At 34.9% G+C, this 57671-nt stretch carries 42 protein-coding genes and 4 tRNA genes (2 of these 46 running past the window's edge); 18 read left to right on the top strand and 28 right to left on the bottom strand.

The annotated features are described in order from the left end of the window. The 8 genes from UABHE_RS26630 to UABHE_RS26665 all read right to left on the bottom strand — a co-directional run. Window positions 1-477, bottom strand: partial view of a hypothetical protein gene (locus UABHE_RS26630; protein ID WP_372366355.1) — the 5' portion only. It extends 135 nt beyond the left edge of the window; 477 of the gene's 612 nt are visible here — the first part of the coding sequence; the start codon lies at window positions 475-477; the stop codon falls past the left edge of the window. Between the two features lie 263 nt (window positions 478-740). Beyond that, window positions 741-1850, bottom strand: a complete 1110-nt coding sequence (locus UABHE_RS26635; protein WP_372366356.1) for a hypothetical protein — start codon at window positions 1848-1850, stop codon at window positions 741-743. Window positions 1851-1947: 97 nt separating this feature from the next. Further along, window positions 1948-3135 (bottom strand): hypothetical protein, encoded by a 1188-nt coding sequence (locus tag UABHE_RS26640; RefSeq protein ID WP_372366357.1) that lies wholly within the window; start codon window positions 3133-3135, stop codon window positions 1948-1950. A gap of 613 nt (window positions 3136-3748) precedes the next feature. Next, on the bottom strand, window positions 3749-3940 hold the full coding sequence (locus UABHE_RS26645; RefSeq protein WP_372366358.1) for a hypothetical protein: 192 nt from the start codon (window positions 3938-3940) through the stop codon (window positions 3749-3751). Between the two features lie 1307 nt (window positions 3941-5247). Next, window positions 5248-6885, bottom strand: coding sequence for a hypothetical protein (locus UABHE_RS26650; protein WP_372366359.1), 1638 nt, complete (start codon window positions 6883-6885; stop codon window positions 5248-5250). A gap of 9 nt (window positions 6886-6894) precedes the next feature. After that, a complete protein-coding gene (locus tag UABHE_RS26655; RefSeq protein WP_372366360.1) occupies window positions 6895-7434 on the bottom strand; it encodes a hypothetical protein in 540 nt (179 codons plus the stop codon). A gap of 2 nt (window positions 7435-7436) precedes the next feature. Then, window positions 7437-8444 carry a cytochrome d ubiquinol oxidase subunit II gene (locus UABHE_RS26660; RefSeq protein WP_372366361.1) on the bottom strand — a complete coding sequence of 336 codons (1008 nt, stop codon included), beginning with the start codon at window positions 8442-8444 and terminating at the stop codon, window positions 7437-7439. A gap of 2 nt (window positions 8445-8446) precedes the next feature. After that, the gene (locus UABHE_RS26665) at window positions 8447-9745 is read right to left on the bottom strand and encodes a cytochrome ubiquinol oxidase subunit I (protein WP_372366362.1); all 1299 of its coding nucleotides are present in this window, start codon (window positions 9743-9745) and stop codon (window positions 8447-8449) included. Between the two features lie 255 nt (window positions 9746-10000). Here UABHE_RS26665 and UABHE_RS26670 point away from each other — a divergent pair, with 255 nt between their 5' ends. Continuing rightward, window positions 10001-10795: a hypothetical protein gene (locus UABHE_RS26670; protein WP_372366363.1), complete on the top strand. Its 795-nt coding sequence runs from the start codon at window positions 10001-10003 to the stop codon at window positions 10793-10795. A gap of 88 nt (window positions 10796-10883) precedes the next feature. On the opposite strand, the gene UABHE_RS26675 is transcribed toward UABHE_RS26670, so the two are convergent. The 10 genes from UABHE_RS26675 to yajC form a co-directional block, all read right to left on the bottom strand. Beyond that, window positions 10884-13379 (bottom strand): hypothetical protein, encoded by a 2496-nt coding sequence (locus tag UABHE_RS26675; RefSeq protein ID WP_372366364.1) that lies wholly within the window; start codon window positions 13377-13379, stop codon window positions 10884-10886. Window positions 13380-13831: 452 nt separating this feature from the next. Beyond that, a complete protein-coding gene (gene rpsI, locus UABHE_RS26680) occupies window positions 13832-14227 on the bottom strand; it encodes a 30S ribosomal protein S9 (protein ID WP_372366365.1) in 396 nt (131 codons plus the stop codon). Between the two features lie 16 nt (window positions 14228-14243). After that, window positions 14244-14672 (bottom strand): 50S ribosomal protein L13, encoded by a 429-nt coding sequence (gene rplM / locus UABHE_RS26685; RefSeq protein WP_372366366.1) that lies wholly within the window; start codon window positions 14670-14672, stop codon window positions 14244-14246. 18 nt (window positions 14673-14690) lie between these two features. Further along, window positions 14691-15701: a hypothetical protein gene (locus tag UABHE_RS26690; RefSeq protein ID WP_372366367.1), complete on the bottom strand. Its 1011-nt coding sequence runs from the start codon at window positions 15699-15701 to the stop codon at window positions 14691-14693. Window positions 15702-15772: 71 nt separating this feature from the next. After that, a complete protein-coding gene (locus UABHE_RS26695; protein ID WP_372366368.1) occupies window positions 15773-16603 on the bottom strand; it encodes an ExeA family protein in 831 nt (276 codons plus the stop codon). A 347-nt stretch (window positions 16604-16950) separates the two neighbouring features. Then, window positions 16951-18417: an aldehyde dehydrogenase family protein gene (locus tag UABHE_RS26700; RefSeq protein ID WP_372366369.1), complete on the bottom strand. Its 1467-nt coding sequence runs from the start codon at window positions 18415-18417 to the stop codon at window positions 16951-16953. 11 nt (window positions 18418-18428) lie between these two features. Then, window positions 18429-19052 carry a hypothetical protein gene (locus UABHE_RS26705; protein WP_372366370.1) on the bottom strand — a complete coding sequence of 208 codons (624 nt, stop codon included), beginning with the start codon at window positions 19050-19052 and terminating at the stop codon, window positions 18429-18431. 185 nt (window positions 19053-19237) lie between these two features. Continuing rightward, entirely contained in the window at window positions 19238-20056 is an 819-nt protein-coding gene (locus UABHE_RS26710) for a LysM peptidoglycan-binding domain-containing protein (RefSeq protein ID WP_372366371.1), read from the bottom strand. A 96-nt stretch (window positions 20057-20152) separates the two neighbouring features. Further along, entirely contained in the window at window positions 20153-23428 is a 3276-nt protein-coding gene (gene secD, locus UABHE_RS26715) for a protein translocase subunit SecD (RefSeq protein ID WP_372366372.1), read from the bottom strand. A 174-nt stretch (window positions 23429-23602) separates the two neighbouring features. Beyond that, the gene (gene yajC / locus UABHE_RS26720; protein WP_372366373.1) at window positions 23603-23938 is read right to left on the bottom strand and encodes a preprotein translocase subunit YajC; all 336 of its coding nucleotides are present in this window, start codon (window positions 23936-23938) and stop codon (window positions 23603-23605) included. Window positions 23939-24835: 897 nt separating this feature from the next. Here yajC and UABHE_RS26725 point away from each other — a divergent pair. Continuing rightward, window positions 24836-26374 carry a prenyltransferase/squalene oxidase repeat-containing protein gene (locus UABHE_RS26725; RefSeq protein ID WP_372366374.1) on the top strand — a complete coding sequence of 513 codons (1539 nt, stop codon included), beginning with the start codon at window positions 24836-24838 and terminating at the stop codon, window positions 26372-26374. Between the two features lie 6 nt (window positions 26375-26380). On the opposite strand, the gene UABHE_RS26730 is transcribed toward UABHE_RS26725, so the two are convergent. After that, window positions 26381-26453 (bottom strand) — tRNA-Met (locus UABHE_RS26730). Window positions 26454-26493: 40 nt separating this feature from the next. Next, window positions 26494-26566: transfer RNA gene (locus UABHE_RS26735), tRNA-Met, on the bottom strand. 393 nt (window positions 26567-26959) lie between these two features. Between UABHE_RS26735 and htpG the strand changes: the two genes are divergently transcribed. The 3 genes from htpG to UABHE_RS26750 all read left to right on the top strand — a co-directional run bounded on the left by htpG (window position 26960) and on the right by UABHE_RS26750 (window position 31633). Next, window positions 26960-28906, top strand: coding sequence for a molecular chaperone HtpG (gene htpG / locus UABHE_RS26740; RefSeq protein ID WP_372366375.1), 1947 nt, complete (start codon window positions 26960-26962; stop codon window positions 28904-28906). Window positions 28907-29003: 97 nt separating this feature from the next. After that, window positions 29004-30773, top strand: a complete 1770-nt coding sequence (locus UABHE_RS26745; protein WP_372366376.1) for a protein kinase — start codon at window positions 29004-29006, stop codon at window positions 30771-30773. Window positions 30774-30817: 44 nt separating this feature from the next. Beyond that, window positions 30818-31633 (top strand): hypothetical protein, encoded by an 816-nt coding sequence (locus UABHE_RS26750; RefSeq protein ID WP_372366377.1) that lies wholly within the window; start codon window positions 30818-30820, stop codon window positions 31631-31633. 72 nt (window positions 31634-31705) lie between these two features. Here UABHE_RS26750 and UABHE_RS26755 read toward each other — a convergent pair whose 3' ends face one another. The 3 genes from UABHE_RS26755 to UABHE_RS26765 all read right to left on the bottom strand — a co-directional run bounded on the left by UABHE_RS26755 (window position 31706) and on the right by UABHE_RS26765 (window position 36398). Continuing rightward, complete coding sequence (locus UABHE_RS26755; RefSeq protein ID WP_372366378.1) at window positions 31706-32443, bottom strand: TIGR02253 family HAD-type hydrolase; 738 nt, start codon at window positions 32441-32443, stop codon at window positions 31706-31708. A gap of 87 nt (window positions 32444-32530) precedes the next feature. Then, window positions 32531-35308 carry a hypothetical protein gene (locus UABHE_RS26760; protein ID WP_372366379.1) on the bottom strand — a complete coding sequence of 926 codons (2778 nt, stop codon included), beginning with the start codon at window positions 35306-35308 and terminating at the stop codon, window positions 32531-32533. Window positions 35309-35840: 532 nt separating this feature from the next. Beyond that, window positions 35841-36398 carry a hypothetical protein gene (locus UABHE_RS26765; protein WP_372366380.1) on the bottom strand — a complete coding sequence of 186 codons (558 nt, stop codon included), beginning with the start codon at window positions 36396-36398 and terminating at the stop codon, window positions 35841-35843. Window positions 36399-36607: 209 nt separating this feature from the next. Between UABHE_RS26765 and UABHE_RS26770 the strand changes: the two genes are divergently transcribed. From UABHE_RS26770 to UABHE_RS26790, 5 genes are all read left to right on the top strand, one after another. Continuing rightward, complete coding sequence (locus UABHE_RS26770) at window positions 36608-40615, top strand: mechanosensitive ion channel domain-containing protein (RefSeq protein ID WP_372366381.1); 4008 nt, start codon at window positions 36608-36610, stop codon at window positions 40613-40615. A gap of 292 nt (window positions 40616-40907) precedes the next feature. Beyond that, a complete protein-coding gene (locus UABHE_RS26775; RefSeq protein WP_372366382.1) occupies window positions 40908-43127 on the top strand; it encodes an O-antigen ligase family protein in 2220 nt (739 codons plus the stop codon). 218 nt (window positions 43128-43345) lie between these two features. Next, window positions 43346-43684, top strand: coding sequence for a PadR family transcriptional regulator (locus UABHE_RS26780; RefSeq protein WP_372366383.1), 339 nt, complete (start codon window positions 43346-43348; stop codon window positions 43682-43684). Beyond that, window positions 43672-44454 carry a cytochrome c biogenesis protein CcsA gene (gene ccsA, locus UABHE_RS26785; protein WP_372366384.1) on the top strand — a complete coding sequence of 261 codons (783 nt, stop codon included), beginning with the start codon at window positions 43672-43674 and terminating at the stop codon, window positions 44452-44454. Before UABHE_RS26780 ends, ccsA begins: the two co-directional genes overlap by 13 nt. A 227-nt stretch (window positions 44455-44681) precedes the next feature. Continuing rightward, window positions 44682-44870: a hypothetical protein gene (locus UABHE_RS26790; RefSeq protein WP_151969795.1), complete on the top strand. Its 189-nt coding sequence runs from the start codon at window positions 44682-44684 to the stop codon at window positions 44868-44870. A gap of 90 nt (window positions 44871-44960) precedes the next feature. Here the strand turns inward: UABHE_RS26790 and UABHE_RS26795 are convergent, their stop codons facing one another. Beyond that, on the bottom strand, window positions 44961-45164 hold the full coding sequence (locus UABHE_RS26795; protein ID WP_372366386.1) for a hypothetical protein: 204 nt from the start codon (window positions 45162-45164) through the stop codon (window positions 44961-44963). 849 nt (window positions 45165-46013) lie between these two features. On the opposite strand from UABHE_RS26795, the gene UABHE_RS26800 reads away from it, so the two are divergent. Then, a complete protein-coding gene (locus UABHE_RS26800; protein WP_151969793.1) occupies window positions 46014-46283 on the top strand; it encodes an HU family DNA-binding protein in 270 nt (89 codons plus the stop codon). 92 nt (window positions 46284-46375) lie between these two features. On the opposite strand, the gene UABHE_RS26805 is transcribed toward UABHE_RS26800, so the two are convergent. Beyond that, on the bottom strand, window positions 46376-47497 hold the full coding sequence (locus UABHE_RS26805; protein ID WP_372366387.1) for a GTPase: 1122 nt from the start codon (window positions 47495-47497) through the stop codon (window positions 46376-46378). Window positions 47498-47601: 104 nt separating this feature from the next. Between UABHE_RS26805 and UABHE_RS26810 the strand changes: the two genes are divergently transcribed. Then, complete coding sequence (locus tag UABHE_RS26810) at window positions 47602-49023, top strand: HEAT repeat domain-containing protein (RefSeq protein ID WP_372366388.1); 1422 nt, start codon at window positions 47602-47604, stop codon at window positions 49021-49023. A gap of 387 nt (window positions 49024-49410) precedes the next feature. Here UABHE_RS26810 and queA read toward each other — a convergent pair whose 3' ends face one another. Next, window positions 49411-50433 (bottom strand): tRNA preQ1(34) S-adenosylmethionine ribosyltransferase-isomerase QueA, encoded by a 1023-nt coding sequence (queA, locus tag UABHE_RS26815; RefSeq protein ID WP_372366389.1) that lies wholly within the window; start codon window positions 50431-50433, stop codon window positions 49411-49413. 90 nt (window positions 50434-50523) lie between these two features. On the opposite strand from queA, the gene UABHE_RS26820 reads away from it, so the two are divergent. The 6 genes from UABHE_RS26820 to UABHE_RS26845 all read left to right on the top strand — a co-directional run bounded on the left by UABHE_RS26820 (window position 50524) and on the right by UABHE_RS26845 (window position 56099). Continuing rightward, complete coding sequence (locus tag UABHE_RS26820) at window positions 50524-52029, top strand: cellulose synthase family protein (protein WP_372366390.1); 1506 nt, start codon at window positions 50524-50526, stop codon at window positions 52027-52029. A gap of 9 nt (window positions 52030-52038) precedes the next feature. Then, window positions 52039-53283 carry a sterol desaturase family protein gene (locus UABHE_RS26825; RefSeq protein ID WP_372366391.1) on the top strand — a complete coding sequence of 415 codons (1245 nt, stop codon included), beginning with the start codon at window positions 52039-52041 and terminating at the stop codon, window positions 53281-53283. Next, window positions 53258-53860, top strand: coding sequence for a hypothetical protein (locus tag UABHE_RS26830; protein WP_372366392.1), 603 nt, complete (start codon window positions 53258-53260; stop codon window positions 53858-53860). The genes UABHE_RS26825 and UABHE_RS26830 overlap by 26 nt, the downstream gene beginning before the upstream one ends. 343 nt (window positions 53861-54203) lie before the next feature. Next, a complete protein-coding gene (locus UABHE_RS26835; protein WP_372366393.1) occupies window positions 54204-55796 on the top strand; it encodes a S8 family serine peptidase in 1593 nt (530 codons plus the stop codon). A 139-nt stretch (window positions 55797-55935) separates the two neighbouring features. Then, a tRNA-Cys gene (locus tag UABHE_RS26840) sits at window positions 55936-56008 on the top strand. Between the two features lie 7 nt (window positions 56009-56015). Beyond that, a tRNA-Leu gene (locus UABHE_RS26845) sits at window positions 56016-56099 on the top strand. A 70-nt stretch (window positions 56100-56169) separates the two neighbouring features. Here UABHE_RS26845 and UABHE_RS26850 read toward each other — a convergent pair. Then, window positions 56170-56985 carry a purine-nucleoside phosphorylase gene (locus UABHE_RS26850; protein ID WP_372366394.1) on the bottom strand — a complete coding sequence of 272 codons (816 nt, stop codon included), beginning with the start codon at window positions 56983-56985 and terminating at the stop codon, window positions 56170-56172. Between the two features lie 19 nt (window positions 56986-57004). Then, window positions 57005-57671: the 3' portion of a prolipoprotein diacylglyceryl transferase gene (locus UABHE_RS26855; protein WP_372366395.1), read on the bottom strand. Its footprint extends 533 nt past the window's final position; the window shows 667 of its 1200 coding nt (coding positions 534-1200); the start codon falls outside the window, past its right edge — the gene reads right to left on this strand; it ends in the stop codon at window positions 57005-57007.

The raw sequence follows: 57671 nt of genomic DNA on the forward strand, positions 1-57671 counted from the left end.
ATGCTTTTCATCCAGACGATTTTCACCTCTTGGAATATCTCCAGAATGATCGCGTCCTGGACAAACTCGTAAAAACCTTCCCCACTCATCTACAAACATCAAAGAGGCATCATCATTATTATTGCTCGTAGCAGGTGTTTGTAGGAAACTCGATTGAAAAAAAACATCGCCCTCATAATCCTTCGTCAACATAAAATACAATCGCTTATTCATCTCTTTGAAGTCACTATCACTAAAAGTTTTCACAGGATCAATAACCTTTTTATCCCCCGGATAACCATTTTCGTTCATTGTTCCATGGAGGTTAGCAACATCTGGGTAAACGCGAAAAACAGCTCTATACTCTTCACACGCGTAATCAATTGCCATTATGATATTTCTCGAACTTTCATAATGTACCAAACGAACAGTTCTAAGCGAAAAATGAAGAATCAATACCAAAATTGCTACAAAAAAAACAATTAATATTTTCCACATATGCTTTTCCTTATAAACCAGTACATAGCGAATTTTTTAGTTCCTGTCATCATTCTAAATGTTTTTCCAAATCCGATTTCAAAATTTTTAATCAAGTAAAAAAGTATTTGTTATAACTCGTAAAAACTCTGTTTTCTAACACCTTTAAGAAAGTTTTCGGAAACAGGCCGGCACTGAGTGACAGTAGACTCTTGAATACTAAAATAGCGCTGAAAGCGCTATACATCATAGCCTAGGACGAAACCCCTAGTCTTTGTAATTCATTACTTATCAGATTTCTTTCTATCAAGAATATCCCACTTGTCTAACAAATCATCATATATTAATAAGTGGTTATTTTTTTTAAACCACGTAGCAATAGCTCTCTTTTCATACGGAACTTCTTTAAGCTGCTTTGTCAATTTTTGGGTTATGCGAAAATCGCAATGAAGCCCTGTCATATCTTTATTGTTCTTGCATTCCCCATAGAAATAGTATTTCAAATCGTCAGGGTGCTTTCCTCTTTCTATTGGCAAGAAAGCATAAATAGTATTATTTTTCTCATTTTTTGTTACAAAATCTTCAAGAAACAGTGCTCCTTCGCCTAAACCATTTTTTCTTAGTAAAAGCGCAGCAGCAATTTTATTGAATTCTACTCTAGTATTTTTTTCTGGTGTTTTCAGAAAATCAATAAGTAATTGATTACTTTCTTTAGTATTAATCTCAGCGAGAAGTCCACTTGCTTCTGTAGAAACTATATAAAACCTTGACATCATAGTAAGGTTGACACAAAACTCTACAGATTCTGATAGATCACGATATAATAAAGGTTTAAGAATAGAGATAAGTCGTGATTTATTAATATGATCTCTCCCTAATTCGCGAATAAGAAGCACAGTTTCTTTTGCTGATACTGCTTTGTCTAAAAATTGTAGTACAACAGAAAATTCTCGCGCCTGTTTAGGAAGATTATCGCGAATAGTTTCTGGTATATATTCATCTCGTATATGTTCATCGTCTTTCTTCCGCAAGTATTCTGCTTGTTTTATACAATAATTTATTTTAGATTGATCATCTTTGGACGCAGACAATATAAATGTTATAAATTTATTCGTTTGAGGAGATATTCGTGGATCACTTTTATAGTAATTTAATCTTTTCAGAGAAAAGCCAGAGTCCTTAAAAAAATTCCCTCCCAAACATCTATCAAAAAAGCGCCAATTACTTTGAGGCAATGACACGAAATATTTGATCATCCTACGCTCTTCGTTATCATCAAGAGGCCAAGAATAAGAACTGCTCAATTCTTTTTGTTTTAGAGAACTGTTAATATTTTGCGCTGAAATTTTTGTACAAATTATTACTAACAGTATCAATTTCAAAGATAGCTTCATTGAATTTTCTTTCAATAAAAGTTCAGATATATGGGATTAGAACCTGTTATAAAATTAGCTGTATTTGTACAGGCAAATTTTACTTTAACAAAGCATACTACAAGCTCGCAGCGACTTTCTGCAATAAAGCTCGTCGAGAAGACAAGTAAGGTGTTACTTTGTAATCCATTGTAATGCATTCAAAAATATCTTCTTTAAACCAGAATATATAATGAATGTAGTATTTCCAATGAAAGGGATTGTAACATGAATGACCGCTGTTTATTTTTTCGATAGATGCAAGCCATGAGGAATTCATCACTATTTGTACAGTATCAAAGGAATCTGCTCCCCTACCTTCGAGAGGATGATCACAAAAAACTTCATCGTTTGGTGCCCCCAGTTTAGCAATTAAACATCTATCAAATTCAACAAGCGCCATTTTTTCTTTGTGCCCTTCTCCATCAAGTTCTATATAATTTTTCCCAAACTCATTCTCTTCGCCAACATAAAATATCAAAAATGTTTTCCAAGCATGTGTAAGAAGAATAGGTCCAGGAGTACCAGAACTCCATTTTAAAGGGAAGTCATCAACCATAATTGCATATTCTTCACCTAAGGCTTTATATAAGGTTCTTTGCGCAGTATAGAGCTTTTCTCTAGCCTGCTGAATTTTTTCATAATCTACTTTTTTACTTTGTAAATATTCGTAAATCTCTTTGCATTTCTTAAGGTCTGCTTTTAATTCATTTGTGTTAACTTTTATTTCAACTGATTCTAAACGCGAACTAACCCTATCTTTCAGGAAAGTTAAACTGTTATTCAAGTGTTCTATTTTGCACTGCGGTAAAAATTTTTGTAATTCAGCAACGCCTTCACTTGTAACGCCAGGACAACATAAATTTAGATGCTCTAGTTCAGTATGGTTTCGTAAATGTACCAGACCACTATCATCAATATTGGTGTATTCCAGATCTAATCTTTCCCAGATGGTGACAGAGCTAAGGTATTGCAAACCTAAATTGGTAATTTTTGTCCGATCAAGGCCCAATTCAAACAACTCCATATCTGCAAAATATTTCAGATCATCATCCTTGATATCAGTGCCTCTTAAGAATAAAAGTTCTAGATTTTGTAGCTCGCAAAAATAACGATAGCACAAATGTTCTATGTCTGAATCCATCAAATAAAGTGTATATATTTCTTCACCAAATTGTTTAAGCTGTCTAAAATTCTCTTCCGTTACAATTTGATAAGATAAGTCTAAAATACCATCTTCAATATCATCTTTTATAATTTTTTTCATTTTCCATTATTTCAAACTAATGCACGAAATCGAACAAAATTACATCTCTGCATTAAAGCTCTAAGTCTTATAGTAAAAGAACTTACAGAGCAGAATCACTCTATAACGGTGCGATGTAGGGGCGGTCTTGTGCCGCCCGTATTACAAATACAAATGAATAACGTTTCCCATTTTTTGTGCCTACCAATACAACCTTAAACAAGTTTTCGCAATTGTTTGCGATTGTTTGCGAAAATTGGGCGGCACAAGACCGGTCTATCCTCGTCTTACAAATACAAATGAATAACGTTTGTCATTTTTTATACCTATCAATACGATCTTAAACAAGTTTTCGCAATTTTTTTCGAAGGCTGGGCGGCGCAAGACCGGTCTGTCCTCGCGTTACAAATAAATAACCTTTGTTATTTTTGTACCTACCAATACGACCTTAAACAAGTTTTCGCAATTGTTTGCGAAAACCGGGCACAAGACCAGTCTGTCCTCGTCTTACAAATATGAATAACCTTTGTTATTTTTGTACCTACCAATACAACCTTAAACAAGTTTTTGCAATTGTTTGCGAAGGCCGGGCGGCACAAGACCGCCCCTACATCGCGCTTCGTTTACGTTTATCTCATGAGTTTACTACTGTAGGGAGCGAAATACGATCGACTTGTTCTGCTCCACCGCGCAAAGTTTCTTGGTATAGACTATACGCTTTTTCTTTTAACTTACACCTAGACATTGCATCTACAATATCGATAAAAAAATCGTTATCGTTTAGTGGTTTAAATGAATAACGTTTGCCATTTTTTATACCTACCAATACAACCTTAAACAAGTTTTTGCAATTGTTTGCGAAGGCCGGGCGGCACAAGACCACCCCTACATCGCGCTTCGTTTACGTTTATCTCATGAGTTTACTACTGTAGGGAGCGAAATACGATCGACTTGTTCTGCTGTTAATAATCCGCCGCGCAAAGTTTCTTGGTATAGACTATACGCTTTTCTTTTAATTTACACCTAGACATTGCATCTACAATTTCGATAAAAAAATCGTTATCGTTTAGTGGTTTAAATGAATAACGTTTGCCATTTTTTATACCTATCAATACGATCTTAAACAAGTTTTCGCAATTGTTTTCGAAGGCTGGGCAGCGCAAGACCGGTCTGTCCTCGCGTTACAAATGAATAACGTCTGTTATTTTTTGTACCTACCAATACAACCTTAAACAAGTTTTTGCAATTGTTTGCGAAAATTGGGCGGCACAAGACCGCCCCTACATTGCGCTTCATTTATATGGGATTAGAGCCTGTTGCAAAATTAGTTAACTGTATTTCTACAGGCAAGTTTTACCTTAACAAAAAATACTACAAGCTCGAAATTATAAGAATTACATCTCGGCATTAAAACTCTAAGTCTTATAGTAAAAGAACTTACAGAGCAGACTCACTCTATAACGGTGCGATGTAGGGGCGGTCTTGTGCCGCCCGTATTACAAATACAAATGAATAACGTTTCCCATTTTTTGTGCCTACCAACACGGCCTTAAACAAGTTGTCGCAATTGTTTGCGATTGTTTGCGAAAATTGGGCGGCACAAGACCGGTCTATCCTCGTCTTACAAATACAAATGAATAACGTTTCCCATTTTTTGTGCCTACCAATACAACCTTAAACAAGTTTTCGCAATTGTTTGCGATTGTTTGCGAAAATTGGGCGGCACAAGACCGGTCTATCCTCGTCTTACAAATACAAATAACCTTTGTCATTTTTTATACCTACCAATACGACCTTAAACAAGTTTTCGCAAACAATTGCGAAAACCGGGCACAAGACCAGTCTGTCCTCGTCTTACAAATACAAATGAATAACGTTTGTCATTTTTTATACCTATCAACACGACCTTAAACAAGTTTTTGCAATTGTTTGCGAAAACCGGGCACAAGACCGGTCTGTCCTCGTCTTACAAATATGAATAACCTTTGTTATTTTTTATACCTACCAATACAACCTTAAACAAGTTTTTGCAATTGTTTGCGAAGGCCGGGCGGCACAAGACCGCCCCTACATCGCGCTTCGTTTACGTTTATCTCATGAGTTTACTACTGTGTTTTATTTTTACAGATCAACCTACTCCTGCTTCATCAAATAATTTTTGATTAATTTTTCGGCCTGCGCTTTCTTTTTTATACGCACCAGGGAGCGCGAAATACGATCGACTTGTTCTGCTGTTAATAACTTACCACGCAAAGCTTCTTGGTATAGACTATACGCTTTTTCTTTTAACTTACACGTAGACATTGCATCTACAATATCGATAAAAAAATCGTTATCGTTTAGTGGTTTGGCAATATCAACTGTGCGTAGTAGTAGTTCTTCGCTGCGTTCTGTTGGGAAATTGCCTAGGTCGTTTATTATTCCTCCGGTTTCAAATCCCCATGCGTTAAGTGCAAAACCTTTGTGATGATCATCGCTTAACGATTCGAGAACATCTAAGACTTCATGTAAGAGAGCTAGGCGTTTTTTTATGTAGGAGTATTGAATTAATTGCTTAAATATTGAGCGTAGCATGTGCGCTTGTTGTTTCTGTTCGGAGATATCTTTTATTTCACTTATAATTTCACTAAAGATATCTCCTGCGCGCTCGTATTCTTTAATGTGCGCTAAGAACGAGGCAAAATCGATACTTATTATCATTTTATCATCGTCATTATAATTGCGGCTTCGCATAAATTTTCGATAACAATCTACAGAATCGAAAACCATATTGTAGGCTTTATTTGCTTTCTTTAAGTTAATCAGTCTTTGAATTATATTCATCGAAAGCTGTAATTTTACCTTTTCATTGCGAATACTTTGCTGATGCTCGCGGCTTTTCGACATTAGCTGCGAAGATTTTTTCTTATTTTGTTCTAGAATTGCCAGTTGGAAAAAATATTTACTCATCATATTATGTTTAGTGTCATGATCCATTTTTTTTGATTTTTGAAACAAAGTCGTTAGCTTTTTGTACTTAGTTACATAATCAATAAGCAATTGTAAAAGTTTGGTATCATTTAACTCTAGAGCTTTTTCTAATATAAACTCTGCATAAATATGTCGATCAATTTGTTCTTTAGATTCTATAACAGCTTCTGCTAATAATAAAAGCTGCGGCTCAAAATTTTGCATGCACAGTTCCAGAATGGACAAAAAAATTCTTTTGCGGTTACGTAACTTTGCTTGTCCCCACGCACGAATAATAATGGGAAGCCCTTTTGGTTTTTCTTTATATGCAGTTATGGACTTCTCTAGAAACCATGTTGTTGATTTGTGTCTCTTGTATCTTGAGGAGTAAACGGCGGCTTCTGCGAGAAGCTCACTTTTATATTTATCGTTACGCAAATGTGAGGCTAATTCAATCGCTGCTTTTTCGTTTTTTTGTTTTAATTGTGCACAAATAACTTTCAATAAACCTTTTTGTCGCTGATCGCGATCTTCCTTATCAAGCATACTCATGATAAAGGAGTGATCTAAATCGAAAAACTTTCGAGGCCAAATTCGCAATATACTTGAAAAAGGAAATCGCCTATTTTCTTTGTTAGAAGAAGTACGTGTAAAATCAAGTATTTTTGAAATAGTTTGGTAATCTAGCGATCTGCGGTCTGCCTGTTGCCACAACAATAAAATAGAAGCATGAAAAGAATGTTTTTCAGGTAGTCGTGTAAATAGTTCTAAGCATTTTTGTCGATTGTTATTTTCTGATACTTTTAAAATATCACGTATCACGCAATTCTCCTATTTAATAAAGCCATAGAGATACTCATCTACCTCGTATTTAAACTCCTCTAATGAATTTCCAATATTTACAAATCGCAAAAAATAGAAACTCTCGCCAATATTATGTCTTGAAGCAGAAATAAACGCTGGCCAGAAAATTTTAGCGCGCTCAGGATTTTCTTTTGACCACTTGATCCAACGATCATTATTAAGAGAACCATGACATTCTAATTCTTGGCAAATTCCGCGAGCAATACCTTTATGAAAACCACGCCAACTACAATAATCCTTAACCATATACCAACGAGCTTTATCCTGTTTTATAGGCGGTATATAATTATTTTTTAACAAAAATACTTCGAAATCATTACGCCAAACTTTAAAATCTTTTGTGCCTATCTGTATACCAAAAAGTGCAAAGTAACGAAAGGTTCTGTGCATAAATAAATCAGGTGAAAACTCAACTCCCGAAACTTCACCAAAATCTTTCACTAATACAGAAGGAATTAAAGAAAGAATGAGTAAACATATAACGATTACAATCGCTGTCTTTTTCATAATCAGCTCTGTTTCTTTTTAAATATATAGTATAAATAAAATAATGAAGGTATTGTAACTACCATACCAAGCACAATAATGGTAAACATCATATACAAAACGTTCTTAGGAGCTGTTGCCGTATAAATTGTTAAATTGGGAACCACTAAAAAAGGAAATTGGCATACTGCCCAGCCCAAAACAATACACACCACTTTATTCATAGCAAGAACGCGAGCTATTTTATATTTCTTTAAATATAAACTATAAAATATAGATATTGCGAGTAAAATACCAAAGCCGTGAAACAATAAAGCATAATCGCTATTTCTTAAACCTTCCCAGAACAACGTCGCATGATCTTGAGATAAATATAAACAAAACAGTGCTGTCGCATCTACAAATATCGCGCTAACAAGAGCTCTGTTACGAAAATCTTGTTGTAGTTCCTTGTCTGTTGTTTCACAAGTAAGGTAAACCGCAGCCAAGAACATGAAGGTAAACAAACAAAAAAATCCTGCGCATAGTGGAAAAATTCCAAACCAAACTTCGACAAAGTCAGTCAATACTTTTCGTTTTTCAACATCAACTAGCAGCTTACCACTTGCAATACCCGCAACAACAACACCAAAGACAATTGGCGTAAGAAAACTTGACACGCCAAAAATTTTCTCCCAAAAACTGCGTAATTTCTCATCCTCTTTCATACCGTAAGAGCGAAAAATAAAAGCACAGCCACGTAAAACAATACCAATAAGCATTACAGTTAGCGGAATATGTAAACTAGTAGCTATAGCAGAAAATGCTAGAGGAAATGCAATAAACAAAACTACAATCACTAAAATAATCCATACGTGATTTGTTTCCCATATTGGTGCAATAGCATCCTCAATAAGATTTCTTTGCGCTTCTTTACGTTTACCATATGCAAACAAACTCCACGCACCTCCACCAAAATCAGCTCCTCCAGAAAGCGCATAAACAACAACCGAACCAACAACAACACTTGCAAGCAAGAATTCAACAGTCATTTTTAATCCTCGTAAGAGTTTAGGACATACAAACGCATCAAATACAACACCATAACAAACAGGAAAATATACAGAATTGTAAACACAATAAAAGGAACCACTAGGTTCGGCATTGTAGTCACTGCATCAGAGGTACGCATTATATTATAAATAATCCATGGTTGCCTACCCACTTCAGTAACAGTCCACCCAGCTTCCGTAGCGATAAAGCCCATTGGGGCTGCAAAAACAAGTAGTCTTAAGTACCACACTTTGTTATTTATAGGTTGCTTTCGCAAAAAAAAGTAGGCTCCTATCATTCCGAGAAGCATCATAAAGCTTCCGCAACCTACCATAATTTGAAAAGCAAAATGCACCACAGCCACAGGAGGGCGATCTTCTTTTGGGAATTCTTTGAGACCCTTCACTTCGGCATCAAAAGTTCCAAAAGACAAGAAACTCAACAAGTAAGGAATTTCTATGGCGTAAAGAGTTTGTTCATTTTCAACATCAGGCCATCCACCAATACGAAGCGGCGCACCTTTTTCGGTTTCCCACTGTGCTTCCATCGCTGCGAGTTTTGCAGGTTGTTGCTTCGCTGTGTTCTTTGCACTAATGTCCCCACTAATTGGCTGTAAGATCGAAGTAACAATCGCAACTGACAAAGCTATTCTTAATGCACAGTAGTGAAATTCACTTTTGGGTTTACGGAGCAAAACAAAAGCATGGATACCAGCAACAACAAACGCAACAGAGACAAAAGCAGCTAAAGTCATATGCAAAGCGTAAGGAAGGGCTGAAGGGTTCAACATCGCAGTAAAAGGATCAATGTTTACAAACTGACCGTTAACCCACTCAAAGCCAGCAGGACTATTCATCCATGCATTAGCCATCACCACAAAAATACCTGAAAACATACCACTCAGCATAACCATAATACCTGAAAACAAGTGCATTTTTGAAGAAACTCGATCCCATCCATAAAGATAGATTCCAAGGAATATAGCCTCTAAAAAAAAGGCAAATCCTTCTAGAGAAAAAGGCATACCAATTATTGGACCAGCATGTAGCATAAACTCTGGCCATAATAAACCTAACTCAAAAGATAAAACGGTTCCCGAAACAGCTCCCACAGCAAACATAATAGCCGTACCTTTCGCCCATTTTTTTGCCAAAGAAAGATAAACTTTGTTCTGCGTTTTTAGCCATAAACTTTCAGAAATTACCATAAGTAGTGGCATTCCTATTCCAATGCACGCAAATATGATATGAAAAGCCAAAGACATTGCCATTTGACTTCGTGCAGCAAGAAGATCAGTCATTATAATTCCTTTACAAAACAAATAATGTTTTTATTATAAGGCGTGTGGACATTTAGACTTTATTCATTACATAGCCTTGAAATCCTAGTGTCGTTGTATCAGACTTACAGAACCTGGCTATGCCACGTTTGATACGCCTAGCTACGCTACAATGACTTACGCACTAAACAAATTTTAAATGTCCACACGCCCCTAGACATTTAAATTTTATTCTGTGTATTCTCTGTTCTTACTTTCAGCAAAAGGATAAATGTTATGAGAAAAGTTTTATTTATTGGTTTGGAAAAAGATGAAGTACGTGATATTACTCAAAATTTAAACATAAGGACCATACATCATGAGCTTATACCAAAACTCATTGTACAAGATGACAAGTTATTTGTTGAACATCCCAATATTTTTGACTGTATGATTCAAATTGATATTGTCATTTTTCACGGCATTTTTGAAAATGATTTTGATCCAATCAATGCTTTGGCTATCTGGGACGGAGTATGTTTGCCAAATCCAGTTGCTTTACTTAACTGCCGCTTGAAACATCCTTGCTTAGCACGAGCACTGCGAATAACTAAGTTTAAAATGCCACATGGTTTTGTTGTTAACGGTAGTATCAATGTGAAAGAAGAAAGTGTTGCAAAATGGGGGAATTGGCATTGTGGAGAGAATAAAAAAAGATTTACCGGGGAAGAACACTATCCGCAACCAACGGTAATAGAACCCTTCATAAAAGGCACCGCTGTTAGAATACTTATTATTGGAAATAAGTCTTGGCAAATACAACTCAAAGGAGATGATTGGCTAAAGTCAATTCATCATGAGACATCTTATATCAATACATCTATAGATGAAGAATTACTTGAAGATACTCTAAATTTAAAAGAACATTTTCAATTAGAATGGATTGCCGTTGATTATATGGTAACAGATTCAGGAAAAAGATATATGCTAGAAGTAAATCATATTCCCAATATGGATCGCTTTCCAGAAGTAAGAGAACACTACACTTCTTTTATAAAAAATTGGATTGGAGAAAAATTAAATAATTTGTAAAAATATTGGTTCTTGGTTTTTAGTTTTTAGTAGAGTCTATTGGTTTAACAGACTCTACTAAAAATTTTCAATCACATAAAAATATGATTTATGGTAACTCTTGGTCTTTTACTTCAACAGTTACTTTTTGCATTTTTACATTATCAGCATATTCAATATAGATATTTGCATCATCAGTCACAGCATCTCTAAACCAAAAACTACTAACTGTATCTTCTTTAGATTTATAAGAACTCCAACCTGTTGACTTAATAACTTTGTCACCAATTTTAGCATAAATAGTTTTTACTTTTAAAGCATCGCCACTTATACGAAGATTAACACTTTTTTCTTTGCAATCTTTGGTAAATTGAATTTTCAAACCACTAATATCTTCTGTCGTATGCAAATTCTTGCGAAGTTCTCCGTAGTTTTTAAGTTCAAGTGTTTTAGAATCTGCTGTCTTAATTTCAAAAGAACCAGAAATACTAACTTTTTTTGCATCTCGCGATGGAGAAGCAAATTCTAGGTCTACTCTCAAACCTTTATCGCGAATCACATTTTTTAAAGCATAAGCATCAATTTTCTTGTGCTCACTACCTGTACGAAAACCAAAACCAGGTTTGTAAGCAATTTCATTTCCAAGATCATCTTTCGCACTTAACTTAAAATTACCATAAGACAGTATATTTGAAGGAAGTGGTGAAAATAAATGTACTTTAAGTACTGAATTTCCGTAATAAAGGCTGATTTTTGCTTTATTATCTTTATTTTTCCAAGTGCGTACATCCTCAACACCCAATAATTCAGACCCTAAACCTTCTCCAGGATCTTCACTAACCACATCGACAGGCTCTTCTAACTCTTCTTTTTCATATGGCTTTGCAACTGGTGGTTTTTCTATATCATATGATTTCCGCGGTGCTGCAGCACTAGCTAGAGCAAAAAGCGGTGTCATTCCAAATGGAGAATGAAACTCAAGACACATACCTACTTCATCTGTGAACCAAACTTGCATCGCATTATTTACATATTTCTTAAGTGTATTACCCGATGGTAGCAGTGCAAACTCAATAGGGACTTCTGATCTTGGTATCATTGATTGAATAAAAGGTATTGCAGTGCGATAAAGAGGTACCACTAGCTTTTCAATATTTAAATACTGTATATCGGTGTGCTTGTATTCACCTAAAGATGTCATCATATCTGTTGGAAAATGACCTTGCTTTTGCATAATCAAATTCTTTGCCATCTCTGGGTACAATGTCACAAGAAGGCGATTTCCATCAATAACAAACGTAGGAGCTACTGGTATAGGCTCAGACATAGAACTAAAATTAAAGTAATGAAAGTCATAACCATTCCACAAAAATTTATAACGATGTTTTTTAGGAACCATTTGTAAGAGTTTTTCAATTGCGGCAGTGAAAACTTCTGGATCTTTTAGGGTCATCTGAATCGCAAAATCAGGTATCAAACCACCAGAAAAACTCAAAGTTGACAGGTATTCATCACCCAAGTTATAAACAACATCCTTACGTAAATTAATACCCAACTGCTGATTAAATTGATTTTCCATTCCTGTAAATTGATCGTACTGACGAGGTGCAAACATTTGTAATGCTTCAAGACCTGCATCAACTAATCCTTGAAGTTCGAAAAAACTGTGTCGAAACGCAATCAAATCTCCAGGAATATATTTCTCTAATGTTGTAGTAGCTGGCTTTGCAGGTAGTATTTTTCCTAAAAAACCTGTACGCTCACCTGGCATGTGAATATAAAGACTTTCGACAACCTGAGTATCCTTGAAATATAATCCTGTGCCTAAACCTTTTAACGCTTGAATACCAACCATATCCATAATTGGTTTTACTTGTTGTGCTTGACCTGACATTTGCACACCAAAACTTATTAAGCGTTCAGTGTTGGCATACAAAAATAAACCTGATCTTTCGCGCAAAGTACGTTTTTTTATTTCTTGGTATTGTCCAAAAGACTGTAAACTATTTTTATGCTTACCATACAAAGCTGCTTCTAAATGTACTTTAGATGTACAAACCAAAAATACATTGTTCATTACCGCACAATACACAGGCATTGCAGGAGTTGCTAATTGCGATACTTTATAACCATTATACTCATACTCTTCTACAGCTGCTCCTGGAACAAAACCTTGATACATCTGTAAAAGCATTGTGGTTACTTTATCTTTTTGAGTTCCTAAATCCCAGCTTAGAAGAGCAACAGGCATAGGCATTGGGCCTGGCATAACATCGACAACAGCAAGAGAAACGTGTCCAGAAAAAGCTTCTGCGATATCTTTAACCGTTACACCTGATTGCATTTCAAATTGTTGCTGTTGTCCACGAATCATTTGTAAAAACTCAGGTGGTATTGTATCAAAAAAGGCTTTCCACTCTTCCGATGCAAATAACTGCCATAAACCAATCTCTCTCATTTGCTCGCAAAACTCTTTGCCATTTTCCATTTCACAATATAGCATTGTTCCATCAGAAATGTAGTCAGCGGCATTATAATCGTCACCAAAAGTATTAAATGGGAAAACAAGTAACACAATTAGAATAATGAATAAATATTTGAACATAAAAATTATACCCCTATATTCATAAAAAAGGAGGATGTCCTCTGGTAAAATAGTATTTTGAACTCACCAACCGTGAAAAAACGTATGTTGGTTATGTACATCTGAGAAATGCAAGTTGTACTCGCGAGTAAATAAGTGCCTGACAAAACAGTGCTCAATTACAATACATTGCTCTTAAAGAAATACGACAGTGTGGGTTTGTAATAAGAAACAACGAGGTGAAAAACGAAAGAATTAGTTGCAATGAGTAAATTTTGACTGGTCACCGACATTAAGATGAATAAATAGATGACTTGTTTTAAGGTAAGATGAAAAGAACAATGTTCTCTAAAACTACATTATAAAATGATATGTTATGTATTTTCGCTTGTTGAAAAAATGTAGTTTTACTCTAAGAAAACAATAATTCTATAGAGCCATAAAATGACTCTATAGAATACTGAAGCATAATTTTAACGCTTGGAAAATTGAAAACTTTTGCGCGCTTTACGACGACCGTATTTTTTACGTTCCTTCATACGACTGTCTCTAGTCAAAAGTCCATGACTTCTCAATTTTTCCTCTAATGCTGTGTCTACCTTGCATAAAGCTCTAGCAACACCAAGGAGTACTGCACCAGATTGTCCAGTAAGTCCACCACCAGATACATTAATAAGAAGATCATATTTATCTGCTGTTCCAGTCACATTTTGTGCTGCCATAACAGAATTTTGATGGTTACGAACGGGAAAATATTCTTCCATAGTTTTACCATTGATTACAATTTTCCCACTTCCGTTAAGAAGTCGAACTCTTGCAACTGATGTTTTTCTACGTCCAGTTCCCCAGATAATTTCTTTATCGCTCATAATTTAAAAACCTTTATTACTTCAATACTTTGGGATTTTGCGCTTGATGAGGATGATTTGGTCCACTATACAATTTTAACTTCTTTAACATTTGGCGTCCCAATTTTGATTTAGGTAACATTCTTCTGACAGCCAATTCCAAAATTTCTTCTGGTTTGCGCTTTCTTTTTTCGCTCAGATTCTGCACCTTTAGGCCACCAGGATAACCAGAGTAAGAATAATATAACTTCTTATCTTCTTTTCTTCCTGTAACCTTTACCTTTTCAACATTGGTTACAATAACAAAATCACCAGTATCAATGTGAGGAGTATAAGTTGGTCGATGTTTTCCCATCAGTACCACAGCTATTTTACCTGCCAACCGACCTAATACTTGGTCCGTAGCATCTGCTTCATACCATGTTTTCTCAAGAGTACTGGGTTTCGCGGTATATGACTTTTGCATATGTCTTTCCTGCCTTAATTACACCCATTTATGACGACTTTTTTTGTCTTTGTCGTGTTTTCTTTGTGAAAAATTACGTTTATTTATATTGCGATCATTACGATCATCGCTTCTGTTGCTGCTAGTGCTTGACTTCATTGATTTGAGAACACTTTCGATATTTAAATGTTCTCCCCCACCACTATTACTACTACTATTGTTACTAGTGCTAATGCTACTGCTGCTAGTAGTTGATGGTGATGATGGACTTTGCTCTTTTTTGTAAGTTGAACGATCAGTTGTGCTATGAGTTCTTTTTTTATGCCTGTTGTTATAATCGCGATTATAACGACCACGATTACCTTGGGTTTTTCTGTGGTTTTTACGGTAATGTTTGTTGTTTGGTTTAGAACTATAGGTAGAAGATTTTTCTTCACTAGTTTCAGTAACGCTATTTTCTTCTACTTGACCGCTCTCTAGATTATTGTCAGGCACTTCTGTAGAAAGAACTTCAGAAGAATTGTTACTTTCTTCAAATAAGCCTTCTGTAAAATCGTCGTTAGCATCCCAATCTTCGTTATTTTTTTCAGCAACTGGAGCTTGTTTTGCAACAGGAGCTTCTTTAACAACAGGAGCTTGCTTAACAACAGGTGTTTCTTCAACAGGAGCTTCTTTAGCAACAGTAGCTTCTTTAGCAACCGGAGCTTCTTTAACAACTCGAGTTTGCCTTGTAACCGAAGCTCGCTTAACAGTGCGCTCTGCGGCTTTTTTGGCTCTTTCTGTTTGTTGTCTAGAACGTGTTCTTGGCTCTTGTTTGCGCTTTACAGATTTTTCTACTTTGGGCTTTTCTTCAGTAGTTTGCGGACTATCATCGAGCTTTTCAAGAACTTTTGAAAATTTTTGTGTAGCCACTACTTTGTCTTTAAGGCTATTCTCAGAAACATTTTTGAGAATTTGTTTAGCGCCTTTGTTAAACTTTGCCGATTGATTTTCATCTTGTGCAGAGTCATTTTCGCGCCATTTTTTGACAATGTTAGAAAATTGAATCATTGTCTTTCCTTACAATCACTGATTATGAATTTTAAGCAAGTTATCAAACGTGTAGTATTTAAATACTACAATTAGGCACTTACCGTTCGGTCAGAATAAACATTTCCTTTTAAATCCTCAACGGCTTTTTTGATCAAATGCTTATCTACTACAATGCTGCCCTCACCATAACCAAGTAATAGAGCTAAATCGCAAATATTGTTTATTTTTCGAGGTAAACCATTTGTATGTTCGTAAACCTCTTTTACAGCATCTGCAGTAAAAATATCACGCTGGCATCCGGCTTTATCTAAACGGAACAGTATATATTCACCTGTTTCATGAAGATTAAGTGGGCGCAAACGATAGCGAAGCCCTACTCTTTCGTAAAGAGAAGGAACTTGGAGAACAGTTTGACTAAGTTCTGGTTTTCCTGCCAAAACTACATTGATAGGTATGCGATCAATACAATCAATATTTAGTAGTACGCAAACTTCTTCTAATGTTTTTTGATTGCTTATACTCTGAGCTTCGTCCACTACAATAATAGTAGTACTTCCGTTTTTGGCATTTTCAAGGATAAAATTTTCTAACTCTTTGAATAATTCCAATTTTGATTTGTTTTTATAGTCTAAGTTAAACTCACTTAAAATACTCTGTAAAAATTCTATAGGTTCTAAGTCAGGGTTAGCAATAAATGCTACTTGGTAACCTTGTTTGCGTGTTTCTCTACAAAAATTCTTACATACAAACGTTTTCCCATTTCCGCCTTCACCTGTTAATAGCATCAAACCTTTAGATTCAGTTACGCTATAAAGTAAGCGAATATATGCTTCTTCGTATGTTTCCCCATAGAACAAAAACTTAGGATCAGAAATATTTTGAAATGGTTTTTCTAAAAGATTCCAATATGATTCATACATACTCAAATTTTGCCTTGTTTGATAAACATATTATAGATAATTGATTTTTGTACAACTGTGGTTTTAGATATCATCATTTGGTTAATATATCTGAAAGACCTGGCAATAGCAAGGCACAATAAGGGTAATAGTGTTTTGTAACCAAAAGTTCTACTGTGCTATAAAGTACCTGATAATATGAGACGTTAGATGATGATATACACTAAAACGAGTTAAACAAAATAACTTTTAAATGAAAGGTTACATAAACAGACTACCAGCCGAGATCTACTTTAACATTACTACGAAAAAACGTCTAGGAAAAAATAAAATTCGTAGAACATAGAGTATTTGAATGTTGATATGTTTTAAATATTAGGATTGTTATGTTTTCCAATGAAATATTTATTTTGTCTACTACTAAACGAATCATATTTTTTGCTAGACGTTTTAGCAACAGGAAGCATATCAACAGCGGGTGATTGTCCAAGCCAGCCATCTTTAATGTAAGCAACTCTTTTGATATTGAGTAAATGCTTAGGAGATATATTGTCAGAGAAAATATTTCCACCTCGCGTACCACATCCTAAAGTCATTGAAGGCGCTAATCCAGAGGCATAACCAACACTTCCTTGAGAGCTAGGAGTGTTAATATTTATACGGCACGCAGGCTGCGATATCGCAAATTTGGTGATAATTTTTTGATCACGACAATGCAAAGATACAGTGTGGCCTAAACCACCATAATGGAGTATTTCTTGGCATCGGGCAAAACCTTGTTCCCAGCCATCTTCAATATACAAAGATAGGATAGGGGCGAGCTTTTCTCGAGAAAGAGGATATTGATCTCCAACACCATACTGCCTTGCAATAAGCATTGTGCAATTATTATCGACATCAAAGCCAGCTAGTTTGGCTATTGTGTGAGGAGATTGTCCAACTAAGTCTGCATTGATAGCACTTCCTTGTGGCATTAAATTTTCGAGTGCTGCAATTTCTACCTCGTTGCAAACATGAGCCTTTTGTTTCTTCAATTCAGCAATACATTTTTGGGCAATTTTAGTTTCGACAATAAGAGATTGTTCTGAAGAACACAGCGTCGCCCAATCAAACCCCTGACTTACAACTAGACAACGAATAGCATGAGGAATGTCAGCACTTTTTTCAATAAAAGCGGGGCAGTTACCAGGGCCGACACCTATAGCTGGTTTACCTGAAGAATATGCAGCCTTTACCAAACCAGATCCACCAGTGGCCAGAATTACGCGCGTAGCTTTATGGCTCATTAACTCGTGAGTTGCCTGTAATGTTGGAATAGTAATAACAGAAACCGCGTCTACTGGTCCACCTACAGAATCAATCGCCTTACGCATAATTTCAACAGCACGCCCAACGCATTTTATCGAACGCGGGTGCGGCGAAAATACAATAGAACAGCGCGCTTTTATACTAATAAGCATTTTGTATAGTGCTGTGGAAGTGGGGTTAGTGATCGGTGTAATTCCCGCAACAACTCCCTTAGGGGTCGCGATATCCCAAACTTTTTTCTTTTCACACTGAGAGATAATGCCAACAGTTGGCATTTCTTTGATATATTCATATATATCTCGCGTAGCAAACTGATTTTTTAACACCTTGCTCTCTACGCGCCCTAAACCACTCTCTTCGTGAGCCAGAACAGCTAGTTCTTTACTGGCATTAAATCCACGTTCTGCCATTAGAGATACTAAACGATCGACTTGTTCTTGAGAATACTGTGCTAAGATTTTTTGCGCTTGTTGTGCTTTTTCTAGAAAATCACGTACTTGCTGTACCGACTGTAAATCTTTGTCCAAGAGGATACCCCTTATGCAATATTTTCTCTTCCCTTTATGGAAGCAAGAGAGGCCTCAACTGCTTTCACAGCTTCTTGAATCTCTGATTCTTTACCTCCCAAATACAAACGTCCGAAGGCTCCAAAAGCTCTCATTTCTAATAAATTAACCGAAGCTGCTTTTTCAGCCTCGTTTGCCGCAATCGCAGCATAACCTGCAGGATGAACTTCAAGAACGTACAAGGTCTCACCTGTTAAAATGAATTGCCCATGTCGCATACGATTTAAAATCATCGCTTGGTAACCATCGACGCCAGTGATAATCTCTGACGATACAATACGCGGTGCTAAACGATCCGTTTCGCTTTGATTTGTATGCTCTAAAATAGCTTCTCCTGCAGCGCGAAGCTCTCCTTGATCAAACGCATGTAGCTCAAGCATACCGTAAGCTCGTTCCACAATTTGCATTCCAGGGTAAACATTAGCTCTTTTCATTGCTCGATCAGTAATACGATTTATCGCAATACCAGGTGCTACCTCGATTAAAAGTGCTGCTTGTTCTTCCAAAGGAAAATATCCTTGGCAAACTGTTGCAAAAAAAGCAGCAAGTTGCGGCTGCAATATATCAATGTATGTAAAAGTACGAATTTCTATCATAACTTGTCCCATAAAGAGATAATTTCTATCCGCGGATTACTCCGCAGCTTTGTTCTCTGAAACTACATTGCAAAACAAAACGCAAAGATTTGTATATAAGCCTCCACTATTCAACAAATAGTGCGACAAAATCACATATCTTCGTTTGTAGCAAAAATGTAGTTTTACTTGAATAAAACAACTGGTTATTCAACCTTCGAGATAGTTTTTGAAGACTTAATTTCTTTCGATAATTGAACATCATAAAGGTATTTTTTATAATAAAGATTGACGTTACTTGCCAGAGGTATAAATATTTGTGAATCTACATTCAATTTGTCAATATTTATTATCTGTGGATTCGCTCCAGCCAAAGCAAATACGCCTTTTTGAATGTCTTTATAAGTATTTTTATTATAGTACTTTTTGGAAATTTTCCACAGACTATCACCAAAAGTTACAATATGAAATTGCTGTGATAACCCTGTTTCAAACAAAACAATTTCATCCTTTGCTTCAGTTTTATTATCAATTGAAACATCTTCTTCATTAACCAAAACATCTTCTTCTATAATTTCTTCATCAGAAAAAGTAGTTTCTTTTGCTATCTCAGTTTCTTCGTTAGAAAAATCAGTTTCTTCTGCTTCAATTTCTTCGTTAGAAAAATTAGTTCCTTCTTCTGTCTCAGTTTTATCGCTAACTAAAATATCCTCAGGAAACGAAATATTTTTCTTATCTATCTTAGTTTCTTGTGTGCTAAGAGCCAAAAAGATTTTCTTATTTTCTTTAGTTATATCAAACGTTACATTTTCTTTTTTGGCTATCTCACCACTTAGTTCTTTTTCTACTAATGGTGGCTGACTCAACGATGTCTGAATAATGTCACTGTCATTTTGTGGTAAAGTACTTTTAGTGTTATCTAGAACAATAGATTTTTTTTCATAAAAGAAATCAACAACTATTGTTGCTCCGTATACCACAATGATTGAGCATATAAGAATAATTCGTTTACGTGTAAGAAACATCTTGAATCTCTCAAAACAAAAATTCATGCATAAATTTTTTTAATAGTAGTAAAAGGGTGCTCTATGTTTTATAGAGCACCCTTTTAGGTAACTATACTACTTTTTGCGATGCTTATTTTCTATAGAAAGAACTGTAGCACTAGCAACGAAGATAGAAGAGTAAGTACCGACAATTACACCTACAATAAGTGTAAAAGCAAAACCTTCCATCACACTTCCGTGTCCATAGTTCAAAAAGAAAATCACACACACAACAAACAATGTTGTTAATGATGTAAGTAGTGTTCTAGAAAGAGTTTGATTTATACTCTTATTAAATACATCTATAACTTTCTTGATACCTAAGCGATCCCAAACTTCTTCTTTCATTTGGTTTTCACGTAATCGGTCAAAGATTACAATGGTATCATTGAGAGAGTAACCAACAATTGTCAAGAGAGCTGCAATCACCGGAAGATTTATCTCCACGTTGACGAGTCCGGCATTAGAAACAAAAGCAATCACACCTAAAGTAATGGCAACATCATGAACAAGAGCAACTACGGCTCCAAACCCAAAACGCCAACCGTTAGGAAAGCGAGCTGCAATGTAAAACAATACTAGGATAAGAGATAAGATAATAGCTCGGTATGCTTTTGCTTTCTGAGCTTTAGCCACAACCCCAGAAATCTGTGAAAATCTTGGGTATGGTTCAGAAAGGTGAACTTTTTTCTCATTGTAAGTTGCTTTTGCAAAATAGTCACGCAAGTTAGCCTCTATCGACTTTTTTACTTCTTCGTCTGATTGGCTACTACTTGGTATATCAATGAGTAAAGTCACACTTGTAACTAAGTTTTCTCTAATACCTTTTGCTTTCAAAGAAACATCTTCAAATTTACACTTTTCAATCGCTTCATTTACAGCTTCGACTGGAGCAACTGTAGTAAATGAAAGAATTGTAGAGATAGAACCACCATCTTTAGAAAGTTTTATTGATTCAACTTCCATGCTTGGTCTAGCAAGTGCTAAGTGCTTCTTTATTTCTTGAGCTAACTCATCATCGCTTTTGCCTTCAGGTGCTTTAAAAGTCAAATTATAATCATCAACAGAAACAACAACATCATCAAATACATCCTTGCTGTCTTTAAACAATTCTTCGATAAATGACGGCGGAAGAGGTGTACGTAAATTTACTTTGATGCTGCGAAAATTGCGGTATTTTCCACGTTTTACTGTTGTAATTTTGCCAAACGAAAATGGTGCAAGTTCTTTAGAGAATCGAGAATTGATGCGTTGACGTAGTTCATCAATCCCAGCTTTTTCGTTTTTAGTGTTGATGAGATCGCGTCTTGTTTCAACGATTTTTTGCATCTCAGCTTCATAATCATCGAGTTTTTTGCGAATATCTTTAATGCGCTCACGCACATATTTAGCTTGTTCGCGTTGCGAATCAACTTCTTCTTTATCAGCGTCATTTTTCTTTAAACGGCGAATTTCACGTAGTGACTCGTCGCGCTGTTGTTGTTTTTCAACAAGATTCTTTTGCTCTCTTTTCAAGCGAATACTTACTAGACGCATATCGCGAGAAAGTGAATCCAACTCTTTATTGATTTTATCAATATCATCTTGGTGAACATTTGGCAAACGAATAGCAAACTCAAGCCAACCTTTTTGGTCAGCAGTGTCTAGGTCAGACACAATGTGTTGTACTTCAAGATCATCACGGAAGTCTTCACGTAGACGAGTACGAACATCATCAGTAGCTAAAGGTTCTTTTAGACTGATTTGCGCAAGTACACCACCACGAAGATCTAAACCATATATGCGATCAGAACTACTTAAGAAAGATGCCAAAGAAATACCAACAACAACGATAGAAAACATTGCTGCTGTTTTCATTTTACTTGTAATTGCGTATTTAGGATCCTTCAACAACTGCGCCATACTTAAATTACGCACAAGACCTGACATAATCAGAAAATATAGCAAGACGCGCGTTACAAATATAGCGGTAAAGAAACTAGCAACGATTCCCCACAACATAGTAAATGCGAAACCTTGAACAGTTCCCGAGGCAATAAAATATAAAATAGCCGCCGTTAAAAATGTAGTGAGGTTAGCGTCAAATATAGTACTAAACGCTTGCCTGAAACCACTCTCTACATCAGCAAGAAGCTCTTCTTTTTCAAGCGTTTCTTTTCCTGGATTAGCTTTCAAGCGTTTTAATTTTTCTTCGCGAATTCTCTCAAAAATAATGATGTTCGCATCAATACTCATACCTACAGTAAGAATAAGTCCTGCGATACCAGGTAAGGTTAGTGTCTCTCTAAAAATAACTAACACTGCAAATACAATCAAAATATTTAAAAGAAGCGCTATACTTGCAACAAGTCCAGCAGCAAGATAGTAAAGTATAATAAACCCAACTACCATACCTAGCCCAATAACTCCTGCTTGTATACCTAAACGAACAGAGTCTTCACCTAAACTTGGACCAATAGTATTTTCATGCACCAATTCCGGTTGAATTTCAAGGGAACCAGAACGCATTGATTTAATAAGCTCTTGCGCTTCGTCGTAACTAAAACCGCGAAGAATACCAGAGCCATCTGGTATAACACCGTCTATTTGCGGCGCAGCCATTACCTCGTTGTTGAAAATAATAGCTAGAAATTGTTTTTTATATCGGCTTGTTAAATTCTTAAAGTCATTACTTGCTTCCGACTTCATTGAAAAATTGATTACTTGGTTAAGACTGTCATAACTCACTTTGCTCAGTCTTTGTCCGCCGATTTTATAAGGGTCACCTACCCAAACAAGCCGTGCCTGACCACCTTCTTTTCCTGGATACCAACGATAACCGTCTCGAAGGATTCTTCTTTCGTACAATTTTAGTGAACGCTGGCCTCTTGATTTGGCTGTGTCATACTTTGTGCGTTCTTCTACTTCGCTAAGTTTTCCATCCCCAACACCAACTTCAGGTGAAGCGACAAGGCGTAATTCTAAATTCCCTAGGCGCTGGATAACTTTTTTGATTTCTTCTGTATCTTGTTTATTGAGTCCAGGCAACTGAATAAGTATACGATTTTGCCCTTGGCGCTGTACGCGTGGCTCTTTTACAATACCTGAGTTGTGAATACGCTCACTAATAATAGAAATAGTGTCGCCGATAACACCTTCAGCTGTTTTTGTTGGATCAATGTCTTCAGGGTTTACTTCGTATAAAAGTTCAGAGCCCCCTTTTAAGTCCAATCCAAGATTTACTACATAGCTTTTTAATTCTTCAGTTAAAAATGGTCTTTGATTTGGAGGGCAAACGAAGAGTAGGCACGCAAGTGCCAATAGTAAAATACCTATTAGCTGCCCCGAAATATTTGCGGTTTTTTCGCTCATGATGAAATTATATCCTCTATACTACACAATTCTAGAAAGGAGTAATGAATCGTTAGGAGTTCCAAGTAAAAGATTCTTTTTATAAAACCATTTACAACATTGCTTAAAACTTAAGCTACACAAATAATGCTTTTCCGTCTTGAAACATCCTAAAAGTAATAACAATTATAAGTTCTACGACTTTTTTTCTGTTGTGGATTTTTGGTTTACGATGTTAATAATCGCGTGGCGTAGAAATGTGGCTTTTGAATTGCTATTTTCATCGGTTTTTAAAGTAATACGGTTGTCTTTAATGCTAACAATCTTGCCAACTATCCCCCCTTGGGTAACTACTTGGTCGCCCTTTTTTAATTGAGATAACATTTCTTTTCGTTGTTGTTCTTGTTTTTTTTGCGGGCGAATAACAATTAGCCAAAATATTAGAAATACGACACCAAACATAAATATGAAGTCTTGTAATCCTCCTCCAGCAGCTTGTTCAGCAGGAGGAGACATAAAAAAAAGCAACATCTGTATCTCCGATTTTTGTAAACAGTTAAGATTTTAAGAGTGTTGAAAACATTGTTTTGCGACATTCTTAGAAACTTTGACCATCTTATAATATAATATAAACCAAGCTAAATTGCCAAATGGTTTCCCATAAACTCTAAATAAATTTTAAGTGGGTTTACACTGCGGAAGTTATTTAGATGTGAAAAAATATTTGCAAGAGATGGTGTACTACAGTGATTTGTAGTGTGAATAAATAACAAATATACGCTGAAAAATCAAGAAAAATATACACCGTTAGGTTTTTATAAAATTAATTTTTCAAACAGAATAGTTTTGCATTACTTTGACATACACCAAATCATAGCTTAAAATATACTAAGTGAGTTGCTCAAAACAAAAATTACTATTGAAATATTATTAGGTCAGGTGTAGTAGGGCGTTCATCAATTAGATATTAACAACCATCGTAATCGTAGCCGTAATCGTGACCGAATATTTTAAGTATTTCTCGAAAAAGAAATCGTAGTTATTCAATTATGAATACGGCTACGATCGTGATTACCACAAGGGGTCACAGTCGCAAATTTTTCAGCATAATCTTTTAAACAAGTCGCAAAAAGTTTTCAAGAGCACGCAGCTTGCCTTTGAGTGTCATAGCGGCGTTGAGCCTTCGGTTACATAGCTACAGTTATGTGCCTCTCAGGCTCTCCTTCTTTGACACTCAAATTCTACGCTGACTTGAAACGTGCTCAAAAACTTTTAGCGACTCACTTAATTGATCACAGTCCCTAGCCACACAACGCGCACAATTTATTTTGTAATGTAGTTTCAGAAACAGTATTTCTTGGCAAAGTCCTCCACTGCAAAGGCTTTTTTATGAATGTCAACAGGCACAAACAACAAAGTAGAGTACACATGGTTAGCGTATCGATCAAGCTGTTTGCTCTCATATGGCTATTCTCTTTTGTGTGGCATATGCTTACATTTTCTTTTTTTAACTATGTATATTTTTCTCAAGAAAAGAAAGCCACAGGGCGTCAAGAGTATACCATTTCTATAGAAAATTTCGGCTACCTTGATGCTCAAAAATCGAAAAACAAATCTAAAGAAAAATCGGCAGAGAAGTCAGAGGAAACACCTGAAAAATCTCTAGAGAAAGAACAGGAACAAGAAGCCACTGAGCAACAAGAAAACAAAGAGCAAACCGCAGAAGTAAAAAAACAAACAAATACAGAAGAGAATGCTAAAAATCCCAATGAAAATACCTCTCCAACAAAAAATAAAAACATTGCACAATTGTTAGGACTTGGCGGAGAAAGTAGTAGCAAAGCTTCGCAATCTTCCACTCAGAAAGTTGTAAAAAAAATAAGTGGGCAAGGTAAACGAAGCCGCAAGGTATACTCTTTGCGCAACGGCAAAGGACGTAAGAAAGCGGTTGCTCAGTATGGAGGGAGCGCTGCAAGTGAAAATAGCGTTGAGTTAGGTTTAGAGTGGCTTAGTAAACATCAAGACTATGATGGTAAATGGAATACTGTGCATTTCTCAAAACACTCTAATCCAAAAGAATGCTGGGGACGAGGTTATAAAAAATATAGCCCTGGAGTAACAGCGTTAGCTTATTTAGCTTTTTTGGGAGCGGGTTACACAACAAAAAAAGGAAAATACCGCAACCAACTTATAAAAGCGGAAAAGTATTTAGTCGCCAACCAAGATAATGAAGGCTTCTTTGGTAAAAAAGAAATGTACAATCACAGCACGGTTTTATTATCCCTTGCGGAGTCATACGCTTTGACAAAACGCCAAAATCTTAAACCAGTTATTCGTTTAGCCATTGCCGCCGCAGTACATTCACAACAACCAATGGGAGGTTGGACTTACGCCGCTTTTCCAACAAGAGAACGCAATGATACTTCGATCACTGGCTGGATGGTCATGGCGCTTGTTTCAGCGAAAAGAGCAGGGTTCTTAGTTCCTCAAAAAGTTTTTGATCGCACTTGGAATCACTTTCAACGTATGACAACATCTAACGGTGAAGTTCGTTACGAAGATGTAGGGCCTCACACTTTAAGATCAAGTAAGGCTCTTATACCTGTAGGTTTGTTGTGCTCTATCTTAATGAATAAGTCAAATCCTTACTCCTACAAACAAATTCGCATCATGAATAATTATCCACCCAAATGGTCTTTGCGTTTCACAATCGACAACAGTATGTATTACTGGTATCATGGAACACTATCATTATTTCTAACTGGCGGTAAATCTTGGTATCAATGGAATGCATATATGCGAAATATGCTTGTTAAAAATCAAATTAAAGTTGGAAGTGCTAAAGGAAGTTGGGATCCATCAGGAAAGTGGTGTTCAGGTGGAGGAAGAATTTACTCTACTGCGATTAATATTTTAAATTTGGAAATATATTATCGTTATCATCCAAATTTTATTAGAGGAGATTAAGAAGAGTAGCGGGAACAGGATTCGAACCTGTGACCTCCGGGTTATGAGCCCGACGAGCTGCCAACTGCTCCATCCCGCGTTATTGTTGCTGTAATATTTAAAGATATGTAAAAAAAGAGTAGCGGGAACAGGATTCGAACCTGTGACCTCCGGGTTATGAGCCCGACGAGCTGCCAACTGCTCCATCCCGCGTCATCGTTCTTACGCTAAGGAAAGTACTACATTTTTCTTAGTATGTCAATGACAAAAATAAAAAAAACTTGTTTTTTTATTTAAAAACTATAAATATAACATACATATATTTTACATAAAGTATATAGAGCAAAAGTTTTACTTAAAGTAAACCATCAATTTAAATTTATATTTTAAACTGACAATAGTTATCTTAATAACAAATCTCAACATTGTCAAAACTTGAATTTTCGCTCAAAATCGTGTTTATTAAGAGCCTGTTATAAAATATTTTTAGCAATTTCGGTTATAAAAAATGTAAAAGGAGTTGCAAAAATCTTGAAACATGTTTTAAGTTTAGTACATTAAATTGATGGCAGTATCACTTAGTATCATAATTATAAGGAATAAGCTATGACAAGCGTCCATAGAGAAGAATTTGAATTTACAACTGAGATTCAACAACTTTTAGAAATTCTCATTCACTCTTTGTACACAAACAAAGAAATATTTCTACGCGAACTAGTATCTAATGCTTCAGACGCTATAGACAAAGTTCGTTTTCAATCTTTAACTTCAGAGTCAGAAGTTGCAAACAAGGACCTAGCTTTAAAAATCGATATCTCTTATGACAAAGATAACAAACAATTGGTTATTAAAGATAGTGGTGTTGGTATGACGAAAGAAGAGCTAGTTCAAAATATTGGAACAATCGCTCACTCTGGCTCAAAAAACTTTTTAAAGAATATAAAAGAAGCCAAAGAAGATATCAACCTAATAGGACAATTTGGAGTAGGATTTTATTCTGCGTTTATGGTAGCAGATAAAGTTACTGTACGAACCAAATCATATACAGCAGATGCTACCGGCTACGCTTGGATCTCCGATGGGCTTGGTAAATATAGCATCAGTGAAGATGAAAAAGCAGAAAGAGGTACCGAGATTACTCTCCACATGCGTGAAGATGCCGAAGAATATCTCGACGATTTCCGTATCAAAGATATCGTACGCCGCTATTCAGACTTCGTTTCTCATCCTATATACTTCAAAGAGGAACAAATCAACAAACTTTCTGCTATCTGGACAAAAAGTCCTTCGTCTGTAAAGGAAGAAGAGTACCTCGAATACTACAAGTATTTAAATCACTCCGAAGAAGAACCTTTCGCACGAATTCACTTGTCCTACGATGCCCCTATTCACTTTTATAGTTTGGTGTACATACCGAAAAAAGTTCCGTGGGATATGAAACACCAAGCTCCTGAATCTTGGAAAAGTGTTCGTTTGTATGCACAAAGAGTTTTTGTAACAGAAAGTTGCAAAGATTTACTTCCAGAATATTTAAAATTTGTTCGTGGTGTTGTTGATTCCGATGATTTACCATTAAACGTTTCTCGCGAAACATTGCAGGAAAATCGCATCATACCGAAAATCAACAAGAATCTCGTCAAAAAGATTTTAGAAAAAATTGTCGAAATATCAGAAGAAGATACAGAAAAATACCAAGAATTCTGGGGTGAATTTGGCACATTTTTAAAACAAGGATATCGTTCAGAATACAATAATAGAGACAATCTAGTAAAGTTGTTTCGTTTCAACACTTCTAATTGTGACGACAGTAAGCCAACAGTAAGCTTAGAGCAGTATGTTGAGCGCATGAAGCCTAACCAAGAAGAAATTTACTATCTCACCGCAGAACACCGCGAAGCGCTAGAAAACAACCCTAATTTAGAAATTTTCCGCCGAAAAGATGTTGAAGTACTCTATCTAGTAGATACAATCGACGACTTTCTAATGGAAGATTTAAAAGAGTACAATGGTAAAAAACTGGTTTCAGCTGAAAAAGAAGACATCAATTTATCAGCGATAGAAGAACCTAAAAATGAAGAAAACGAAGAAAAAGAAACTCCGGCATTAGAAGAAAAAGAGTTCGACGATCTTCTAGGTTTTTTCAAAAATGCTCTAAAAGACAAAGTTACAGATGTGAAAGAGTCAAGCCGCCTTGTTGATAGTCCTTGTTGCTTAGTTAGCGGCAAAGATAGCATGGGTGTTGGTATGCAAAAACTAATGCAAATGATGGACCAAAAATTTGAGATGACTAAACGCATTATGGAAATCAATGCCAAACATCCCATTATTGTAAACATGGGAAAAATGTATAAAAGCAACCCTCGTGAACCACTATTAACAACTTACTGCGAGCAACTTTTTGACAACGCTCAACTTTTAGATGGGTCTCCAATCAATCCACGTGAAATGGTACCTCGCTTGCAAAAAATGATAGAGTACTCAACCTCTACTTTTGTAAGTGAAAGCATTGCAAAAGAAACTGATAAAGACACTGATGAAAAAAGTGAAGAGTAACAAATGGGGTGTGTTATATACACCTTAATATAATGATTATGAGAAAGCGCTTAGTGCGTTTTCTCATTACCCGAAAGTCCTTGTAGGAAATCAGACAATGAACGCGATACAACGCTGGAGCAAAAGTGGACTGCCAATTGTAATCAAAAATTCGCAGCTTACACCCATTGCAAAAAATAAAGAAATTTGTTCAGAACAAGGTGTACAAGGAACAGCGTATAGCATAGTGCAAAAAAGCACAGGTAAAGAATGGATCATTAAAAAATTTCATAAAAATTGCCTTCCACCCAAAAAATACCTCAAATCGATTCGCAAATTGCTTCCCGATCACTCAGCATTTGTATCGGCCAAAAAAAGAATCATCCTTGTTCCTGACGACTTGCGTAATAAACCCAACAACTACCATTCTTTTCAGCTAGCTAGATGGTTAGAAAATAGCATTTTAATGCAAAAAGCTCCAGGGCAATCCTGGAAAGAAATCAGCAATGAAATACGCGATGGAAAACGAAAAATAAAAAAAAACCAACGTGTTAATATAGCCAAAAATCTCGTAGAAATAGTAAAATTATTAGAAGATAACGAATGTGCCCATCGTGATCTTTGCCACGAAAATTTATACATAGAAAATGAGAATGTATCTCTTATAGACTGGGATACAATGTACCACAGCTCACTTCCTTATGTAAAAAAGACAACGCGAGGAACAAATGGATACAATGCACCATGGACATCTTCAGCAAAAGATAGTTGGCAAAACCATAGTGATCGTTTTGCATTAGGAATACTAATCTCTGAAATTTTATTAATGAAAATAGATGAGCGACCAACTAAAGAAGGCGTGATGTTCACAGACGAAATCCTAAAACACGAGCAAGATCCTTTCGTTGCTCAAAAAGTACAAAAAATGTACAATTATTCTGAAAACATGGGAGATCTATTTTTACAGTGCCTGACTGCTAAATCATTTTCGGAATGCCCTTTACCACAGCAGTGGGATGATGCTCTTCACGAAATTGCTCCTTCAAAAAGAAGAGCTAAAATAAAAAACAAAGAAAAAAACAAAGATAAAGATAAAGATAAAGATAAAGATAAAGATAAAATAACCATAAAAATAGATTCTCCTCCGCAAGGTTTACTGGCAACATCCATAACCTCTATAGAAAAGTACCAAAAAGCTGCGCAAAAATCATGGATTCGCTGGAGACATCCTGTAGTACTATGCATGTTACTACTTCTTGTTCTTCTGCTTTTATTACCATGGATCATAAACACGGATGACAATATTAATAATAACGAAAGTGAAAACTACATAGTAGCCAACAACCAAAGTACGCAACAAAACCCACAAATTACTGCAAACAATGCGGACAATTCAAGCAATGTTAATAACGCAGATAACAATACCCAAAATAATTTTTCAGAGCAACCTGCGGAAATTAAGAATGTTGAATCATCTGAGAACACTCAACAAAATTCAGAGAATAACATTAATACAACGCAAAACAAAGTAACGAATAACAAACAGCCAAAAACGGTGAAAACAACTCCTAAACCAGTAGAAAGCTTTGGCCTACAAGAAATAACAAATGCTAAAGAATTTCGTTTAAAAATACTATACGCAGATAACGATCTTAAACTTATCATTGCTAACCAACAAATTAACGTCAATAAAGAGAACAAGGCTTCTGTTTATTTAACACCAGGTGTTCACACCGTTAAAATTTACTTTTCTGCAATTAAATTTCTAAAAAATGGTAAGCAAAAAGCAGAAAAAAAGACTTCTTTTACCAAAAAAGTGCGATTCAATCAACAGAACATTACTATTCGCATCAATCGTCTAAAAGAAGTATGGAAAGTTGTTAAGTGAGCATCAAAATCGCGAAATTTTTTTTATTAAAGAGAGGATTTACTGTGGAGAAAGCACTATATATAGGAATGATATTAGTATGCCTGTCCTGCGCACAAAATACTACATTGAACAATAATCCGAAATCACACGCATCTGAACATAATACTGAAAATACATTAGAAAGCAATACTGTTGATACTACCACAAAAGAAACCACAAATGTTTCACAAAAAAGAGTAAGCAATAATACCAGTGCAGGTAACATTACCTCTAGCAGTATCCATCAAAAGGCTAAAGACATTGTTGAAAACAGTAAAACTCTAGCAAATGAAAGTAGCTCTTTTTTAGAAAACAAAAAAAATTGCTCAGAATGCCCATCTGTTGCTGTTGTAGCATCAGCTGCTCACTATCTAAATAATGACTCAGAACAAGCAGCATTCCACGCTCAAAAAGCCTACACTCTTACTAACAACAGAATAGAATTCTTGCCAACATCTCAAACCATTACCACAGATCAATCACTAGTAAAACAGCAAAAACTAGCAAAAGCGAAAGACTTTATCATATCGCAAAAGAATGGTGGAATAAATGATTTCAAGCAAGGAAATATTCAATTTCTAGGTCTTGCCAAACACAAAAATGCAATAAAACACTATCAGTTAGCTTTACAAAAAGGTTTAGATAATATCGATCTACGTAAAGAGTGTAGTATAAACCTAGCAGCATGTTTGTATCGAAATAAGCAAAATGAAGAGGCTAAAAAGCTAATAGTATATACGTGGCTAGTTCATCCAAATGTACAAATTAACGTAGGTGAACAAGCAACAAGAGATGCTCTAAAAAAATTCATCAGTAATTTCCAAGATATGCAAAAGTAATTTAACTTGGCTTGGCTCTGGCTCTTGTCAGAGTCAAAGAATTATTAATGGTATACGGAAGTGAAAGACTGTTTAGGATTGTGTGTGTAATTCTAGTTCAAACTCTTCGTTGACAATTTTGTACAACTCAGAAAAATCTGTACATTCATAATGAGCTTTTGTTTTACCCTCAACGTGTAAATATTTCCCACCTTTTTTAATCAGTACAGTTATCATTCCTAGCTTATTACAGGGGTCAATGTCCATAATAGGATTATCACCCACATACATTGTCGATTCAGGATTTATTTCCATAGCCGCACATGCTTTTTCGTATAGTTTTGTGTTTGGTTTAGAAATTCCAATTTGTTCTGAAACAAAAATACAATGCGGGTCAAAATATTTGTGCAAATCTAATCGTAGCAATTTTTCAAATTGTTTTATAGTAATTCCTGCGGTAACAACTCCAAGAGTCGCGTTTTTTTTATACATTTTTTCTATAAAATTTACAGCATCAGGAAAAGGGGCTAGATATTTATATTTAGTATCGTGGTAGGCAATAATTGCAGTAGTAATAAGGGCTGTTTTATTTAAAGAGGTAAAGTATGTTTCAGGAAAACGAAGTAGTAATTTATTATAGTGATAATGGTAATTACTTGAAAACTCACTGACAACTTCTTGTAGCTCATCAAATAATACTTGAACAGGTACATCAAGTCCCATATCAACCATTGCTTGGACAGCATTGAATCTTGCTAGCCTTGTAAAGTCTGAGGTAGAGAATAAAGTTTCGTCTAAATCAAAGAGAATCGCTTGTAGCTTGTTTTTCATTTACGGTCCTGTTTAGATTTTTACAAAATTCAAATTACTTGAAGAAGTAAAGATTATAGCTCCATCAAATGATGGAGCTATAATAACTTAGCGAGGTTTTCCTACAGCAAGTTCTTCTCTTTCTTCGAGATCAATTATTTTAGCTTTTACTAGAATAATAACTTGACGCTTTTCATCAACTTTTCTTTGTTGAGAGAAAAAGAAACTAACAATAGGAATATTTCCGAGAATTGGAATATCTTGTTTGTGATCTTGTTGATTAATACTCTTAAATCCACCAAGCATAATTGTTCCTTGGTCAGGAATACGAACAGTTGTTTCTACAGATTGTAACTGTAATTCCGGCACCTGAATAGTAACAACACCAACACCACCTAAAGTAGTATCGATTTCTTGGAATACACCTCCTACTAAATCAGCAAATGTTGGGCGCATTTCAAGAGTAATGTATTTGTTATCGTTAGAAACTGTTGGACGGACATCAAGAACTAAACCTGATTGAATTGTTCCAATAACTGGGTCAGCGATATAAGCTGACTGTGCAACCTCTACATCAAAATCGCGTACAAAAGAAAGTTGTTGTACGATAGAAATGTGAGCTCTTTGAGTATTGAAAGTAGTAATACGAGGTGCAAACAAAACTTCTTGTCGCGAAGTTTTCTTAACTGCACGCAGAACAGCATTCATTTCAAGGTCATCAAGAAACGAGAATTCCAGCGCTAAACCACCATTGTCAAATAATCGCTGCCCTAAAGCTTGTTCATCCACGTTTTCTGTTCTAGCACGAAGATCAACGTTTTCTTCAAAGAAAAAACCAGCAGCGGTATTAACACTTTGGTTCAAAGCAGTAGTAAAAATGTTATCGGGATCAACATCTGGATCACCAGCGAGGTCTTCTGCTGCTCTAACAACACCAGTAATAGGTACTACGTTATCATCATCAGGAATGTTTGGATCGTTGTTACCGCGAAGTTGGTTATCACCAATACCTCTCCAATCCACCCCAAGTACTTCTAAAAAGTCGTCAGTTACATCTAAAAAACGAGTTTCTACAGCAACCATTGTTCCAGAAAAACGTCTCATATCAGAAAGAAAGCGACGGATTTCATCTTGTACTTTTTCAGTGTTTACAACTAGAAGTTGTTTGTTGGTAATATCGATAGAGTTTTCATCTTTGTCCCAACTTGCTGGAGCAATACTTGCTTGAATCAATTCTTTTAACTTTTCGTCAGTAATTACATTACCAGGTCCTTCATCACTATCTTCAAAAAGTGCTCCACCACCAGTTTCACCACCATCTGTTTCGATTAATCGAACAACAGGACCAGGGAAATCTGCAATTTGAGCTGTTAAATCTTGAATAGGGTGAAGTACAGGTATAGATTTACCTTTAGCACGATCAGAGTCTTTCGAAGTAATAAAAAGAACATCATTTTCGAAGATGTATACAAGGTTGTAGAACTGCATTAATAGATCTAAAGCGGTTTTTAACTTTAGTTCTTTCACGTTTAAAGTTACTTTTGTACCCTCTACTTGGAATGTTTGGGTAACTTTTGGATCTACGTGAATGTTGATATCAGCAGTATTCTGTATAAAGTAAATTACATCGGTAAAAGGTGTATCTGTGAAGTCAAGAGTGATGTCAACAGAGTCTAGTTTAGAACGAATACGCTTTTCAGCGTCACTCAACTCTTTTTTATAATCATCTCTACTTAGGTTAGTACTTTTTGATCTTTTAGAAACAATATTATGCCACCAGTCTTTGTCTGGAAACATTAGATCATCAGAATAAGGTATTGCTGCTTCACGAAAACTTTCAACTAGTTTTTTCCATTCTTCTATTCTCTTAGTTGTTGTTGTCTGAGAAATATGATCGTGTCTAGCATCATTGATATCTTTTTCTAATCTTTTTGCTACTTTGTTTAAAGGATCTTTTCCTTTTACTTGGGTAACTAGTTCTTCTGCTTTATCATACTTTTTATTGATATAGTATTCGCCAGCGCGCGTTAGTAAGATGCGAATTTCTGTTGAACGACGTGCTTGTTCTTCTTCTTCAATACGAACGGCTTCTGAACGAGCATCATTCATTCTTTTTTGGCGTAGTGTAGTTGCTAAAGCTTGCTTCTTTTCTTCAGCTTCTTTTACTTTTGCCTCAGCTTTTCTCCTCATAGCTTGCATGTTAAGTTCGTAAGGAGCATATCTGATGATACTTAGAGCAGAAGTGAAAGAACTGATAGCAGGATCATATTCTTTATTTGCCAAGTGTTCTGTACCACGGTCATAATGATTGTGTGCATCTACTTTGGCTTGCTCTACTTTTACTCTTTCTTGGTCTTCAAATTCATTTAGAAAGCGTCGACTTTTTGACGGAGTTTCTCCAAGAACCACACCTACATCATCACGAAGTTTATTAGCTACTGGATGCGAAGGATCAATTACAAGCGCTTGATCTAAAAAAGTTTTTGCAGCATTGTGTTTGTCTTGAGCCATTTTTTTGCGCGCAGTTGTAATTAAGTGATCAATGTAGCCTTCTTCAAGAGATTTCTTTTTAGTAGCTTTTATTTCTACTTGTCTAAGTATCTCTTCATGAGGATCGTTAGCAACATCTTCGTTCTCTGCATTTGCAACATCTTCATTGTTCTCTGCTACATCAACAGGTTGTGCTGCATCAGTATTGTTTTCGGTTTGCGCTACTTCAGAAGAATTATCTGGTGTAGCATTGTCATCTTTTGCTTCTTCGACTTCCTGGTTTTGTGGATTGTCCACCTGCTCATTGTTCACTTTTGCAGGACTTTCACAACCCAATAGAAGGAAGGCAAGAGTTGAAAGTATACAAATAAAATTTAGGGTATATTTCGCCTTCATATGCTACCTTTCAATAGCAGAATATTTCTAGTAAATATGTCTACAGAGCGCTATTTAAAATGATTATATTAGGAACCACTTTTAGTTGGTTGTTTAGTAAATTTGTATTAGATGAAGGCATATAGTACTTATGTTTTACTATTTATATTATTTTGTAAAAGCTCTTTTAAATATAACAAAGCGAAAATCACTTTTGCTGGTACTGATAGGGGTATTTGTTGTTACATGCCTTGTCTACTAAATAAAATTTTAGCATCGTTACAAATGTTGTCAAGTAATTTCTTATCAACAAATTATCCAAATTTACTTTCTTAAACCAAGAACCAATTATAACTTAGATATTCAAAAATAACAATGATAATGAAATTTTACTTTGTCGCACCTCAATCTTTTTAGTATAACTTTTAGTATAAAATATACAAACAAACAGGTTTTAACTATATAAGTGACTAATCACAACAAAAATATTTCACGAAAGTTAAGTAGATAACAAAAAATATAGTCAATAAATTGTGAAAATAAAATCCACTGCTTAATCATTCCTCCTCTTGATCGAAACAACAGGGCCAGGAAAGTCGTCTATTCGAGTGGTAAATTCACTTTGCATAGGTTGAATAATAGATTTGGAATTTTTGAAAGTTATAAAAAGAAAATCTTTTTTATAGAGATATTCAAGATTATAAAACTGCATTAGTAAGTCTAAAACGGTTTTTAGTTTTAATTCTTTTACGTCCAAAGTTACTTTTGTACCTTCAACTTCAAATGTTTGGTTCACTTTTGAATCGACATGGATATTGATATCCACAGTCTTTTGTATAAAATAAATTACATAAGCAAAAGAGACATCAGTAAAATCTAGCGTAATATCAACAGAGTTGAGTATAGAACGAATATATTTTTCAGGATCACTCTGCTTTTTTTTATAATCATCTTCTAAACATATATCTGTATCGTCCGCTGAAGTCTGTTTTTTTTCTTTAGTACTCTTATCTCTTACTTCTTTGGTTTTTATTTTTTTTGTAGAATTTTCGCAATTAGTCAGAATAAGAGTTAAAAATATACAAATAAAACTTAGGATATATTTCATCATTATCAACCTTCCATGTAAAATATTTACAGAAAATGAATGTATGTTAAGAACTCATACATTCAAAACAACCTAAAAAACGCTTAAACCTTTTTCATGAAAACAACTTAACAGGAAAAACATCAAACAATATTATCTATTGTTATTGTTTGCGTCGCTTAATCATCATAATAAACTACGACTGCACATTCACAGCGAGAGAAAGTACACAAATGAATAAAAAAATCCTCATCATTGCTACAATAATATCAATTCTACCAATAATGTTATACACACAAGAAAACCTTGCTTCTTTAGATAACAAAAGCTTATTAGATACAGCAAATAAAATTGATATATCACTTCAAAACCCATTAAAAATATTAAACGAAAGCCGAGATATTCTAACAACACTAGAGGCCTCTTTAAAGAGCACTCTTGAACAGTTGGACAAAACATCTCATCAAGAATCTCAACAACCAGTAACACCTAGCAATATCAAGGAAAAAATAGAATCTTTAGTTGATTTACAAAAACGAGTACAAGAAAAACAAAGTTTACGCGAAGAAACAACTTCTCAACTCAAAAAATATGAAACACAGTTAGAAGAAACAAAAAAACGCGCAAAAACAGTGATTCATTTACTACAAGAATTCGAGCAGCTTTTAAAAGAAATTGAATTGCGGATCACAACCAAATCAATTGCCCCTAAAAATTTACCCAAAAATTTAATAGAAAAAAAAGCACAGAGTGTAACAGAGCAAAAAAAGCGCATTGAAACCAGTATTATTTTATGGGAAAGTAAAAAGCAAAAAATCCCTACTCGAATAGAAGCAATAAAAAAAAATATCAAAATCGGACAAAAACAACAACAGCAGCTACGCGAAAAAAAACATCTTTACGAAAAACAACAACTTACTTATCGAAAAAAAGCTGAAATTCGACAGGAACTAGAAAAACATTCTCCAGAAACACTACTTGCCTTACTTTCATCTACTGCTCCAGTAATTACAAACAAAGCAAAAGATCTAGAAAAAAAAATAAACGACATTAGCGAAAAAAATACAAAATTAAAACAACTACAACAAGATGACACTCCTGATAACAAAAAGATTGAAATACAATCGAAAATTCCATCGACAATTGAAGCAGAAAAGCGCTGGAAGTCAACGCAAGTAATTTTAAATCACAAAAAAAGTCAATTTGACAAATCAAAATCATCCTCTACAGTAATAAATGACCTCATCAAAGAAACACAAGACTTAACAAAAGAGTTTAACCAACACTACGACTCTATATTGCGATTAGATGTCATTGTCGAAAACCTAACTGCTACACAACAAAAACTTTCCGACCTACCTATTGAAGAGTACAAAAAACTAATTAGTAAGCAAACTCAAAAACGGCAAACAATATTAAGTTATGGCAAGCAAATCGACTTATGGCAAAAACAAGGACAAGAGGTAGAAGCTAAAACAAAAAAAATCTCTTCAGAACTAGAAAAAATAAATGAAGAGGTTACCCAACTAAAAAAAGCTTACGAAGAAGAACAAAAATGGGAAAAATGGGTTATAGATGTCGATAAATTGAGTGAAAAGCAGCTCAACAACAAACTAACGCTGTATTTAAAAAATGCAAAAGATACGCAAAAAAAAATCCAAGAATTTGATCAAACCGCAAAAACATTAAACATGTTACTCCAAACTCAAAAACAAATTATTCACGACATACAATCTCCTCTTGTTATATATTCACAACAAGCATTAGAAGATTTATATCAACAGGCAACTCGCAGCGTCGAACAAATAGCCAATGAAAAAAAATACGAAATTTCTCTGCGTTTGGACCGTAATGTCAGCAATGAAAATCTAAAAAAGTATTTGAAGCAGTTAACCATTATTGCACGTGGATTTCCCAAAGAAATTTCTGAAGAAGAACTACAAAGACTAGAACAACAACTGGATTTTTTCTCAAACGTCCTTACCGTTGCTCAAGAAAAAGAAAGTGCACAGAAAAAACTTCAGCAAATTCTAGGTGACATATATCAACAACGGCAATTACAAATCTCTCAAATGAAAGAGAGAATGTTAACTTTGCGAAAAGCTTATGGGGCAGCAACAGAATTTCAAATTCGTTTAGGGAAAAAAGAAATCCTTTCTGTTCCTGAATCAATAAAAAACGTGCCCTCCAAAGGAGATCTTCTTGTTGTAGAGAAAGAAATACAAACTTTAGAACAAAACTATAACGCCACAAAAAAAATAATAGAACAACAAAAACGAAATATGGAAATCTTTCATCAAAAAACAAAATACATAGAAACGCGTATATCAACTATTCTTGAGAAATTAAAATATTTACAGAAACGCCAAAAACTTAGCAAAAACTACGACAAAAAAGAACTAACCAATACAGAAGAACAGCAATACCAACAAGCTATATACGAGAAAAAAATCGCCAATAGTGATTGGTGGATAAACATGTTGAGTTTTTTCGGTTCAAAAGAAGCAAAACAACAAGAAAAACTTCTAGACTCTTATTTTGCAGACTTAGTAACTCTAGAAAGAAAAATAAAAAACCTCGAAAAACGAGGGCAAATTAACCAGAGCTTAATAAAAATATCAAACGAAGAAAGAAAAATTCTAAAAGAGCAAACACTTCCTTCTCCACAAAAAAAAATAAACACTCATTTATCGGAAATAGAAGCAAAATTAAAACCAAGCTCTTTTCGCCAAGATATACTCAATAGCTTTTTTCCAGAAGAAACATCAAAAATATCTCTTCCACAAACACTCAGCAACGAACAACGCCAAGAATATTTACCAAAAGCTGTGGACGAAGTTTTTCGCAATTGGATAGCATCTCTTACTTATTTGGCACAAAAAAATGCAATAGAGTATGAAACATCAAAACTAGGCCTTGAAACGGAAAGTGCTAGGTACAAAGAAGATATTGGGCGCATCGAATCGAAAAAACGTCAAATAATACCAGAAGTGAGCAAGCTTACAGGCCATTCACAAAAATCACTGTACTCGTTAGATCCTATTGAAAAACCACAAAATAAAGAACAACAAAGCAGATACTTACAAGGTGAAATTAGCCACACTAGACATTTACAAGCTCAAGCACTTTTACATTCAGCTTTTATTTCGATAATGAGTTTAATCTTTATTCCGATCATAGCTTTACTTCTTATTCGTACACTCAATCGCGTAGGTAAAAATTTAATCTATAAAGTTACAGCCTCAAGTTATAATAACAATAAAGTAAGAGAACAACGCGCTCAAACTCTCCTTAGTACACTACAAACAACTTGGACAGCAGTTGTCTTTGTTATCGCTGGAATCTACATGCTTAAACAATTTCGTATTGACATAACTCCGATTATCGCTTCGGCCGGAGTGCTCGGTTTAGCTTTGGCGTTTGGGGCCCAAACACTAGTTCGCGATTATATCTCAGGTTTTTTCATTCTTTTAGAAAACCAATATGTTACTGGTGATATGGTAGAAATAGATGGAATAACAGGATGTGTAATAAAAATTACTTTGCGTCTAACAATTGTTAGGGCTCTTGATGGAACTGTTCACTTTTTTCCTAATGGAACATTTCATCACATAAGTAATAAGAGTAAAAATTCTCGCGCTGTTATAAACATAGGAACTGCATACAATATCCCTGTTGATAAAGTACTAGAGATACTTAACCAGGTGGCAATTGACATGCGTCAAGACCCGAAAGTAGGTCCAATGGTACTTGATGACTATGAAATACAAGGTCTTGATAGCTTTGATAGTAGCTCTATTAATTACCGCATGTGGCTAAAAACAACTCCTGGCGATCAGTGGACAGTAAAACGCGCAACACAAAGACGTATAAAAATATACTTTGATAAACATAACATTGAAATTCCATTTCCGCAGCGAGTATTATACAACCCAAAAGAACTATCACAGGAACAACAAGAGCAACATTTGTTAACTGTAGAAAAAACATTTGAAGAAGCAAAAACTCAACTAGCAACTCCTCAAGAAATTCAAAAACAGCAAGAAGCACTTATCCAAGAGAAACAAAAACAACAGGTAGAACCAGAAGATGATAACATTTATGAAGAAATTCATAGTACAGACAGTAGTGATAACGATGAAATAGACGAAGAGGACGAGGAAAACGAAGAAAAGAAAGCCTCTTCAACAAATAACTTAAAAACCAAAAAACGAAAAAGAAAAAAGAAAAAAAAGAGATAAAAAGAACCGAGATGTAATTTATTGTGTAATTTGCAGAGAACTAAGGTCCTACCACTACGAGTAGTTTTAGTAAATTCAAAATACCGCAGAGGGATACTTTGCAATTCTAAGTGACCGTTAACTGCAAAGTGTTTATTTTCTAACAGCACAACTGTAACTCAAGAGCAAATCTAGAAACAAAAGAACAAATGCCAACAAGTAAATACTTTTGGCGGATCACCTAATGTCGGAAAACAATCTTGGCAAAACGGTTCCAGGGAACAATATGAAAAAGAAATAGAGAGAACAAGATATGAAAAACACTCACCTTTATCTATGGGGAATCATCATTATTGTATGTTTTCCAATGTTTACGAATCAATTTATTCCTAAAACAGTGGCCGCTTTTTCCATTGCTGTTATTTGCTGCATTGTTATGTTTTGCAACAACTCGAAAAAGTTCTCAATAAGTTATAGCCATATTATAATGATCTTTATTATCATTATAATGGCGATTCCTTTTTCTAGCGAAAATTTTTTATGCTGGGGATTTATAGCAATTGCGTTTATTATTTTTTCTCATTCAGATAATATGAATAGTGTTTTTCACAGCATTTGTCTTGCTGCAACATTAGCAAGTATATATGGATTATATCAGTTTATATTTTCATATTTACGCATCAACACATTTCCAACATACACTTCTTTTTTTTCACACATCAATTCTGCAGGAGCTTTCATTTCCTGCAGTGCAGTACTAACACTCGCTCTTCTCTTTTCGCAAAAAAGTTTTGCGCAACAACTCCTATTCACCACTAGTTTTATATTACAAATATCTTATTTAATCTGCACGGGTAACCGTGCAGGATATGTCGCATTTACCTGTTCTTTTTTAATACTACTTACAATATTCGCCATACAGATACCGCAACAACGCAAAAAGCTTTTTCTTTCCGCAATAGCAATTGTTGTAATATTTTCTAGTTTTATTGTTATTTACTCACCAGCTCAAAAACGTATTGCAAGTATTTTTGATTTAGAAAATAATTCGAACAAAGTTCGTTTACACATATGGAAATCAACTTTAGAAATAAGCTCTAATCACATATGGACAGGAATTGGAAGTGGAAATTTCATCAACTATTTTCCTCAATACCGCAATCCGCAAGAATATGAAATTTCACAAGGACGCGTTGTTTCGCAACCGCACAACAGTTTTTTGTTAATTCTCGTCGAAAATGGCTTAGTCGCTCTTTTATTATTCTTGTTATTACTGATTTACTCTCTAAAAAACCTTTATCTCAACAAGCAAAACAATCTTCCTAGTTTTGTCCTAATCGTATCACTGATGATAAATGCATTCTTCTTTTGCATTTTTCTCGCTCCTGCTACAGGACTTTTACTCGCTATTTCTCTAGCAGCAGCGTCAAAAAACGGTACTATCGCAAATGTAAAAAGCAAATACATTTTTGCACTTTTATTGCCATTTATTTTGTATGGGGTTTACATTGCAAGTCTTCGTGCAATTGCAAATGCTCACTTCAATTCTGGCCAAAAAAATATGAAAGAAAGTGATTATAAAGGTGCGATATCCCATTTTCAAAAAGCGCAGGATTTTTGGCCAGACAAACAGTGTAATCTCGAAATGGGGCGCTGTTACCTTGCCCAAAAAAAAATTGAAAAAGCAGAATACCACTTACTCCTAGCTACAAAAGCAAGCTATCTTGAAAATGCTTTCATCAGTTTAGGTATATCTTACATTCACAAAAATAAAAGAAATAAAGCTGTTATCCTATGGAAGAAAGCTTTAAATTTATATCCTCGTTCTCTAAATTTAAACTACAACGCAGCTAAGTTGTTCTTAGAACTAGGAATGGGAAAAAAAGCTTTACAACACTTCTATACTGTTGAAGAACTTTCACCACAACTAAGAAAAAACGTAAATTTCTTGATGAATCTAGGTTTAGCAAATGATCAAATCAAACAGTATGGAAAAGCAATGGAATTTTATGAGAAGGCCAAAGATCTCGATAAGAGAAAAGTAATTCCCACTATTTACATTGCAAATACACTAGTAAAAATGCGTTTCTTTCCTTCAGCTCTTCACCATTTTGAATTCGTAGCAAAGCATGGAAACATCAATGAAATTATTACAGCAAACATTAGTATGGCAAAAATCTACGAAGAACTACAACAGCCCAAACTAGCTATAACACTTTATTTCAAGGTAACCGGAATGAAGCGCGAAAATTATGAAGCGAATTTTTTATTAGGAAGATTGCTGTTTTTTCAAAAAAATTACACAATGGCGCTAAAATATTTACAATCTGCAACGAAACTACGCACAAAAAATCCTTGGTCAGTAATATTCACTTCGTTAGTCTATTTTGAACAAAACAACGATCTATTTGCTCAAGGCTATCTACAAAAAGCAAAAAACTTAGGATTTACTTCTTGGAAAGAATTATATGAAGAACATGGCATTTCACCAGTAACCAAGCAAAAAATCAAAGAATTTCTTCAAAAAAACTAGTACTCCAAAACATTGATTTTTGTCTTGTCTGAATATGAGGCCACTCTTCGGATCAACAATGACATCAACACAATTCTGCAAAAGAAGTTGAATCCAACTTCTTTTGCGATATTAATAACCTTTTACACTACAATAAAAAAATATCATTGCTTACATAGAGGATCTATGTATAATATCTATATGCATAGATCCTCTATGTATATTTTAAGGATATTCATATGCACAAAATAAAAAAAGAATTGGTAGCTGCATCTTCCGAATCGATTATTCTTTCGCTGTTAACCAATGGTAGCAGTTACGGATATGAGATTATCCAAAAAGTAAAATCGCTATCTGACGGTCAAATAAATTGGACAGATGGCATGCTTTATCCCGTTCTTCACCGTTTGGAGCATAAAGGTTATATAAAATCTTTTTGGAAGCAACACGAAAAAAGAAAGCGAAAATACTATGAACTCAACGAGGAAGGCAAAAAAGCCCTAAGTGAATATCAACAACAATGGAGTATAGTTGATTCGATGTTGAAAAATTTATGGAGAAATAAATGTTTGACTTAGAAAATAAAATCAAAGAATGGCGTCAAGAACTGTCCACTAGCGAAACGTTTACAACTGAAATTATTGATGAGCTAGAAGATCATCTAAGAAACGAGTGTCAAAATTTAAAAAATGTAGATAAACAACAAGCATGGGAAATGGCGGTGAAAAAACTAGGATCGCAAGAAAATCTGAAGCAAGAATATGCAAAAACCTATTCTCTATCTACTACGGATTATAGCATATACGGTTTCGGTTTTGTTTGTATTGCCTTATTCTGGCTTGTTGTTTTACCACGCATTTTTCAAAAAGAAATATTATTGAGTATACATGTGGCAACTATCATTATAGCTTACACAACTGTATTCCTTGTAGGCTTCTTCTCTGTGTGTAACGTTTTTCGTCGAAACGCAAACAATTACTCCCAAAAAAAACTCAAACAGATATCTCATAAACTTTATTACTTAGCTCTTTTCTCCATGCTAGTAGCATTTGTCAGTGGTACAATTTGGGCACAACAAAATATCGGAAGAATGTGGGGAGGAGATGCGAAAGAAATAGGAGGTTTAATTTGCCTTGTGTGGTGTGCTGCCATTGTATATTTAAGAAATTCACCTAAGCTAAATCATATTACTTATGGGATCATTGGTAACATAGTTGTTAGTTTATCTTGGTTTGTCCCTGTTGCTGCACAAAATATTTTACTTGTATCATTCGTCATTTCACAAATAATGCTCATCTGCTATTTTTACTTTACGAATAGCCAAAAATACTCACTAATTAAAGAATAATTTAAGCCACTGATCACTTAAATCATGTATTAGCAGCCCTTATTTTACAAGTTCAAATTCATAAAAAAAAGAGGACAAGTCTAAGTGGAGAAATGTTTTGTAACTTTTTTTATTGGAAGTTGCATTGGAATTTGGTAACATAGCCAGAATATAAAAGTTACATTTTCGCTTGCCTGCGGTAATGGCTAGTAAATTTAGATTGTATGTATTCTTTAGGAAGGGAAACCATGAAAAAGATTTTTATTCTTCTTCTTCTATTCTCTTCGGCATTTATTTTTGTAGGATGCCCTTTCCACGGTAGTCCAGAACACCGTCGCGCTCATAGAAAAGCTATTTATCAAGACTATGTAGAAATTCATAAGTTCATTGATAGACATTTTTGGAACTATGATTGGGATGATCCTTATCACAACTAATACCGAAATGCCGAAGATTCAAAAAAAGTAAGTCTTGTCCCTGAATAAATCAGGGACATAAAATTACTAAATAATCTCAAACAACTTTACTCATTGACTAATTTTTTCCGCTGCAGCAAACAAAGCAAGTGTTACATACCAGAAAAAGAAAACGCTACTCACAATACCTGCCCAAAAGAAAAACTCTAGTTTAAAAACATTGTGACAAATAAACATAACAGTAGTTATTGCTATAACAATAAGTAATTTATAACCATTACCTGCATATTTATTAGTATTCCAAGTTGTTACCATTTCAAACCTCCTTAGTACTTTAAAACCACCAAATTTGTAAAAAATTAACGAGATCATCTCAATCCAACAGGATAAGTGTTCCGACAAAAGTGATTTTCAACTTGAGTTATTTATAACAAATAAAACAATAGTATGCTACTCAAACATTTCTTAAGCCTTACTGTTCTTTAAGTGATCTGATAAAAATAGTTACTCAATTTTTAGAAATTTTCTTTTATCATTGCTTTTCTTTTACAAAGCACAACTTTCAAAGTGCCTCACTACTCCCTAAAATAGCACTCGTTATACAAAAATTAACATATTTTATATAATTAAATACTTTACTATACTCATTTTTTTTTATATTTTTTTTTTTATAAAAAAGTATTTTTTGAAAAAAGTTCTTTTTTTTTCGAACTTTTAATTTACAGCTATGCATTTTTTGTTTTTCCTGCAAAAAGTATATAGTTCTTTTATACACTACTTTTTAGAGCTTTTACCATTTTCTTAGAATACTTTTTGTGTTCTTTTTTTTACGAACTTTTTTTAATAGATAGCCCTAAACTACTTTTTTATAAAACCTACAGAGTAAACTGGGTCGCAAGCAGACAAGTTGAATTTCTAAACTACTTATATATATATACTTAAAATTGTAGCAGTTTTTTCTTAGCCTTACAGGTAGCTAAAACTATTAATATTCGTACCTAAAAAATGGTCATACTTAAAAAAATAAAAAAAACATTGACTAACAGCCTGAGGAGCGTATAATTACTTTGTGGTTATGATAGTTTATGATGGTTACCTACGTAAGATCCCAAAACCAAAGGTAACTAATCGCAAATATAATAAAAAAATGTATGGAGATTATGCATGAATAAAAAGCAACTAATTGAGGCTGTTGCAAAAGAGATGGAAAAGTCAAAAGCAGACGCTGAGAGATCAGTAAATGCGGTTATAGAGTCTGTAAAAAAAGGTCTTAAAAAAGATGGTGTTGTTCAACTAATCGGTTTCGGATCATTTACAGTTAAAAAGAGAAAAGCTCGTAAGGGACGCAATCCTAAAACTGGCGAAGTTATCAAAATAAAAGCTTCTAAAACTGTAAGCTTCAAACCTGGTAAAGGTTTAAAAGAAAGACTCTAGTCTTTGCTTAACACCCCAGTAAAATTAGTTACTTTTAGTACTAAAAAATTCCCATAGCTCTATGGGAATTTTTTGTTTAGGAGTACATTATTTTAGTCCCAAGAAAAACAAAAACAGGTACTTCCAAGTAGCAATCGTGCTTGTTCTATATTTTTATTGCGTAAAAATCCTACTATTTCAATGACTAAATAATATTGCTCTTCACTCATAATCATTGGAAATTTTTTGTGCACATCACCAACATTAGCAATAAAGTGTTCTGCTATCTTTTCAATTCCATGACCTTCTTTTGCTGAAATACGTAGTGCATTATGATACTTTCCTTCATATTCAGGCAAAAACGCCTCATCGACATCTATTTTATTAAGAAGAACCAAGGCATTCTCAGGGATATCTTCAAAAGAAAACGGTTGCGATGCATCAATCACCCACAAAATTTTATTTCCTGTGTCTAACATCGATAAAGTTTTTTCAATCCCCATACTTTCAACGACATCACTAGAGCAGCGTATTCCTGCTGTATCATATACATAAAAAGGTATACCGTTTATAGAAACCAAAACCTTGATTGCATCTCTTGTAGTTCCAGGAATAGAGTCAACAATAACCCGTTCGCGACCAACAAGTTGGTTCATCAAAGTCGACTTGCCACTATTTGGTTTTCCTGCAATAACAATAGATTGAGGTTCAGATATTGCTCGAAAAATAGCAAAACTCTTCAAACTACATTCTAACATGATAATTGCTTCTTCAATGGCGCCATTTTCTATAGCATAATTAATTTTATCGAGAAAAGAATCCCACACACCATCTAATTGATAAGCAAATATTTTAGCAACTACATCTGTCTTACTACAAATAAAATTTTGTAACACTATATTCTCTTTTTCAGCCAAAAAATCGACTTTAAAAACATCTATACTCTCTAGTAATTGGAAAATAGCTTCTACAATAGCAAGACCACCATGACAACAAATTTCAATCGCACAAACACCCTTATATAGGAAACAACGTAGTAACACTTGATCAATAATTTCTCGATTGTGATCATAAAGCGTACCATAATAAATTCGCTTGCTTGGTTTTATTTTCTTTGGTATTGAAATAAAAGGTGACAAACGTTCATTTATTTTATCTCCCACAACAAGGACTACAGCAACTCCACCTTGCCCATGCGGAGTGACTAAAGCCGCTTTGTTTTCGTAAAAAGACATATTTACTTTCTAGCTTTTTTGTTGCAGCACTACATGAAAAACAATACAATGCAAAAATTTCCGTATTTTCTCTGCCAAACTAACACAACAACATTGGGGGAATCATGGATTTCCACAAATATTTACAACAAGAATTTGGTCTTGATGTTAATCATCAAGACAAAAAACTTTCTAAAAAAGAACTAGAGTACTATACTACTCTTTCTCAAAAATTTTACGAAGAAAATTTTTTACTTATTATATCTTCGATTTTTCTAGGAAGTTTTGCATTAATTAGTTTTTTTTCTATTCACCAAAACAACTTGCCTATTATTTCTGAGCGTATAATTACTGTAACATTATCAATTAGTTGTACTTTAATATTTTTTTCCACAATTTGTAGTTTTATCGCTCACTCGTTATTTACTCATTTTCAAATGATCTCTCTTGACACTTCAGGAAGTAGTAATCGTATACTAGCGGCTATTAATAACGCCTACGTTTACAAACAAACAGCGAAAACGCTCTTTATTTCAGCTATAATATCCCTGATCATAGTAGTTATGTTAATGCTTTCGATAGAGATACAATTACTCATTGCATTTTTTATATGTATAGTTCCCATATTTTTTTCTATTCGTCGTTATATCAAAGTTGTAAAAATTTCGGCACAGGAAAGAACAATGAGCATGCTGAAACCAGTGATTGATGCTGATAATCCAAGTTTATTCAGCGAAATTGCCGCTAGAACAAATGTAGTTCATCGCGAGAATGATCGCACATTTTCTTCATTAATATCAATACTAGCCAATCCTTCTCCTCGTGTTCGTTCACAAGCAATAAAATTCTTAGGCAAACACGCAACAACAGAAGCGATTGACACAATCATTGAGATGTTGGGAGATAAAAATGCTGATGTACGTTCTCAAGCCGCTATAGTTTTGGGAAAATTTGGTGAACGCAGCACAAAAGAAGCCTTAAAAAGTTTATTATACGACGAAGATCCTAATGTACGTAGATCAGCGGTAGAATCGCTGGGAAAACTACGAGTAGGTTCAGCCACCAATATAATCATATCTTTATTGGAAGATGAATCTCCTGAAGTAAGAGGGTATGCAGCCGAAGCTCTCGGGCATATAAAAAAGACCAAAACAATTGAGAAAATAGCAGAAAAAACAACCGATGAAGATTGGTTTGTTCGTTATAAAGTCGCTACTACTTTAGGAAAATTCGCTGGGCATTTATCATCAGAAGCAATTGAAAGTGTGATAACTTTAATTCAAGACGAAAATGAATACGTTTATTCCTCTGCACACAATACATTGAAAAAAATAGTTAACCAACTAAGTACAGATCATGAACTTCACGATAAAATTAAAGATGTACTAGAAGCGAAAAGCTCGGAAAGTAAAAATAAACAAGAAGATAAACAACTTGAAACAAACGAAACACAAGAAGAAGAAAATAAGAATGTAGAACCAGAAAAAGATGATGACGAAATAATGCTAGAAGAAGATATTGAAATCGATGATATGGAAAACTGGTAATTAACTAGGGCGTATTATCATTCAATACAGATAAAAATATAACGGATTCATTTAATGATACGCCAGTAGTATTGAGCCCGAGCCCGTTTGCGAGCCCGCGCCCGAAAACTTTTTGAGAGCGACAGAAAGTGATTTATTGGTTCAATACTAGTTTTTTGCGATGGAAAAAGAAACTTTGCTTCTTTGATAAATTGTTAGTGAAAGTTTCGCAAACGGGCTCGCAAACAGGCTCGGGCTCGAAAAAACACACAATATTTTGAATGATGACACGCCCTAGTCTTTTTTAGAAAAAATGTAAACTTTTCTATTTTTAAACGACTACAGACAACAATCACGATATTTTGGTTAAGAACCTAATCCAAAAACAAGAGATAGCAGTTGTAATAACTATAAAATAAACATTGCATCCCCGTAGCTAAAAAAACGATATTTTTCTTTTATAGCCTCGTTGTAAGCACGTAATATAAAATCTTTATCTGCAAAAGCAGAAATCAATAACAATAAAGTACTTTTAGGTAGATGAAAATTAGTAATAAGAGCTTGCATTGCTTGGAAGTGATACCCTGGATATATAAATATATCCGTAATTCCATTTTGTTTTTTTACAACTCCATTGTTTGTTGCACTCTCGATTGCTCGACATGAAGTCGTTCCAACGCAAATAATACGTTTTTTATTGATCAAAGCCTTGTTAAGAATATTTGCTGTTTCTACGGGTATACTGTAATATTCTTCATGCATCTTATGTTCCAGTATATTTTCTGTACGCATGGGTAAAAAAGTTCCTAAACCAACGTGAAGAACAACGTTTTTAACTATCACTCCGCGCTTTTTGAGCTGCTCCAAGAGATCCACAGAAAAGTGCAAACCCGCAGTTGGCGCAGCAATTGCACCTAGTTCATTTGCATAAACAGTTTGATAACGGTCTTGATCATCAACAGGAGAAACAATATTTTTTCTCTTTATATATGGCGGTAGTGGAGGTTCACCTAATTCGTTTAGTATATCCATAACCTTATGTTTGCCAAAATCAACAACCCAATGTTGTTCTTGACGTTCAACGACCACTACGTTATAGTCATCAAAATGATAACATTCATTGATAGATGGTCTTTTTCGTGTTTTTATAAACACCTTAGCTCTATAATCATCCATCTCTATAACTAGCATTTCAACTCTTGCGCCCGTTGTTCTTTGGCCAATTAGCTTTGCTGGAAGAACTTTGGTTGTATTTATTATAAGAATATCTCCCTCTTGGAAATATTCAACTATTTCACTAAAAGAAGAATGATGATTAATTGTTTTTTTAAAACGATCTAAAACCATCAATCTTGAAGAAACTCTATTAACAACAGGAGCTTGGGCGATTAGTTCTTGAGGTAATTCATAATCAAATTCAGATAAATTCATGATGAACCTTTGTAATTTTTAATAAAAATAGCTTATTCGAATAGGTAATGCCCATCTCTACGAATATGTTCACTAAAAAGGATTTGAGTAATGTCTCGTGAAATATTATTAACTCTTTATTTTGTTATTCTGTGTGTTTTATCCGCATATGGCCTTCATCGTTACCAACTTTTATATTTGTATTACAAATACAAAAGGCAACCCCAAAAACCAAGAAAAAAATTTGAGATATTGCCTCGCGTTACAATTCAACTTCCAATATACAACGAAATGTACGTCGTCGAAAGACTAATTGACAGTATTGTAGCAATAGACTACCCAAAAGAACTATTAGAAATACAAGTTCTAGATGATTCAACAGACGAAACAAACAATATTTGCCAAAAAAAGGTAGAAGAATATCAAGAACAAGAAGTAAACATAAGTTATATTCATCGTAAAGATCGCTCTGGATTTAAAGCAGGTGCCCTAGAAAATGGAATGAAAACAGCAACGGGTGACTTCATTGCTATATTTGATGCCGATTTTTTACCTTGTTCTGATTTTCTGCACAATACAGTACATTACTTCACCGACGACAAGGTTGGGCTAATTCAAACTCGTTGGGAACATATAAACCGACACGACTCACTTCTTACAGAAGTTCAATCTATTTTTCTAGATGGCCATTTTATGATAGAACAAACTGCTCGCAATAGCAGTGGGCGTTTCTTTAATTTTAATGGTACAGCAGGTATCTGGCGTAAAACGACAATAATAGATGCTGGTGGTTGGGAACACGATACACTGACTGAGGACATGGACTTATCTTTTCGCGCTCAAATCAAAGATTGGAAATTTATTTTCTTACCTTACACAGTAGCCCCAGCAGAACTTCCGATGACAATTAGTGCATTCAAAAGCCAACAACATCGCTGGGCAAAAGGAACAATTCAAGTTTGCAAAAAACTTCTTATTCCCATACTAAAAAGCCAGGTGCCATTCAAAGCAAAGGTGGAAGCGTTCATCCAGCTTACCAACAATTTCGTATATCTTTTGATGTTTTTGTTTTCACTATTGATGTTCCCAGCTCTTGTATATCGTGCACAAAGCGGTTGGTACACTCTACTTCTTATAGATCTCCCTCTATTTCTTGCTGCAACTATTTCTATCAATAGTTTCTATGCGGCTTCGCAAATAGAAATACACAAAAAATGGTTACATCGAATTAAATACTTACCTTTTGTAACAGCCATTGGTATAGGGCTTTGTATCAGTAACAGTAAAGCAGTACTTGAAGCGCTTTTTAATCACAAAACCGGATTTGTAAGAACCCCAAAATACAATGCTAAAAATAGCCAAGAAAAAACATCTCGCCGTTACAAAGTAAAACACAATATACTACCATATATAGAGTTATCATTGGCCACATACTTTGCTTTTATTATTTATTCCGCTTATACAATCAAAGCTTATGTTGCAATACCTTTCTTGCTTTTATTTTTTTATGGATATTCGTATATGGCAGCAGTAACTCTTTGGGAAAAACTTACTATTTCTCATAAGAATGCCCACATAGAAACAGGTGAAGTAAATCAACTAAAAGAAGCTTGTTAAGGAAATCATATGAATTACATTGTTTGGGCAATACCCGTTTTTTTCTTATTCATGGTTATTGAGATTATCGCTGCCAAGATAGAAGGAAAAAAAGTATACAGATTAAACGACTCAATAAATGATCTAAGCTGCGGAGTATTAGAACAAGTAATACTTGCTTTTGTAAAAACATTCTTGTTCGGTATTTATGTTCTCATATTTGAATTTTTTGTAGCAAAGAATTGGCATATCTTCAATATTGAGCCATCCTTACTTTCCTGGACTATTTTGTTTATTCTTGTTGATTTCCTGTATTACTGGGCGCATCGTTTCTCCCATACAACAGCTATTGGTTGGGCTGGGCATGCGGTTCACCATCAAAGTGAGGAATTTAATCTTTCCGTAGCCTTACGCCAAGGAACACTTCAACCATTTTTTACTTTTATTTTCTATTTACCTTTGGCGGCGTTTGGATTTCTTCCTGCAATGTTTTTAATTGCAAAATCAGCGAATACTTTATATCAATTTTGGATTCATACGCGATTAATTAATACAATGGGACCACTGGAATGGTTTATGAATACTCCTTCTCACCATAGAGTCCATCATGGAAAAAACGAACAATACATTGATAAAAATTATGCTGGCATTTTTATCATTTGGGACCGCTTATTCGGTTCCTTTGAAAAAGAAGATATTCACCCAGCATATGGTGTTCTTACTCCACTCAAAAGCTGGAATCCCGTTTGGGCGAATCTAAGCTATTTTTTACACTTGGGAAAATTGTCTATTCGCAGTCCTTTTTTCATAGATAAAGTAAAAGTTTGGTTTATGCCTCCAGGATGGGGTCCGCGTAAAATGCCAGAAGAAAATGCTCCCGATCCTTCTACGTTGTACGATAAATACGACCCTAAAATTCCGTTAAATATTTCTATTTATGCAACACTTCAATTTGCAATGACAACAATTGGTACCTTATATTTGTTAAGCCAAATGAAAAATATGCACTATGAAAAATATGCAATAGCCACTTTAATTATTGTATCATTAATCAACATAGGAGGAATTTTTGACAAAAAAACTTGGGCTGTTTACACAGAAGTATTGCGCTTATATTCTATAGCTATTTTTACTACAGTCCATTACTACAATAGTCCAATGTTTTTTCCTATCGTTTTTACGGTATTTATTGTAGCAACTCTCTTTAGTCTTTGGATACAATATAAATGGCCTACAAAAAGGAGTGATAATGCATTCAGCAAAGAAAAAACTTGAACAAGGTTTTAAAGGAATAGAAAAAGATATAATTATATCATCTACTTTTGGAGTTATTATCGCCACTGTTCTAACACTGCTTTTTTACGGCATCTCTTTCGTTGCCGTCAATGTTGCTTTGGCAAAACGTAAGATAGACCCTATACCATGGGATGAATTTACTCCATTTTTTGTTATCGGTTTTATTGCCCTAATGATTATGTGTAAACATTATCAGCCAAAAGAACATGAAAAAACTAACCTTTCTAAATACCACATGATTTTAAATGCTTCCATGATAGTCCCAAATTTTGTGAACCAAAATGCCCAAGATATATTTGATTTATTTCAGCTAAAAAGTAGTAGTTACTCACTTGATCTTGCCATAGAAATACTTAAAATGTCAAAAAAAGGTACCGCTGTTAAAGAAATCTACAGTAAACACGAGTTTCGTTACAAAGGGGGACAAGTACGCTTAACAATCTCTTTATTAGAAAAAGCAGAATTTATATTTATTAACAAAACAAAATGGGAATGCTTTACTACAGAAGGAGGAGATAGGGTATTATTAGAGTGGAGACAACAAAACGATAACTAAATTGCCTATTCAATCACAATATTACAAAATGTAACACTCTAGAAAAAAATACACAAAGTAAGTATCCTCAAAACAATAATAGTGATTTAAGATAATGTTTTTAAAATTAAATTTTATATTCTTTACTTTTGAGCCGTCTACTACAAAGTAACTCGATTCCTTCGATATCCCAAACAAAAATAAATCATCATTTTTTTTGCAAAAAAAGCTATACGGCATTAAATTTGCTTATAACCGAAGCAAAGAATTTACTTAAAATCAAAAAGAAAATATTGTAGAATGTTAAAAGTGATACATTGAATCGTTCTCAATGTACAAAACTCTCTCAAAAAGGAAATTATTAATGCAAAAATTTCTATCCATTCTTTTGGTTCTTGCTGTATGCGCTACTCCAATGTTCGCAGACGCAATCATTGGCCAAGACTTACAGAATGCAATGAACACCGAACGTGGTGATTTACAAGTTATTGTAACTTTGAAAAAAGATGCAAACGTTGAAGCAACACGTGGTGCTAACAAAGCACAAGTCCTAGACGTTCTTGCACAACAGTGTGAAGCTGACCAACACTTTGTAAAAGGCCTATGCGCTAAACTACAAAGCGAAGGTACTGTTAGCGAAATAGTTCAGTTTGATATGTCAAACTGTATTTCTATCAAAGCTGCATCTAGCGCTGTTCAAGAACTAGCTCTACACAGTGACATCTACAGTCTTACTTTAGACGCTGAGCAAACAATGATCGATCCGCTTGCTGGTGAAGAAGTAAGAGCTACTTGGGGATTAAATCACATTAGAGCTGCTCAAAACAAAGGTCACAAAGGCGACGGCGTAGTTGTTGCGATTGTTGACACTGGTATCCAAACTAATCACTCAGGTTTCGCTCCTGGTCAAGTTATCAAAAGCAAATGTAAATCTTTCATCTCTGGTGAAGGAATTGAAGATGGTAACGGTCACGGAACTCACTGTGCTGGAACAGTTGGAAGTCCACAATACGGTGTTGCAACTGGCGCTAAACTAATTGGCGTAAAAGTTCTTAGTGCTTCTGGTTCTGGTAGCTGGACATCTGTTGCTGGTGGTGTTGAGTATGCAGCAAAAAATGCTGATGTTATTAGCATGAGCCTTGGTGGAACTGACAACGGTTTCGATAACCCTGCTGCACGCGCTGTTCGCAACGCAATTGCTGCTGGCATCCCTTGTGCAATTGCTGCTGGTAACAGTGGTGCTTCTGCAAAAACAATTGGTACTCCTGGTTGTGAAAAACCTGCTATCACAGTTGGTGCTATTCAACAAGGTGGAACTATCGCTCGTTTCAGTAGTCGTGGACCAACACAAAAAGGTCTTCAAAAGCCAGACATCACAGCTCCTGGTGTAAACGTAATGTCTCTATGGATTGGTAACGGAACAAGATCTATTTCTGGTACTTCTATGGCTACACCTCACGTTGCTGGACTATGTGCTGTTCTTTTGAGTGCAAACTCAGGAATGAATCCTGCAGCTATCAAGAAAGTTCTAATGAGCACTGCTAAAGGAACAAAGCAAGTTAACGTTCATGGTGAAGGCTGCATCGACGTTCCTAACGCTCTAAATGCAACAATGGCTCTAGTTGAAATGGGTGTTAACACTCGTGGAAATGCAAGCACAATGCGTTTAGAAAAAGAAATTGAAGTTGACATCGTTGATGGTAACGTTAATTTCACTAAAGATATCGACGCTCCTTTCGAAGTAACAATCACTGGTCTAAAAGCTGATTTTTCTTGTGACAATGCTGTAATCTCTATTGATGGCAATGTTGTTAAAGAAGGTGCAGTTAAAGCTAACGTTAAAGAAAAAGTTAGCGTTAAAGTTAGTGGTGGCAAGCATGCTATTCAAGGTAAAGCTGCTGGAACTTCTAAGAAAAACGGAAAAGGAACTATTGTTGTAACTATCAGCCTATGGTAGTCAACACTAGTTATCTAGAGTAGTTGAAAAGAGGCACCACAAATTTGTGGTGTCTTTTTTTTTGACTTATTATAGTTTTTCTTATTTTTTCTTCTTGACATTTATAAAAAATACAATATAATTCTTCATGCACAGTGAAGGTGGCATAGCCAAGTGGCCTAAGGCAGTGGATTGCAAATCCACCATCCCCGGTTCAAATCCGGGTGCCACCTCAAGATCGGGTGAGTGGCGGAATTGGTATACGCGTTGGACTTAAAATCCAATGGACTTCGGTCTGTGCGGGTTCGAGCCCCGCCTCGCCTACTAAAGGAATAAAAGCATTGCTTTTATTCCTTTTTTTTTTGGAATGAATGTTTCTACTCGGTATGACTATTTATAACTTTTGCGAAATTAATTCGTCAATAAAACCAACAAACTTTTGACGGTTTTTATCCATGGTATCCATTACTTCGTGATGAGATAATTCCTGGTCTAACACTCCCGCAGCCATATTAGTAACGCAAGAAATTCCAAGTATTTTTAGCTGTAATTGTCTCGCAACAATAACTTCTGGTACTGTTGACATTCCCACTAAGTCAGCGCCTAAGACCCTCATCATTTTGATTTCAGCTGGGGTTTCAAAATTAGGACCGTGTGTTGCTGCATAGACTCCCTCGTGTAAGATTATATCATGGTTTTTAGCTGTTTCTAAAGCTGCCTCACGTAAATCACCGCTATAACAACGAGTCATATCAACAAAACGCTGGCCAAAAGTTTCTTTACCTCGCAAAGGACTACTTCCGAGTAAATTAATATGATCTTTCAGCAATACAAAATTTCCCACATCATATGCTTTGTTAACCCCACCAGCAGCATTTGTAACGACAAGTGTCTTAATTCCCAAAGAAGCCATTACTCGCACAGGAAAAGTAATATCCTGCATACTATAACCTTCATAGTAATGAAAGCGTCCAGCCATAACACACAAATGTTTTTCACCACATTTTCCAAGCACTAGATTGCCTGCGTGCCCCTCAACAGTAGAAACCGGAAAATTTGGTATTTCCTTATAGGCAATTGCCGTAGAGTTTTGTAAATGCTCTTGGAAAAAACTAAATCCCGAACCTAATATAATTCCTATTTGAGGTGGTGTAGCGTATTTTTCGCGTACATATGAGGCCGCATCTTGTATTTTTTTTTCTGTGTCCATTATATCTCTTTTCTAGTTATCATACAGCGCTTTGTAAGCGTTTTTTATGACAAGAATATGCATTAAATAAACTTAAACTAACACTAACACTAAACAGAGCAAAACTAATACACTGTGCTCCAGTGAGTCCTTCTATTATTAGTGGATTATCTCCCCTAAACATTTCAACGCAAAATCGGCAAACAGAATAAAAACAAATTCCATAAAGAAATACCTGGCCGTCGTATCTTTTTCTTGGGAGCAAAAAACATAAAAATAGAAAAATAATCATATTATATATTGCTGATATTAACTGAGTTGCATATACGCGTGGAAAAAAATTATGGCGAAGATCTTCACTAAACGCTTTAGGTAACATCTCCAAAAAAGAAGAAAGTGACTTAGCTTCTGGAGTATATGAATTCCACAAATAATAAATATTCAGCCCATTTAAATGATGAAAACCACTAGGAGAATTTGTGGGAAATTGATTCGAAAAAAACACTGTCGCTTGACAATCCTTACCAAAACAACATCCATTCATAAAACAACCTACACGTCCAAATGCCAAAGCTAAGAAAGTAACTGTGATTAAAATATCAAATGTTTTTCGCAAAGGCATTTTATATTTTAAAACGTAAAGGCCACAACATAGTAAAGATAATAAAAGGCCTCCATAAACAGTCATTCCCCCGCGATGCAATTTA

The organism is Candidatus Uabimicrobium helgolandensis (assembly GCF_041508025.1).
Taxonomy (GTDB): domain Bacteria; phylum Planctomycetota; class Uabimicrobiia; order Uabimicrobiales; family Uabimicrobiaceae; genus Uabimicrobium; species Uabimicrobium helgolandensis.

Bases quoted from the DNA above. Each gene is read 5' to 3' on its own strand.
- UABHE_RS26635 (WP_372366356.1), bottom strand. From the start codon at position 1,850: ATGAAGCTATCTTTGAAATTGATACTGTTAGTAATAATTTGTACAAAA.
- UABHE_RS26640 (WP_372366357.1), bottom strand. From the start codon at position 3,135: ATGAAAAAAATTATAAAAGATGATATTGAAGATGGTATTTTAGACTTA.
- UABHE_RS26655 (WP_372366360.1), bottom strand. From the start codon at position 7,434: ATGAAAAAGACAGCGATTGTAATCGTTATATGTTTACTCATTCTTTCT.
- UABHE_RS26660 (WP_372366361.1), bottom strand. From the start codon at position 8,444: ATGACTGTTGAATTCTTGCTTGCAAGTGTTGTTGTTGGTTCGGTTGTT.
- UABHE_RS26665 (WP_372366362.1), bottom strand. From the start codon at position 9,745: ATGACTGATCTTCTTGCTGCACGAAGTCAAATGGCAATGTCTTTGGCT.
- UABHE_RS26670 (WP_372366363.1), top strand. From the start codon at position 10,001: ATGAGAAAAGTTTTATTTATTGGTTTGGAAAAAGATGAAGTACGTGAT.
- UABHE_RS26675 (WP_372366364.1), bottom strand. From the start codon at position 13,379: ATGTTCAAATATTTATTCATTATTCTAATTGTGTTACTTGTTTTCCCA.
- rpsI (WP_372366365.1), bottom strand. From the start codon at position 14,227: ATGAGCGATAAAGAAATTATCTGGGGAACTGGACGTAGAAAAACATCA.
- rplM (WP_372366366.1), bottom strand. From the start codon at position 14,672: ATGCAAAAGTCATATACCGCGAAACCCAGTACTCTTGAGAAAACATGG.
- UABHE_RS26690 (WP_372366367.1), bottom strand. From the start codon at position 15,701: ATGATTCAATTTTCTAACATTGTCAAAAAATGGCGCGAAAATGACTCT.
- UABHE_RS26695 (WP_372366368.1), bottom strand. From the start codon at position 16,603: ATGTATGAATCATATTGGAATCTTTTAGAAAAACCATTTCAAAATATT.
- UABHE_RS26705 (WP_372366370.1), bottom strand. From the start codon at position 19,052: ATGATAGAAATTCGTACTTTTACATACATTGATATATTGCAGCCGCAA.
- UABHE_RS26710 (WP_372366371.1), bottom strand. From the start codon at position 20,056: ATGTTTCTTACACGTAAACGAATTATTCTTATATGCTCAATCATTGTG.
- secD (WP_372366372.1), bottom strand. From the start codon at position 23,428: ATGAGCGAAAAAACCGCAAATATTTCGGGGCAGCTAATAGGTATTTTA.
- yajC (WP_372366373.1), bottom strand. From the start codon at position 23,938: ATGTTGCTTTTTTTTATGTCTCCTCCTGCTGAACAAGCTGCTGGAGGA.
- UABHE_RS26725 (WP_372366374.1), top strand. From the start codon at position 24,836: ATGGTTAGCGTATCGATCAAGCTGTTTGCTCTCATATGGCTATTCTCT.
- htpG (WP_372366375.1), top strand. From the start codon at position 26,960: ATGACAAGCGTCCATAGAGAAGAATTTGAATTTACAACTGAGATTCAA.
- UABHE_RS26745 (WP_372366376.1), top strand. From the start codon at position 29,004: ATGAACGCGATACAACGCTGGAGCAAAAGTGGACTGCCAATTGTAATC.
- UABHE_RS26755 (WP_372366378.1), bottom strand. From the start codon at position 32,443: ATGAAAAACAAGCTACAAGCGATTCTCTTTGATTTAGACGAAACTTTA.
- UABHE_RS26760 (WP_372366379.1), bottom strand. From the start codon at position 35,308: ATGAAGGCGAAATATACCCTAAATTTTATTTGTATACTTTCAACTCTT.
- UABHE_RS26765 (WP_372366380.1), bottom strand. From the start codon at position 36,398: ATGATGAAATATATCCTAAGTTTTATTTGTATATTTTTAACTCTTATT.
- UABHE_RS26770 (WP_372366381.1), top strand. From the start codon at position 36,608: ATGAATAAAAAAATCCTCATCATTGCTACAATAATATCAATTCTACCA.
- UABHE_RS26775 (WP_372366382.1), top strand. From the start codon at position 40,908: ATGAAAAACACTCACCTTTATCTATGGGGAATCATCATTATTGTATGT.
- UABHE_RS26780 (WP_372366383.1), top strand. From the start codon at position 43,346: ATGCACAAAATAAAAAAAGAATTGGTAGCTGCATCTTCCGAATCGATT.
- ccsA (WP_372366384.1), top strand. From the start codon at position 43,672: ATGTTTGACTTAGAAAATAAAATCAAAGAATGGCGTCAAGAACTGTCC.
- UABHE_RS26790 (WP_151969795.1), top strand. From the start codon at position 44,682: ATGAAAAAGATTTTTATTCTTCTTCTTCTATTCTCTTCGGCATTTATT.
- UABHE_RS26795 (WP_372366386.1), bottom strand. From the start codon at position 45,164: ATGGTAACAACTTGGAATACTAATAAATATGCAGGTAATGGTTATAAA.
- UABHE_RS26800 (WP_151969793.1), top strand. From the start codon at position 46,014: ATGAATAAAAAGCAACTAATTGAGGCTGTTGCAAAAGAGATGGAAAAG.
- UABHE_RS26805 (WP_372366387.1), bottom strand. From the start codon at position 47,497: ATGTCTTTTTACGAAAACAAAGCGGCTTTAGTCACTCCGCATGGGCAA.
- UABHE_RS26810 (WP_372366388.1), top strand. From the start codon at position 47,602: ATGGATTTCCACAAATATTTACAACAAGAATTTGGTCTTGATGTTAAT.
- queA (WP_372366389.1), bottom strand. From the start codon at position 50,433: ATGAATTTATCTGAATTTGATTATGAATTACCTCAAGAACTAATCGCC.
- UABHE_RS26820 (WP_372366390.1), top strand. From the start codon at position 50,524: ATGTCTCGTGAAATATTATTAACTCTTTATTTTGTTATTCTGTGTGTT.
- UABHE_RS26825 (WP_372366391.1), top strand. From the start codon at position 52,039: ATGAATTACATTGTTTGGGCAATACCCGTTTTTTTCTTATTCATGGTT.
- UABHE_RS26830 (WP_372366392.1), top strand. From the start codon at position 53,258: ATGCATTCAGCAAAGAAAAAACTTGAACAAGGTTTTAAAGGAATAGAA.
- UABHE_RS26835 (WP_372366393.1), top strand. From the start codon at position 54,204: ATGCAAAAATTTCTATCCATTCTTTTGGTTCTTGCTGTATGCGCTACT.
- UABHE_RS26850 (WP_372366394.1), bottom strand. From the start codon at position 56,985: ATGGACACAGAAAAAAAAATACAAGATGCGGCCTCATATGTACGCGAA.